The 57,671-nt window shown below is 41.9% G+C and carries 54 protein-coding genes and 1 pseudogene (1 of these 55 running past the window's edge); 39 read left to right on the forward strand and 16 right to left on the reverse strand.

Features of this window, described 5'->3' with window-relative positions; translation table 11 throughout:
• Both POV26_RS00300 and POV26_RS00305 read right to left on the reverse strand, forming a co-directional pair.
• Positions 1-1,660 (reverse strand): annotated as a pseudogene (locus tag POV26_RS00300) (hypothetical protein); the annotation flags it as partial.
• A 140-nt stretch (positions 1,661-1,800) separates the two neighbouring features.
• A complete protein-coding gene (locus tag POV26_RS00305) occupies positions 1,801-2,130 on the reverse strand; it encodes a hypothetical protein (RefSeq protein WP_272854497.1) in 330 nt (109 codons plus the stop codon).
• 145 nt (positions 2,131-2,275) lie between these two features.
• On the opposite strand from POV26_RS00305, the gene folE reads away from it, so the two are divergent.
• The 5 genes from folE (at position 2,276) to POV26_RS00330 (ending at position 6,460) form a co-directional block, all read left to right on the forward strand.
• Positions 2,276-2,953, forward strand: a complete 678-nt coding sequence (gene folE, locus POV26_RS00310; protein WP_272854498.1) for a GTP cyclohydrolase I FolE — start codon at positions 2,276-2,278, stop codon at positions 2,951-2,953.
• Between the two features lie 70 nt (positions 2,954-3,023).
• Entirely contained in the window at positions 3,024-4,499 is a 1,476-nt protein-coding gene (cysS, locus tag POV26_RS00315) for a cysteine--tRNA ligase (RefSeq protein WP_272854499.1), read from the forward strand.
• 77 nt (positions 4,500-4,576) lie between these two features.
• Positions 4,577-4,816, forward strand: coding sequence for a membrane protein insertion efficiency factor YidD (yidD, locus tag POV26_RS00320; protein WP_272854500.1), 240 nt, complete (start codon positions 4,577-4,579; stop codon positions 4,814-4,816).
• A gap of 178 nt (positions 4,817-4,994) precedes the next feature.
• The gene (gene lgt, locus POV26_RS00325) at positions 4,995-5,939 is read left to right on the forward strand and encodes a prolipoprotein diacylglyceryl transferase (protein ID WP_272854501.1); all 945 of its coding nucleotides are present in this window, start codon (positions 4,995-4,997) and stop codon (positions 5,937-5,939) included.
• Between the two features lie 26 nt (positions 5,940-5,965).
• The gene (locus tag POV26_RS00330) at positions 5,966-6,460 is read left to right on the forward strand and encodes a DUF192 domain-containing protein (protein ID WP_272854502.1); all 495 of its coding nucleotides are present in this window, start codon (positions 5,966-5,968) and stop codon (positions 6,458-6,460) included.
• 119 nt (positions 6,461-6,579) lie between these two features.
• Here the strand turns inward: POV26_RS00330 and secDF are convergent, their stop codons facing one another.
• The 5 genes from secDF to POV26_RS00355 form a co-directional block, all read right to left on the reverse strand.
• Positions 6,580-9,630 (reverse strand): protein translocase subunit SecDF, encoded by a 3,051-nt coding sequence (gene secDF / locus POV26_RS00335; protein WP_272854503.1) that lies wholly within the window; start codon positions 9,628-9,630, stop codon positions 6,580-6,582.
• Positions 9,631-9,839: 209 nt separating this feature from the next.
• The gene (locus tag POV26_RS00340) at positions 9,840-10,454 is read right to left on the reverse strand and encodes a hypothetical protein (RefSeq protein WP_272854504.1); all 615 of its coding nucleotides are present in this window, start codon (positions 10,452-10,454) and stop codon (positions 9,840-9,842) included.
• Between the two features lie 162 nt (positions 10,455-10,616).
• Complete coding sequence (locus POV26_RS00345) at positions 10,617-11,471, reverse strand: hypothetical protein (RefSeq protein WP_272854505.1); 855 nt, start codon at positions 11,469-11,471, stop codon at positions 10,617-10,619.
• A gap of 218 nt (positions 11,472-11,689) precedes the next feature.
• Positions 11,690-13,729, reverse strand: coding sequence for a TonB-dependent receptor plug domain-containing protein (locus POV26_RS00350; RefSeq protein WP_272854506.1), 2,040 nt, complete (start codon positions 13,727-13,729; stop codon positions 11,690-11,692).
• 81 nt (positions 13,730-13,810) lie between these two features.
• Positions 13,811-14,152: a hypothetical protein gene (locus POV26_RS00355; protein WP_419179998.1), complete on the reverse strand. Its 342-nt coding sequence runs from the start codon at positions 14,150-14,152 to the stop codon at positions 13,811-13,813.
• 324 nt (positions 14,153-14,476) lie between these two features.
• Here POV26_RS00355 and POV26_RS00360 point away from each other — a divergent pair, with 324 nt between their 5' ends.
• The gene (locus POV26_RS00360; protein ID WP_272854508.1) at positions 14,477-17,029 is read left to right on the forward strand and encodes an adenosylcobalamin-dependent ribonucleoside-diphosphate reductase; all 2,553 of its coding nucleotides are present in this window, start codon (positions 14,477-14,479) and stop codon (positions 17,027-17,029) included.
• A gap of 168 nt (positions 17,030-17,197) precedes the next feature.
• Here the strand turns inward: POV26_RS00360 and mdh are convergent, their stop codons facing one another.
• From mdh to gyrB, 3 genes are all read right to left on the reverse strand, one after another.
• Positions 17,198-18,124, reverse strand: coding sequence for a malate dehydrogenase (gene mdh, locus POV26_RS00365; RefSeq protein ID WP_272854509.1), 927 nt, complete (start codon positions 18,122-18,124; stop codon positions 17,198-17,200).
• A 205-nt stretch (positions 18,125-18,329) separates the two neighbouring features.
• Complete coding sequence (locus POV26_RS00370) at positions 18,330-19,187, reverse strand: tetratricopeptide repeat protein (protein WP_272854510.1); 858 nt, start codon at positions 19,185-19,187, stop codon at positions 18,330-18,332.
• 69 nt (positions 19,188-19,256) lie between these two features.
• A complete protein-coding gene (gene gyrB, locus POV26_RS00375; protein ID WP_272854511.1) occupies positions 19,257-21,197 on the reverse strand; it encodes a DNA topoisomerase (ATP-hydrolyzing) subunit B in 1,941 nt (646 codons plus the stop codon).
• 301 nt (positions 21,198-21,498) lie between these two features.
• On the opposite strand from gyrB, the gene POV26_RS00380 reads away from it, so the two are divergent.
• Entirely contained in the window at positions 21,499-22,041 is a 543-nt protein-coding gene (locus tag POV26_RS00380; protein WP_272854512.1) for a DUF2911 domain-containing protein, read from the forward strand.
• A 56-nt stretch (positions 22,042-22,097) separates the two neighbouring features.
• On the opposite strand, the gene POV26_RS00385 is transcribed toward POV26_RS00380, so the two are convergent.
• Positions 22,098-22,727, reverse strand: coding sequence for a 7-carboxy-7-deazaguanine synthase QueE (locus POV26_RS00385; RefSeq protein WP_272854513.1), 630 nt, complete (start codon positions 22,725-22,727; stop codon positions 22,098-22,100).
• Positions 22,728-22,974: 247 nt separating this feature from the next.
• On the opposite strand from POV26_RS00385, the gene POV26_RS00390 reads away from it, so the two are divergent.
• From POV26_RS00390 to POV26_RS00415, 6 genes are all read left to right on the forward strand, one after another.
• Positions 22,975-24,504, forward strand: a complete 1,530-nt coding sequence (locus tag POV26_RS00390) for a helicase HerA-like domain-containing protein (protein ID WP_272854514.1) — start codon at positions 22,975-22,977, stop codon at positions 24,502-24,504.
• A 187-nt stretch (positions 24,505-24,691) separates the two neighbouring features.
• Positions 24,692-25,258 carry a hypothetical protein gene (locus POV26_RS00395; protein ID WP_272854515.1) on the forward strand — a complete coding sequence of 189 codons (567 nt, stop codon included), beginning with the start codon at positions 24,692-24,694 and terminating at the stop codon, positions 25,256-25,258.
• A 263-nt stretch (positions 25,259-25,521) separates the two neighbouring features.
• A complete protein-coding gene (locus POV26_RS00400; protein ID WP_272854516.1) occupies positions 25,522-25,761 on the forward strand; it encodes a DUF7218 family protein in 240 nt (79 codons plus the stop codon).
• Positions 25,761-26,186, forward strand: a complete 426-nt coding sequence (locus POV26_RS00405; RefSeq protein ID WP_272854517.1) for a VOC family protein — start codon at positions 25,761-25,763, stop codon at positions 26,184-26,186. The genes POV26_RS00400 and POV26_RS00405 overlap by 1 nt, the downstream gene beginning before the upstream one ends.
• Entirely contained in the window at positions 26,183-27,223 is a 1,041-nt protein-coding gene (locus POV26_RS00410) for an AI-2E family transporter (RefSeq protein WP_272854518.1), read from the forward strand. The genes POV26_RS00405 and POV26_RS00410 overlap by 4 nt, the downstream gene beginning before the upstream one ends.
• Positions 27,224-27,333: 110 nt before the next feature.
• Positions 27,334-27,774, forward strand: a complete 441-nt coding sequence (locus tag POV26_RS00415) for a YkvA family protein (RefSeq protein WP_272854519.1) — start codon at positions 27,334-27,336, stop codon at positions 27,772-27,774.
• Here POV26_RS00415 and POV26_RS00420 read toward each other — a convergent pair.
• The 3 genes from POV26_RS00420 to ffh are packed head-to-tail and all read right to left on the reverse strand — an operon-like array spanning position 27,771 to position 30,439.
• Complete coding sequence (locus POV26_RS00420; protein ID WP_272854520.1) at positions 27,771-28,649, reverse strand: bifunctional 5,10-methylenetetrahydrofolate dehydrogenase/5,10-methenyltetrahydrofolate cyclohydrolase; 879 nt, start codon at positions 28,647-28,649, stop codon at positions 27,771-27,773. The two genes, POV26_RS00415 and POV26_RS00420, sit on opposite strands and share 4 nt — an antisense overlap.
• 42 nt (positions 28,650-28,691) lie before the next feature.
• The gene (locus tag POV26_RS00425) at positions 28,692-29,054 is read right to left on the reverse strand and encodes a four helix bundle protein (RefSeq protein ID WP_272854521.1); all 363 of its coding nucleotides are present in this window, start codon (positions 29,052-29,054) and stop codon (positions 28,692-28,694) included.
• A gap of 56 nt (positions 29,055-29,110) precedes the next feature.
• Positions 29,111-30,439, reverse strand: coding sequence for a signal recognition particle protein (gene ffh / locus POV26_RS00430; RefSeq protein ID WP_272854522.1), 1,329 nt, complete (start codon positions 30,437-30,439; stop codon positions 29,111-29,113).
• Between the two features lie 203 nt (positions 30,440-30,642).
• Between ffh and nhaA the strand changes: the two genes are divergently transcribed.
• From nhaA to POV26_RS00475, 9 genes are all read left to right on the forward strand, one after another.
• Positions 30,643-31,965 (forward strand): Na+/H+ antiporter NhaA, encoded by a 1,323-nt coding sequence (gene nhaA, locus POV26_RS00435; RefSeq protein WP_272854523.1) that lies wholly within the window; start codon positions 30,643-30,645, stop codon positions 31,963-31,965.
• A 226-nt stretch (positions 31,966-32,191) separates the two neighbouring features.
• Positions 32,192-33,934 carry a T9SS type A sorting domain-containing protein gene (locus tag POV26_RS00440; protein ID WP_272854524.1) on the forward strand — a complete coding sequence of 581 codons (1,743 nt, stop codon included), beginning with the start codon at positions 32,192-32,194 and terminating at the stop codon, positions 33,932-33,934.
• 104 nt (positions 33,935-34,038) lie between these two features.
• Complete coding sequence (locus tag POV26_RS00445; protein ID WP_272854525.1) at positions 34,039-34,494, forward strand: GNAT family N-acetyltransferase; 456 nt, start codon at positions 34,039-34,041, stop codon at positions 34,492-34,494.
• Between the two features lie 4 nt (positions 34,495-34,498).
• Complete coding sequence (locus POV26_RS00450) at positions 34,499-35,794, forward strand: APC family permease (protein ID WP_272854526.1); 1,296 nt, start codon at positions 34,499-34,501, stop codon at positions 35,792-35,794.
• 81 nt (positions 35,795-35,875) lie between these two features.
• Positions 35,876-36,205 carry an ArsR/SmtB family transcription factor gene (locus tag POV26_RS00455; RefSeq protein ID WP_272854527.1) on the forward strand — a complete coding sequence of 110 codons (330 nt, stop codon included), beginning with the start codon at positions 35,876-35,878 and terminating at the stop codon, positions 36,203-36,205.
• A gap of 41 nt (positions 36,206-36,246) precedes the next feature.
• Positions 36,247-37,134 (forward strand): arsenite methyltransferase, encoded by an 888-nt coding sequence (locus POV26_RS00460; protein WP_272854528.1) that lies wholly within the window; start codon positions 36,247-36,249, stop codon positions 37,132-37,134.
• 1 nt (position 37,135) lies between these two features.
• Positions 37,136-37,753 carry an arsenate-mycothiol transferase ArsC gene (locus POV26_RS00465; RefSeq protein WP_272854529.1) on the forward strand — a complete coding sequence of 206 codons (618 nt, stop codon included), beginning with the start codon at positions 37,136-37,138 and terminating at the stop codon, positions 37,751-37,753.
• Between the two features lie 62 nt (positions 37,754-37,815).
• Positions 37,816-38,178 carry a hypothetical protein gene (locus POV26_RS00470; RefSeq protein ID WP_272854530.1) on the forward strand — a complete coding sequence of 121 codons (363 nt, stop codon included), beginning with the start codon at positions 37,816-37,818 and terminating at the stop codon, positions 38,176-38,178.
• A 143-nt stretch (positions 38,179-38,321) separates the two neighbouring features.
• Complete coding sequence (locus POV26_RS00475; protein ID WP_272854531.1) at positions 38,322-39,605, forward strand: T9SS type A sorting domain-containing protein; 1,284 nt, start codon at positions 38,322-38,324, stop codon at positions 39,603-39,605.
• Between the two features lie 113 nt (positions 39,606-39,718).
• Here POV26_RS00475 and POV26_RS00480 read toward each other — a convergent pair whose 3' ends face one another.
• Both POV26_RS00480 and POV26_RS00485 read right to left on the reverse strand, forming a co-directional pair.
• The gene (locus POV26_RS00480) at positions 39,719-40,990 is read right to left on the reverse strand and encodes a DEAD/DEAH box helicase (protein WP_272854532.1); all 1,272 of its coding nucleotides are present in this window, start codon (positions 40,988-40,990) and stop codon (positions 39,719-39,721) included.
• Between the two features lie 228 nt (positions 40,991-41,218).
• Positions 41,219-41,884 (reverse strand): RNA polymerase sigma factor, encoded by a 666-nt coding sequence (locus POV26_RS00485; protein WP_272854533.1) that lies wholly within the window; start codon positions 41,882-41,884, stop codon positions 41,219-41,221.
• Positions 41,885-41,991: 107 nt separating this feature from the next.
• Here POV26_RS00485 and POV26_RS00490 point away from each other — a divergent pair, with 107 nt between their 5' ends.
• From POV26_RS00490 to POV26_RS00570, 17 genes are all read left to right on the forward strand, one after another.
• The gene (locus POV26_RS00490) at positions 41,992-42,384 is read left to right on the forward strand and encodes a hypothetical protein (protein WP_272854534.1); all 393 of its coding nucleotides are present in this window, start codon (positions 41,992-41,994) and stop codon (positions 42,382-42,384) included.
• Between the two features lie 225 nt (positions 42,385-42,609).
• Positions 42,610-44,487 (forward strand): tetratricopeptide repeat-containing sensor histidine kinase, encoded by a 1,878-nt coding sequence (locus POV26_RS00495; RefSeq protein WP_272854535.1) that lies wholly within the window; start codon positions 42,610-42,612, stop codon positions 44,485-44,487.
• Positions 44,487-45,269, forward strand: coding sequence for a LytR/AlgR family response regulator transcription factor (locus POV26_RS00500; RefSeq protein ID WP_272854536.1), 783 nt, complete (start codon positions 44,487-44,489; stop codon positions 45,267-45,269). The genes POV26_RS00495 and POV26_RS00500 overlap by 1 nt, the downstream gene beginning before the upstream one ends.
• Positions 45,270-45,510: 241 nt before the next feature.
• Positions 45,511-45,996: a M15 family metallopeptidase gene (locus tag POV26_RS00505; protein ID WP_272854537.1), complete on the forward strand. Its 486-nt coding sequence runs from the start codon at positions 45,511-45,513 to the stop codon at positions 45,994-45,996.
• A 360-nt stretch (positions 45,997-46,356) separates the two neighbouring features.
• On the forward strand, positions 46,357-46,917 hold the full coding sequence (locus POV26_RS00510) for an ester cyclase (RefSeq protein WP_272854538.1): 561 nt from the start codon (positions 46,357-46,359) through the stop codon (positions 46,915-46,917).
• 71 nt (positions 46,918-46,988) lie between these two features.
• Positions 46,989-47,927, forward strand: coding sequence for an NAD-dependent epimerase/dehydratase family protein (locus tag POV26_RS00515; protein WP_272854539.1), 939 nt, complete (start codon positions 46,989-46,991; stop codon positions 47,925-47,927).
• Between the two features lie 105 nt (positions 47,928-48,032).
• Positions 48,033-48,965 carry a nuclear transport factor 2-like protein gene (locus POV26_RS00520; RefSeq protein WP_272854540.1) on the forward strand — a complete coding sequence of 311 codons (933 nt, stop codon included), beginning with the start codon at positions 48,033-48,035 and terminating at the stop codon, positions 48,963-48,965.
• Between the two features lie 282 nt (positions 48,966-49,247).
• Positions 49,248-50,018 (forward strand): hypothetical protein, encoded by a 771-nt coding sequence (locus POV26_RS00525; protein ID WP_272854541.1) that lies wholly within the window; start codon positions 49,248-49,250, stop codon positions 50,016-50,018.
• 88 nt (positions 50,019-50,106) lie between these two features.
• A complete protein-coding gene (locus POV26_RS00530) occupies positions 50,107-50,442 on the forward strand; it encodes a hypothetical protein (RefSeq protein WP_272854542.1) in 336 nt (111 codons plus the stop codon).
• 144 nt (positions 50,443-50,586) lie between these two features.
• Positions 50,587-51,576 carry an ester cyclase gene (locus POV26_RS00535; RefSeq protein ID WP_272854543.1) on the forward strand — a complete coding sequence of 330 codons (990 nt, stop codon included), beginning with the start codon at positions 50,587-50,589 and terminating at the stop codon, positions 51,574-51,576.
• A 57-nt stretch (positions 51,577-51,633) separates the two neighbouring features.
• Complete coding sequence (locus tag POV26_RS00540; RefSeq protein ID WP_272854544.1) at positions 51,634-52,953, forward strand: APC family permease; 1,320 nt, start codon at positions 51,634-51,636, stop codon at positions 52,951-52,953.
• Positions 52,954-53,008: 55 nt separating this feature from the next.
• Positions 53,009-54,049, forward strand: coding sequence for a methyltransferase (locus POV26_RS00545; protein WP_272854545.1), 1,041 nt, complete (start codon positions 53,009-53,011; stop codon positions 54,047-54,049).
• A 32-nt stretch (positions 54,050-54,081) separates the two neighbouring features.
• A complete protein-coding gene (locus POV26_RS00550) occupies positions 54,082-54,600 on the forward strand; it encodes a RidA family protein (RefSeq protein WP_272854546.1) in 519 nt (172 codons plus the stop codon).
• A gap of 25 nt (positions 54,601-54,625) precedes the next feature.
• Positions 54,626-54,895: a hypothetical protein gene (locus POV26_RS00555; protein ID WP_272854547.1), complete on the forward strand. Its 270-nt coding sequence runs from the start codon at positions 54,626-54,628 to the stop codon at positions 54,893-54,895.
• The gene (locus tag POV26_RS00560; RefSeq protein ID WP_272854548.1) at positions 54,895-55,077 is read left to right on the forward strand and encodes a hypothetical protein; all 183 of its coding nucleotides are present in this window, start codon (positions 54,895-54,897) and stop codon (positions 55,075-55,077) included. The genes POV26_RS00555 and POV26_RS00560 overlap by 1 nt, the downstream gene beginning before the upstream one ends.
• Before the next feature lie 129 nt (positions 55,078-55,206).
• Complete coding sequence (locus POV26_RS00565; protein WP_272854549.1) at positions 55,207-56,085, forward strand: nuclear transport factor 2 family protein; 879 nt, start codon at positions 55,207-55,209, stop codon at positions 56,083-56,085.
• A 232-nt stretch (positions 56,086-56,317) separates the two neighbouring features.
• A protein-coding gene (locus tag POV26_RS00570; protein ID WP_272854550.1) for an MFS transporter crosses the window boundary here: on the forward strand, positions 56,318-57,671 show its 5' portion. 11 nt of this gene lie beyond the right edge of the window; 1,354 of the gene's 1,365 nt are visible here — the first part of the coding sequence; it begins with the start codon at positions 56,318-56,320; its stop codon lies beyond the right edge, outside the window.

Here is a 57,671-nt window from a genome sequence, read left to right on the forward strand (position 1 = left end):
TGCCGTGGTAGGTGATGTTGTAGCGCGAGGACGGCTCCCCGTCCAGCACCAGCGCGTTGAACTCCGCCGCCAGATCGACCCACTCGCCCCCGTCACCGTCCGCGTCGCAGTAGCTCGCGCTCACCGGCACTAGGCCAGCGATGGCACGGCTGAAGTAGATCTTGAAGTCCGTCAGGTCAAAACAGCTGCCCGTGTTGTCCTCGATGCGCGCATAGATGGTCTGCGGGGACGGCGGGACGATGATGTGCACCCCGCCCAATATCTCGTTGGTATCGTCAAAACTGTCCTGGTAGGTCTGGTAGTACTTTATCGTGAAAAGCGCAGGGTCCTGCCCGCCCAAAATGTTCGCGTCGTTGTCCCTCAGGTTGAAGACACCCGCGGTCGTGCCGTAATCGCACTGGTACAAATTTACCGGGGGGTTCGCAATGGGCTGGGGCGCAAGAACAAGGTTAAATTGGGTAGTTGCATAACAACTTGGAACTGTATTGCTTTCAACTCTAGCAAAAATAAATTCGGACCCAGTAACAACATGTGGTTGGGGCAATGGGTTAATCCCAGCAATTGCATCTGCAGGATTCGCATGATACGTTACTGTATATTGCGCAGGATTCTGTCCATTAAGAATAACAGCATCAAAAGTTGTGTTTAGGTCAATAGACTCTTGTCCAGGAACACCCACATCGCATAAGTAATGGGGGCTTGCAGGAGCTGTTGCAGTTGCGGCCGCAAAGCTAATTTCAAAAGAATCAATCGCATAACAAGTTCCGCTCGGTTCTTCAATACGGACCCAAATTATTTCAGATGAACCAACAATGGGATATGCATTTGCAGGAATTATAGGATTACTATCATTCATTGCGTCCAATTGATTATGGTGATAAGTAATCTCAAACAACGGATCTTGCCCACCCCGAACATCGTCATCATTTTCGGTCAAATCAAAAATTCCGGGATTGGTGCCATCATCACAGATAGAAAGATCTAATGGAGGACTTGCGATTATCGGCTGAGGATAGAAAACTACATCAAAGTGTTCTGAATCAGTAACGCCTCCCGGCAAAAATATATCAGCTTTATAATATCCTGTTGTAGTAACAGATAATGTAGGCGAAGTTTCCGCCGGAACAAATGGAAAAAATATGCCTGATCCAATAGGATTTTCATAAAACCATTCATATCCTAAAGCATTTGGAGTTGTTGCGTCCAGAATCACCGTTTCTCCATCACAAGCCGAGGTTTGTACAATGGAACAGTCAAAAGCATCAGGGTCTCCAAACGTTAAATTGAAAATATCCGGAGTATTTGAAAATCTATCAACTACAATGATAACCTCGTCACCCGGAACCAGACTCAAAAACTGAACTTGCCCATCCCCAACGGCCGTTTCACAAAAATCGGTTGCCGTAAGGTTCAACCCTGTATCGTATTCACCCGCAGAGGGAGCATCATAACTGGCCCTATCAGCCACCCCAAGGTTATTACAGTCTGCATTGACCCATACCGCAAAATCGTAATCAACGTTTCCAGTTGGTTCAATCTGAAATGTAAAATTTGTGGCCTGCATAATTGCAAGTCTGAACCAAATAGTACGTGTACCTTGAAGGATTTGGCAGCCGGTGTCAATGGTTATTGGAGATGGATCTACGGCATTGTTCTGCAAACCATCCTGACTATCACAGATAGGAATAAGGATGTCGCAAACCTGAGCTTGTACTGTTGCAAAAGAGACTAAAGAAAGTGCTAATAAAAGTATTAATTTTTTCATTGAGGGGATATTAATGCTATCAAAGGGTACTGTTTTTATATTTTCTTGAATGGAATTGTTTTTACTTCCGAACCGTCAATTATAAATCGTATTTCATACAATCCATTTTCTAAAAAAGAAAAATCTGTTTTCATTACTTGAGGGCCTTCGCTTTTACTTATTTCTTTTGTTAAGACATTACTATTTCTTGAGATTATCACATATTTTACGGTTTTGCTTTCGGTAAATTCAAAGCTTAAAATTGCGCTAGAAACCACCTCAAGAGGTTCCATGGAAATTGTTGTTTCATAATTCGAAACAGTGTTTTGTTGCCCATATACTAAAGAAACAAAAAGAAAGGCGATAAAAATAGGAAACTTTTTCATGTGCTTTTAAATAATTTTTTGCGAAAATTAAGAAAATTTTATGAAAGCAGAAGGTTTAAAGTCTTAAAAATAAGAAGTTCGAGTTTTCAGTACCAAAATGCTATTGCGTATCTTTGCAGGCCTAAATGAAAAGTTATTTTAATAAATGGATCTAGAAAGACACTTGAAAGAAATAGAAGCCATGGGCAATGACCACATTAGCGGCTCCACCGAAACGCCCATGCGCCCTGATGCTTTTGAGCTTAGCGATATTGAAAAAATTGCAAGTATTAAAAAAGATGTTCAAAACATTATGCACACCTTGGGCCTCGATCTTACGGACGACAGCCTAAAAGGCACCCCAACCCGGGTCGCAAAAATGTTTGTACAGGAAATTTTTGGTGGACTTCATCCAGACAGACGCCCAAAAGCTTCTACTTTTGAGAATAAATACAAATACCAGGAAATGCTGGTAGAGAAAAATATCACCCTCTACTCTACCTGCGAGCACCATTTGCTTCCCATTGTTGGGAAAGCGCATATTGCCTATATTTCCAACGGCTCCGTGGTGGGGCTTTCAAAAATGAACCGAATTGTTGATTATTACGCAAAACGCCCGCAGGTCCAGGAACGGTTAACGATGCAAATAGTGAAAGAGCTGCAACAGGTTCTGAATACGGAAGATGTTGCCTGCGTAATTGACGCCAAACACCTCTGCGTAAATTCCCGCGGCATTCGCGATATTGATAGCAGTACGGTGACCAGTGAATTTGGTGGCGCCTTCAAAAACGCCGAAACACGTAGGGAGTTTTTGGATTATATTAAGCTGGATACGGAGTTTTGAGGGAAAATGCAAATCCCAAATCCCAAATTCCAACTTTGAATCTCGAATTTTGAATCTTGAATCCAGCACATTGAAACAGCAAGACTTATATATTTACAATTCGCTTACCAAAAGCAAGGAAAAATTCAATCCAATTCATGAAGGCGCAGTAGGGATGTACGTTTGCGGCCCTACGGTTTACAGCAATGTGCATTTGGGCAATTGCCGGACCTTTCTTTCTTTCGATTTGGTTTTTCGCTATTTGAAACATTTGGGCTACAAAGTGCGCTATGTGCGGAACATTACCGATGCCGGACATTTGGAAAACGACGGGGAAAGCGGCGACGACCCCATTCTGAAAAAAGCCAGAATCGAGCAATTGGAACCGATGGAAGTGGTTCAAAAATACACGGTTGATTTTCATACCACTATGGCAAAGTTCAACGCCTTGCCGCCGAGTATTGAACCCACGGCTACCGGCCACATTATTGAACAAATCCATATTGTTGAAAAAATAATCAAGGAAGGTTTTGCCTACGAAAGAAACGGCTCGGTTTATTTTGATGTGCTAAAATTCAACGAAACCAACCATTACGGAAAACTGAGCGGCAGGCAATTGGAAGATATGATTGCCAACACCCGTGAACTTTCGGCGCAGACCGATAAAAAAAACCCACAGGATTTTGCGCTTTGGAAAAAAGCCGAACCCCAGCACATTATGCGCTGGCCATCGCCGTGGAGCGAAGGTTTCCCCGGGTGGCATTTGGAATGTACCGCAATGAGCACCAAATATTTGGGCAATAATTTCGACATTCACGGCGGCGGAATGGATCTGAAATTCCCACATCACGAATGCGAGATTGCACAGGCCGAGGCTTGCAATCACACTTCGCCCGTAAATTATTGGATGCACGCGAATATGCTTACGCTGAACGGCAAAAAAATGTCGAAATCCACCGGAAACTATATTCTTCCCAATGAAATGTTCACAGGTGAAAACGATATTTTGAGCAAGCCCTTCTCTCCTACCGTCACGAAATTCTTTATGTACCAAGCACATTACCGGAGCATTCTGGATTTCAGTAACGATGCTTTGGAAGCTTCGGAAAAAGGGTTCAATCGGTTGATGGATGCACAAAGAATATTGAAAAATATTATTGCTTCGGAAAAAAGCAGTTTAGATATTGAAAGCTGGCGAAAAGCTTGTTATGAAGCTATGAATGACGATTTCAACAGCCCTATTTTGATAGCACATCTTTTTGAAGCGGTAAAGTTTATAAATTCCTTAAAGGAAGAAAAGGAAACTATTTCCGCAAGCGACTTGGAATTGCTGAAGCAAACGATGAATGATTTCCTTTTTGATGTTTTGGGATTGGAGGACAGCGTTTCAGAAAGCTCACAGGACGGCGAAAAACTTTCGGCCGCGGTGGAACTTCTTATTCAATTGCGGAACCAGGCCCGCGCCAATAAAGATTTCGCGATGAGCGATAAAATTCGAGATGAACTTTCAGCAAAAGGAATTCAACTGAAAGATGGAAAAGACGGAACTACTTTTTCGTTGAGTTAGGAAAAACCCTAACCCCTAAAGGGGAAAAAGCAACTTTTAAAAATAGCTCGCTGGCCCCTTCGAAGGGAAAATAGTTTATGAAGAAAATTTTTACATATCCGTTTATCTTTTTAATTAGAGGGTATCAAAATTTTATTTCACCGCTATTGCCTTCAAGCTGTCGCTACACGCCTACGTGTTCGCATTATGCGGTGGAAGCATTGCAAACCCACGGTTTGTTGAAAGGTGGCTGGCTTGCCGCAAAACGGATAGTTAGTTGCAACCCTTGGGGCGGTTCGGGCTATGACCCGGTTCCACCAAAAAAGAATAAAATTTAAAACACTATTGAATTATTGAACTGTTCCCCCTCAATAACTTAATAACTCAATAACTTAATAACTCAATAACTTAGTAACCTAATAACCCCTCAAACTGAAATTTTCAAAATAAAATAATTACACTTCAATACTTTTTCGCTTTTGTTATCTTTACACGTCGCAAATAAAACTCCTATTTATGCACTATTTAAGTTTTACCTGGAATCCTTCCGAAGGAATTGACCTTGGTTTTTTTATGATCCGTTATTACAGCTTGATGTTTGTGGTAGCGTTTACCTTGGGATGGATCTTAACCAAAAAGATTTTTGAGCGCGAAGGGCAACCGCAGGAAAAACTGGACAGCCTTTTCATTTATATGGTCGTAGCTGTATTGGTCGGCGCACGTTTGGGGCACGTTATTTTTTATCAACCCGAGCTTTTTGTGGACGATCCGCTATCGGTCTTTCTGCCAATACAAACCGTTCCCGAATTTGAATTTACGGGATTTCAAGGTTTGGCAAGCCACGGGGCGGCAATCGCTATTTTGATCGCGATGTATTTTTATACAAAAAACGTAATCAAAAAACCTTTTCTTTGGATTATGGACCGCATCGTAATTGCCGTTGCCGCCGGAGGAATTTTTGTACGAATCGGAAATTTTATGAATTCTGAAATTATCGGGAAACCTTCGGGCGATTTTCCGCTGGGCGTTCGTTTTGTGCACGAAGGCATCCGTAAGCAAGATGCCGTACAGGCCACGGGAATTCAAAATCCGGGCAAGGCTTATGATGCGATTGTACACAACCCTCAATTTTCCGAATTGCTGAATTCCGTTCCTTTTCGGCATCCGGCACAGCTTTATGAAGCAGCGGGCTATGTGATTGTATTTTTGGTATGCTGGTATCTCTACTGGAAAACCGAACGCAGAAAGCAGATCGGCTATATTTTCGGGGTGTTTTTGATCCTTCTTTTTACCGTCCGTTTTTTGGTGGAATACGTAAAAGAAAGCCAAGGTGGATTTGAGTCGGCACTCGGTTTGCTTTCCACGGGGCAATGGCTCAGTATTCCTTTCATAATCGCAGGGATTTATATTATGTGGAAAGCTTCAAAAAAAAAGCCCCTAACCCCTGAGGGGGAAATTTAATGTCCCGCAATTTTATTCAATTTAAAATGAAAAAAATACTTATTTCCGCTTTGCTTGTGGCTTCCCTTGTCTCCTTAAGCAACTGCAATGACAATAAAACTTCAGAAGCAAAAAGTCTTACCAAAGAAATTACTTTTACGAAGGAAGGCGAATTGACCTTAATGAAAAGCTCAAACGATTCAATAATAGCCACCCTTGATATTGAAATTGCCGATGACGAATATTCATCCCAAACGGGCTTGATGTACCGTCATTCCATGGCTGAAAACCAAGCGATGCTTTTTGTGTTCAACAATTCGCAGCGGCGTTCCTTTTATATGAAAAATACCGAGATTCCGCTGGATATAATTTATTTCGATTCTGAAAAAAAGCTCGTAAACATCCAAAAAAACGCAAAACCTTATGACGAAACCTCATTGCCTTCAGATGCGGCCTCGCAATATGTTTTGGAGGTGAACGCGGGACTTTCCGATGCATGGAAGCTTGAAAAGGGCGACAGAATTCAGTTTTCAAAAAATTGAATTTATAACAACAGTAGGAGCACGATAAATCGCGCGCCTACTTTTGTTTTTTTACAATCAAAAAGACCTTTCCGGAAATTGGAAAGGTCTTTTTTATTTATTCCGAAGAGATTGGCAAATTATGCTTCCAAAGCAGGAGTACCTTCTTCTTCTTTTTTATCGATCAGATCCTCCACTTTTTTGCGTTTCACGGTATCGTACATAATTGGCGTTGCAATGAACAACGATGAATAGGTACCTACAACAATACCAACGATAATCGCAAACAACAATCCGCGGATGGATTCTGCCCCGAAAAAGAACATACACAACAACACGATAAGCGTGGTGAAGGACGTGTTCAAGGTTCTTCCCAGCGTGCTGCTTAAAGCCACGTCAATAATACGGTTCATTTTCCAACTTGGGTGTTCGCCAAAATATTCACGAATACGGTCAAACACAATTACCGTATCGTTCAGCGAGTAACCGATTACCGTAAGTATCGCTGCGATGAAGGCTTGGTCAATCTCCATGCTGAAAGGCATAAATTTGTAAGTTAAGGAGAAAACCCCGAGCACAATCACAACGTCGTGGAATACGGCCGCAACCGCGCCCAAACTGAACTGCCATCTTCTAAAGCGCAGCAATATGTAAAGGAAAACCACTACCAAGGAGCCAAATACCGCCCAAAAGGAGTCTTTCTTTATATCATCTGCAATGGTAGGGCTCACTTTGTAGTATTCCATTCTACCAATGGTTTTTCCTTCGCGGTCGCCCACAAAATCCTCATAGGTCATACCTGCTGGCATCTCTTTCTTAACGGTTTCAAAAAGCATATGCTCTATTTCCTCATCTACGTCGGTTCCAGTTTCGTCAACTTTATATTTGGTTGTAATCTTCAACTGGTTATCGCCTCCGTATGTTTTTGCCTCGGCACTTCCGAAGGTTTTAATAAGGTCATTTTGGATTTCCTGCGAATTCACATCCTTGGCAAAACGAACGGTATAAGTACGTCCACCCACAAAATCCACACCTTGGTTAAGACCGTTAAAAAATAATGAGGAAACACTTATTATAAGTAAAATAGCAGAAAATATATACGCCATTTTACGTTTTTTCAAGAAATCAACGTGCACATTCGTGAAGAGATTTTTTGTGACAGAAGTAGAACAAGGCAATGGTTTCCCGTTCTTGGTATAGCTATCAATAAACAATCTGGTAATGAAGATAGCCGTAAACAATGAAGTGGCAATACCTATTAATAAGGTAGTTGCAAAACCTTGGATGGGTCCGGTTCCGAATACCAAAAGAATCAAACCAGTAAGCCCCGTAGTGATGTTGGCATCAAGAATGGAGGACAACGCATTGTTGAAACCATCCTTAATGGCATCTTTCTGCGCCTTGCCTTTCGCAATCTCTTCCTTGATCCTTTCAAAGATAAGTACGTTCGCATCTACAGACATACCCACGGTCAATACGATACCCGCAATCCCGGGAAGGGTAAGTACAGCTCCCAGTCCTGCCAAAATTCCGAAGATAAACAGAATGTTTACCATCAAGGCAATGTCAGCAAAGGCACCCGCTTTTCCATAATAACCAATCATCCATAAAAGCACAATGAAAAGTGCAATCACAAAAGACATTACCCCACTGTCAATAGCTTCGTGACCGAGGGTTGGCCCCACCACTTCGCCTTGAATAATCTCTGCGGAAGCTGGCAGTTTACCTGCACGCAACACATTGGCCAAATCCTGCCCTTGTGGTACGGTAAAATTTCCAGAAATCTGGCTACGGCCCCCGGCAATGGGACCTGAAGTTACTCCTGGTGCAGAGTAAACAATATCATCTAAAACAATAGCAATCTGGCTTTGGTTTTGGTATGCATCGCCAGTCATTTGTTCCCAAACTTTCGCTCCTTGGCCGTTCATTTGCATTGAAACTACTACACGGCTCAAATTGTCATACTCCTGTCTTGCATCAACAACAACGCTTCCTCCAAGGGGTGGAATATTGTCTCTATTTCCTTTCAACGCATAAAGTGAGGTAATTTCCTCTCCGTTCAATTGTGCATCGGCTTCAGGTAAGCCCCAAACAAATTTTGCATATCGCATTTCAGAAGGCAACAACGATTTTATCTGCGGATTTCGCAAATAACCATCTATTACGGAAGTATCTTTTAATCTGAAAGTAGCAATCACAGGACCGCCTTGGCTGCCCAGGGAAACCATTTTTGAGAGGATCGGGTTGGCTTTGTTATCGTCGGCAAGGGAATCCTTCACATCTTGTCCGCCCAAAAGTTTACTTACATCGTCCTCTTCTGTTTTGGTTGAATCAACAACCGCTTGCGTCGTGTCGGCAGTTTTTGTGGTTTCGGTTTCAGCGGATGTCTTTGCCATTGCAATTTCACCGGCTTTGGCATCAGCAGCTTGCAGGAAGCCTGCCATTTCATCAAATTTATAAACATCCCAGAATTCAAGCTGGGCGGTACTTTGAAGCAGTTTCTTAACCCTGTCAACATCCTTCGCGCCCGGAAGTTCTACAAGTATTCTTGCAGATTTCCCCAAACGCTGGATGTTTGGCTGGGTTACCCCAAATTTATCGATACGCTTTCTTAAAACTTCAAAGGCAGAAGTAATGGATTCGTCAATTTTCTTCTCTATAATTGGTTTTACCTGGGCGTTGGTCATCCCAACATCAATTACATCTTCCAAGTTTTTGTTGAAGAAAATATCCGGCGAAGCAAGTTCGTTATCGCCCGGCAGCGCCTCAAAAGCCTTGAAGAAAGACTCTAAGTATGTTTCTTGGCTATTTTTTTGAAGCTCCGTGGCATTTTCCAAAGCTTGGTTAAATGCCGGGTCTTTGGTATTGTTTGCCAATCCTTTCAAGATATCTTTTACCGAAACCTCAAGGATTACGTTGATACCCCCTTTAAGGTCGAGACCTTTGTTCAGTTCCTTCTCTTTTGCGGTTTTGTAGTCTATTCCCAAGAAGACTGACTGGTTGGCAACAGAATCGAGGTAACGGGCCTCTGCGGTGTCCCGCTTGTGTGGTTCGTCTGCAGAAAATTTGCTGTTTGCAAACTCCTTAGCGCTGTCTTCCACTTTGTTCGCCACATAAGTGAAGGAGAGCTGATAAATACTTACCAACCCAAAAAGGATGGCAAATACGGTAATTAGTCCTTTGTTTTGCATGATATATTTTTTTGGTCAGATTTCTTTTTATCCCGAAATTTCGGGAGCGCAAATATATGACTTGCTGTTATATCTGACAATTATCGCGGTTATTTAAAATTAATTTTTTACGCTCCGGAATGTGAAATACGGAAGCTGTTGTTTTTAAAGTGAAAAAGGCTCAATTATGTTTCAATCCTTTTGCTTTAAAAATTTTACGGAGAATTTTTTTAAGACAATGGGCCCGCCCGAACCTCTGGGATTTTATGTGAAGTAGTATCTATTAATAGCGAAACATTGCGATAGTTTTTGAACGCAACCCTTTCAAAATTTTGCTTTAAACCGAAATTAGTACCATTTGTGGCAAGGGAAACAATTTGATTTAAATATTGATCTTTCGCAGACTTTAATTCCACGGTTAAACCGTGAAAACCCATATCTGAACCATAATCCTTTTGGATTTTGACCACATCCAGTTTGTAGGTATTGGCATCACTGCCGAAAGGGGTCTTGGAAGAATTATCCTTTGTATTAAATGCGGTACCGTCTAGGTTAAGTTTGTTCTGATTGTAAAACAGATTCTTTATTGCGGCTACGTCAATGGTGCTGTAGTAAGTAACTTTTAGTTTGCCATCCAGCAACTCGGATACTTGAACGTGGGCAACGCCAATGGCCTTCAACTGGCTTGTTATCTCCGAAACGGCATGCTGTGCCTCCGCTGCACTTACTGAATTGGCATCAAACTGAACAATAATCTCCTGATTGGGAAGCGTTGATTTTTCCTTGCTTATTCCAAAAAAAGCAAGGGCAATTATCAATACGGGAATGTACCATCTCCAGTTCACGCGCCAAATATAGAAAAATAACTTTAAAAATGACGCAGGACGGTAAGTATAAGACTTAGGACGGTAAGACTTAGGACGTAGGACAAAAAATCTTTTGTTGAAGCTGCAGCATACTCCCACAACCTATTGTCTTATGCCCTACGTCCTATCGTCCCATATCATTTAAAACTCCAATTCAAAATAAAGACTGCTCTCTGGGTTCAGCTCTGTAACGTCCTCTCCTTTGAGCACCTCGCCGTTTTGGTCCATCAATTTTAAATTGATCTTCCAATAGCCGGTCATAGTCAATGACAACTTGCCATTATACATTTTTGATGTGGAATTATAGGTCATATCAACATTATTCGGCGAACTGTGGTTGCCCATTCCCGGCATTCTCGGATCAACGGTTATTTTATAATTTTCAACTATCGGAAAGTTCATCATAGTTTCCATTTTGTAAAGTACCGCTTGCAAATCGTTAATTGCAACCATTGGGGATTTGGGGTTTACGTACGCCAAAATATACCGCGTTTCATCGCTGCCCATAAATACTTGTGTCTTCTTCATGCCATCGGCTGGCTGTACCACAGAAACCATTACCGCCTCCTCCACTGCTTGGCCATTAAGGTTATAATTGAGCGTTAATTCCCAATACTCTGTTTCGTTGCTCGCCATTTGAAAAACGATATACCCTTTATAAACAGTGCTTTCTTCCGAATTGGTCAACGTAGAATGTGGCGCGGAATGGCTCATGGTTTCCATATGCATCATTGGCATCCAAGTGGGAGCGGCATTGCCAACGTATTCATTGCTGGCCAAATCCTTTATTCTGAAGGATATTTCGTTGTAACCCACTTCCAGGTTTTGTTTTTCTGAATAGATCTGCACAATATGGTCCGCGGCAGGAATCTCATAAATCATAGTTAATCCCTCCACCGGATTGACTTCTACCGGCGTGTTTTCGTCATCATCCGAACAACTTACGAATGAAACTGAAAGGATAAGAATTGCGAATATATATTTTAGTGTTTTCATATTATATATTTTACTTGTTATTTATTGATAATTAGGTTTTTAAATTTTAAAAGCTACAATGTTTTTGCTTTTGAAAAATCCATCCCGAAGGGATGAAATATTTATAGCGCAATAATCGATTCGTGTAAATACGACCCCAACGGTGCCGAACATCTCACTGGAATCGTTTATTATAAATATTTGAACCCTTCGGGTTCGTGCATCATTTTTATAGATTATTAATTAATTGAATACGAAATGGTTAAATAAAAGTTTCGCCCCATCCGCGGAAGGTTGTTCCAATCGGTATAGGACGAATAATACGCATCAAGCATGTTTTCAATCCCTGCCTTTACAAAAAGGTCGTTTTCCTTTATGAAGAAACGTTTCCCAAAACTTGCCGAAAGCGTGGCATAAGCCGCAGTTTTCGTTTCGCCGTAAGCAGGATTGTAATTGGTTTGCTCCCCGGCCCCATGAACCGAAAGCGAAGCGGAATACTGGTTTTTATAGAAATCGAGTGCGCTTCCGTATGAAAGCGGACTAATCAATGGCAAGTTTTCGCCATCATCGTCAATACCGCGGTGATAGGAAACACTGCCCGATAATTTAAAGGCATTTGAAATAGCATACTTTCCCGCCAGCGAAGCATTGAAAAGCTGCGCATAATCAAGATTGGTATAAATCTTAACACCATCGGCGCCAATGGTCATCGTGCTGAGCGAAGGATCCACAGCTCCAATTATATAATTGAAAACGTGAAAATAATTTGCTGCAGCTTTAATCTCAAAAGTTGGCTTTTTATACGTTACCGAAAGGTTTGCTTCCGCGGAGCTTTCAGTCTTAAGTTCTGGGTCGCCAATGTAATCGTGGTTATCAAAACTGTTGAACAGATAAAACCCATACCCTTCCGAAACCGACGGCGCGCGCTCGCCATACGAAAGGCCGCCGTTAAAATGAAAATCATTCAGCATTTTATGGTATTGCGCCGAAAAACTTTTCAGAAAACGGGTATTGGTCCTGTCCATTTCGGGATAGAAAATTTTTAGACTATTTAACCCAAAATCATCTGCCACCGTATTGGAATGGTACGCCAAACGTGTGGAAAGTTTTAAAGAAGCCTTTTCAAACGGTATGTGGCCTTCCGCATAAAATCCAACATCCTTGGTGCGAACATCCGGCCACGTAAGCATAAACATCAACGGCTCGTCGCTGTTGACGGGATACATGGTCATTTCCGCATAACTCTTGTTATAAAACCCGTCCAGCTTGAAAAAGAAATGATTTTTTTCGTTGTTCAAGCTCGCCTGCGTATAGAAGCCAGCGGTTTTGCTCCAACCCGGCATATCCATATGTATCGGCACATTTGGGCGCTTGGTGTCGTCCATGGTGTGCTTTATGGTGTTGTAATACAATTTGGATTCCCAATTGGTTAAGCTCCCAAGTACCGTATCTTGATTAAAACTCACCGAACCGATCACCGCCCGCGCCAAGGAAACGTCCATCGTAAGGGCGGGATAGCCCACATCGTTCGCTTCATCATATATTAAGGTAGCGGAAATGGATTTGTCCTCGGCCAATTTATAGCCCGAATTGAGCGAAAAATTATATTTTTCAAATTGCGAAAAGAGCACCTCTTCATCACCTCCAGCATAGAAATTATCAGCCTTACGATAGATTGCATCGGTATTCAGATAGAATTTTGCATTAGAATAATTCAGTTCGCCGCCAAAAACGCGCATCTGGTTATTGGTTTCATAGGCACTTTCCAAGGAACCATTCCAGCCTGTTGGCCTAAAATTACTTTTATCCAGTTTTAAATTGATGCCGCCGCCAATGGTATTTCCAAACATAGCCCCCTGCTGGCCTGAACCTATTTCCGCCTCCGAAAGATTGGAGACATCAACATAGGAAGTTATCGGGTCCATTTTATCGGTACACGCACCAAATATCTGCATACCGTCTATGGTTATTGCCAAACGTTCGGAGGCCATATCGTTCATTGTTGGCTCCCAGGCGTAGGCGCCACGCTTTACCATTTTGATACTGCGGGAAGACTCCAAAAACTCGTCCAGTGTGGACAATGGTTTGCGCTGTTTTTGATGGTCCAATTGTCTGCCTGCGGAAATAACCACCACCTCATTGAGTTGAATTAATTTCAGACTGTCCGCCGGGGTTTCCTGGGCATAGACTTGTGTGGTAAAACTGCCGCAAATAAGCGCACACCAAAGCCAGCCCATAAGCATTCCCTTTACGGGGAACACAGGTATAAATGCTTTCATTTTGAATATGTTTTGATAATTAAAAGAAGTATCTAACTGATTTTTTTCAGAGAAAATTTCAGAAAGAATCGTTGCTGAAAATTATCCCAACTGCGGCGGATGTAGAATTTTTGAGATATAAAGGGAAGAATTCAAATTTGGCTTGTAGCCGATATTTTCAACTGAAATTAATTCGTCGGCCGGAGCAAAGCTATATTCCGCGATATTTTCAGAAATAATAAACTGCGGAATCTCAGTCTTGGATGTTTTATTATTGAACGGATTGTCATCCTCTGCCCCTGCTTCCTTTGCCAATTCTTTGGTGAGATGGCATTTCCCGTTACATTGCATTTCGGGCTTGTCTTTGTTCTCACAAAGCACGTTCACTATGTAATCATAATTTGCTACATATTCCACCACGGGCCACATAGGTTTTGTGAGCATTATTAAGGAAGCGATGATGAGAATTACATTTTTCACAAGACAAAGATACCATGCACAACCGCTTTCAAAAAATGACTTTTATCACATTATTTAAATCTGTTTAAGACAAAATACTATTATTTAATAAAAATCGATACCGAATTAAATTTATTTTCAAAATTTGTCAACTTTTTGCTGTTGATAAATTTTTATAACGTTGTATATGAATATATTAACAATCAATTCTTGACAACTTTACATTTTCGGATTAGAACGGGCTTGCTATTTTGTTATATTTACGTACTTTAAAATTTCTATTCAAACAACCAAAATAATTTTCAGAATATGCAAGTAAAAACCGCTATCCCCGCCCCACAAACCTACACACAGGATGAAGCTTTTGAGGCTTCAGTTGAATATTTTAAAGGAGACGATCTTGCAGCACGCGTTTGGGTAAATAAATATGCCTTGAAAGATTCCGAAGGGAATATTTATGAAAAAACACCGAACGACATGCACCGCCGCATCGCAAAAGAAATTGCGCGCATTGAGCAGCGCTACGCAAACCCGATGACGGAAGACGAGGTTTTTGAAGCCATCAAAGACTTTAAATACATCGTGCCGCAGGGCAGCCCGATGGCCGGAATTGGCAATCCGTACCAAATTGCCTCCCTGTCCAATTGCTTCGTAATCGGCAACGAAGGCGATTCCGATTCTTATGGAGGCATTATGAAAATTGACCAAGAACAGGTGCAACTGATGAAGCGTCGCGGCGGTGTGGGCCACGATCTTTCGCACATCCGCCCGAAAGGTTCGCCGGTAAAAAATTCAGCGTTGACCTCAACGGGGATTGTTCCGTTCATGGAGCGCTATTCAAACTCAACCCGCGAAGTGGCCCAGGACGGCCGTCGTGGCGCGTTGATGCTTTCCGTATCCATAAATCACCCCGATTCCGAGGATTTTATTGATGCGAAAATGGAACAGGGAAAAGTTACCGGCGCCAATGTTTCCGTGCGAATGGATGATGCTTTTATGCAAGCCGTAAAAGATGGAAAAAACTATACGCAGAAATATCCAATTTTTAGCGAAAACCCCAAAAACACAAAAGAGATCGAGGCTGGAAAGCTTTGGAAAAAAATAGTGCACAATGCCTGGCAATCTGCCGAGCCGGGCATTCTTTTTTGGGATACCATTATTAAGGAAAGTGTACCAGATTGCTATGCCGATTTGGGCTACAAAACCGTATCCACAAATCCATGTGGCGAAATTCCGCTTTGCCCCTACGATTCCTGCCGTTTGCTGGCAATAAACCTGTTTTCGTATGTGGAAGAGCCTTTCACTAAAAAAGCTTCCTTCAATTTTGAACTTTTCAAAAAACACATTGCTATCGCCCAAAGAATAATGGACGATATCATCGATTTGGAGCTTGAAAAAGTAGATGCGATCCTCGCAAAAATAGACGCCGATCCGCAAGCCGATGAAATAAAAGCGGTGGAACGGAATCTTTGGAAAAACATACAAAGAAAAGCCGAAGAAGGCCGCAGGACCGGAATTGGCATTACCGCCGAAGGCGATATGCTGGCCGCTTTGGGCATAAAGTACGGCAGTAAGGAAGGTATCGATTTCTCCGTTGAAATCCACAAAACCGTAGCTTTGGAGGCCTACCGCGCTTCGGTTTATACCGCAAAGGAAAGAGGCGCATTTGCAATTTTTGATTCCGAAAGGGAAAAAAATAACCCATTTATTCTTCGCCTAAAAGATGCGGATGAAAAGCTGTATTACGATATGCTCGAATACGGAAGAAGAAATATTGCATTGTTGACAATCGCCCCAACGGGAACTACCAGTTTGATGACACAAACTACTTCGGGCATTGAGCCTGTATTTCTTCCGGTTTACAAACGAAGAAGAAAGGTAAACCCGAACGATAAAAACGTACGTGTAGATTTTGTTGATGAAGTGGGCGACAGTTGGGAGGAATACGTGGTTTTTCACCACCGTTTCAAACAGTGGATGGAAGTAAACGGCATTGACACCGAGAAAAATTACAGCCAAGAGGAACTGAACAAAATTGTGAAAAAGTCGCCGTATTACAAAGCCACTTCCAACGATGTGGACTGGATGAGCAAAGTGCGGATGCAGGGCGCGGTGCAAAAATGGGTGGACCATTCCATTTCGGTGACCATCAATTTGCCCGAAGATGCCACCGAGGAACTGGTAGGAAGGCTCTATTTGGAAGCGTGGCAAGCAGGTTGTAAAGGCGTTACCGTTTACCGCGACGGTTCGCGTTCGGGGGTTTTGATTTCCAATGAGGAAAAGAAAGAGGAAGACAACGAAACGCTTACGGCTTTCCCAACCAAGCGCCCCGAAGTTTTGGAGGCAGACGTGGTCCGTTTCCAAAACAGCAAAGACAAATGGATTGCCTTTATCGGGTTAATAGATGGTAAGCCGTATGAAATCTTTACCGGTTTTGCCGATGATGAGGATGGAATTTTGATACCGCGTTGGGTAAACAACGGCCTCATAATCAAAAACCGAAACGAGGACGGAACCTCGCGCTACGATTTTCAGTACAAAAACAAAAGAGGTTACAAAACCACTATTGAAGGGCTTTCGCATAAATTCAACCCAGAGTTTTGGAATTATGCAAAATTAATTTCCAGCACCCTCCGCCACGGCATGCCGATAGAAAAAGTGGTGGATTTGATTAACAGTTTACAATTGGACAGTGAAAGTATCAACACATGGAAAAATGGCGTTGCCCGTGCGTTGAAACGTTACGTTGCAGATGGAACCGAAGCCAAAAAGCAGAAATGTGAAAACTGTAATAGTACTTCGCTTATTTACCAAGAAGGGTGTTTGACCTGCAAGGATTGTGGGTCTTCGAAATGTGGGTAGAAAAAAGACGTAAGACCGCTTCGCTTTAAGACCTGCCTGTCGTGCCTTGGCAGGCAGGCGTAAGACTAAATCCCAAAGGTTTTAAAAACCTTTGGGGTTTTTCAATGAAAAAAACCTCACAGGTCTTCGAGACCTGTGAGGTTTATTTATACTACTTCAATTTTGGAATTAAAGTTCCAGCAAATCATTCGTCTTTCTTACACCTTCGGCACTTTCTTTCATATGTGCTTTTTCGGCATCGTTCAATTCAATCTCAACGATTTTTTCGATACCGTTTCGGCCCAAAATAACTGGAGCGCCAATGCAGATATCCTTCATTCCGTATTCACCATTGAGCATTACGGAACAAGGGAACATTTTCTTTTGGTCGCAGGCAATGGCCTGTACCAAAGCTGAAACTGCTGCGCCCGGAGCGTACCAAGCTGAAGTTCCCAAAAGTTTGGTAAGCGTTGCGCCACCCACTTTGGTGTCTTCCATTACCTGGTTCATTCTTTCTTCCGAAATAAATTTTGTTACGGGAACGCTGTTTCTTGTTGCCAATCTTGTCAATGGAACCATTCCGGTATCGCTGTGTCCACCGATTACCATTCCGTCCACATCACTGATTGGAGCGCCCAAGGCTTCGGCCAAACGATATTTGAAACGTGCGCTATCCAAAGCACCGCCCATTCCGATGATTTTATTTTTGTCGAGACCCGAGGTTTTATGCACCAAATAGGTCATAGTATCCATCGGGTTGCTTACTACGATTATAATAGTTTTAGGAGAATGCTTTACAAGATTTGAAGAAACATCCTTCACAATTCCAGCGTTTATACCGATCAATTCCTCACGTGTCATTCCCGGTTTACGCGGAATACCGCTGGTGATTACGCAAATATCGCTACCCGCCGTTTTTGAATAATCGCTGGTCACTCCTGTGATTTTGGTATCGAAACCGTTTAGGGAAGCGGTCTGCATCAGGTCCATTGCCTTTCCTTCGGCAAAACCTTCCTTGATGTCCAACAAAACTACTTCACTTGCAAAATTCTTGATGGCAATGTACTCGGCACAGCTCGCGCCCACGGCACCTGCCCCTACAACTGTTACTTTCATATTATGTGTTTAGGGTTTATAGTCATTCCCGCGTTTCGACTTCGCTCAATATGAACTGCGGCGGGAATCTGTTAATTATTTATCTCAAAGTTCTTTTTGAACTCTGCACAAAAATACCAATATCTGCTTAAAATAATGGTAATAAAGGGTTAAAAAGGAAAGATTAGGTAATTAATCCCGAAGGGATTCAACATGAATTTTAAATTCAATGATGTGCAAACCAAACTTTCCGAACTTGATACGGATATCGCTCATAAACTACATTGTCTTCGTTGATGGTGTTTCCCTTTAAAATATCTTCTTTTGCTTCGTCAAATAATTTTAATGCTTCGTCAGTCTTACCCAATCTATAAAGACATCCTGCTTTGTAATATTTCACATCTCCAAAACTTGGATATTTTGATAGGGATTCATCAAAAGCCTTGATGGCGCTTTCGCAATCATTCAATTCCAAATAAGCAATCCCCAAATACATCAAATCTAAATGATGCACCCAATCCATTCCGCTATTTTTTTCAATTTGATCTATGCTTTTTTCCAAATAAATTTTCGCCTTTTCAAATTCGTTCAACTGCAAATAGCTTATTCCAATATAAAAATAATAGGTATGGTCCATTACATAGCCTTCGCCGAACATTTCCAGATATTTCTCAAAATCGGCAATGGACGCTGTGTAATTCTTAGAAAAGATACACTCCATAAAGCCTTTGTAATCCAAGTATTTTTGGGGATTCAGCTCTGCCGCCTTCTCCAAAAAAGGTTTGCCCAATTCATCCTTGTCTTCTTTATATAAAGGCATTGCGCGTTGTTGGTAGAAATTGGCAATAGTTGGATATTTTTTTATAACGCTATCCAACGCATTTCTTCGTTTTTGTGAATTGATTCCCAGTCCCCTCAACGAATACATCACATTTTCAACTATGGAATCGGTCTCAAATACTGTGTAGGATTGCGGTTTCGGAACAACTTCATTTTCAATTTTTGAATTGCAGGCAACTACAAATACCATCGCCAAAATGAAGAGACCCAATTTGAAGGAGGAAGTAGATTTCATATGTATCATTTCAATCAAATTTAAAATAAAAAAGACTCCCGCAAAGAGAGTCTTTTAGTTTTATATATTTCGGAAAAGTTATGCATCAATATTCGCATAAACCGCATTCTTCTCAATAAACTCTCGGCGTGGTGGAACCTCGTCGCCCATTAGCATAGAAAAAATTCTGTCAGCCTCGATCCCGTTATCAATTGTAACTTGACGAAGCGTTCTAAATTCAGGGTTCATGGTAGTGTCCCAAAGCTGCTCGGCGTTCATCTCTCCCAAACCTTTGTAACGTTGGATGGACGCGCTGCCGCCAAATTGTTCGTTTATCGCATCGCGTTCCTTATCGCTCCAAGCATATTCTTTTTTAGCGCCTTTTTTCAATAAATAAAGCGGCGGCGTGGCAATATAAACACAGCCTGCCTCCACCAATTCCTTCATATAACGGAAGAAGAACGTAAGGATCAACGTGGCAATGTGGCTACCATCCACATCCGCATCACACATAATTACCACTTTATGATAGCGCAGTTTTTCAAGGTTCAAGGCTTTGCTGTCCTCTTCGGTGCCGATGGTTACACCAAGGGCGGTGTATATATTTCGGATTTCCTCGTTTTCAAAAACCTTGTGGTGCATGGCTTTTTCCACATTCAGAATTTTTCCCCTCAATGGAAGAATGGCCTGAAAATTACGATCGCGGCCTTGCTTGGCAGTACCGCCCGCAGAATCTCCCTCCACGAGGAATACTTCGCATTTTAGCGGGTCCTGTTCAGAACAATCCGAAAGTTTCCCCGGCAAACCACCACCGCTCATCACGGTTTTGCGCTGCACCATTTCACGGGCTTTCCGCGCTGCATGGCGGGCCTGTGCCGCAAGAATTACTTTCTGCACGATGGTTTTTGCATCGTTTGGATGTTCTTCCAAATAATTTTCGAGCATTTCAGAAACTGCTTGGCTTACCGCTGCGGTAACTTCACGGTTACCCAATTTGGTTTTTGTTTGCCCTTCAAATTGGGGCTCCTGCACTTTTACCGAAATAATTGCGGTCAATCCTTCACGGAAATCATCGCCGGAAATTTCAAATTTCAGTTTATCGAGCATTCCAGAGGCATCTGCGTATTTTTTCAAAGTACGCGTCAACCCAGCGCGGAAACCCGAAAGGTGCGTTCCTCCTTCGTGGGTGTTGATATTGTTTACGTAGGAATGCAAGTTTTCATTGAAAGAGGTGTTGTAAACCATTGCAACTTCAACGGGAATGTCGTTTTTTTCGCCTTCCATAGAAATTACATCGGCAATGATTGGCTCGCGGTTTCCGTCCAAAAAGCGGATAAATTCCTTTAAACCTTCCTCACTATGGAATTTTTCGGTTGCAAATTCACCGTTTTCATCTTTTTCCCTTTTATCAGTGAAGTAGATCGTAATGCCTTTGTTCAAAAAGGAAAGCTCGCGCATTCTGCTTGCAAGCGTGTCATAACTGTATTCGAGCGTTTGCTGAAATATTTGCGGGTCTGGCTTAAAGGTAACAACGGTCCCCCGATAATCGGTCTCACCGATAGATTTTACGGGATACATTGCTTTTCCGCGCTCGTATTCCTGTTGCCAAATTTTGCCATCCCGGTGCACGGTAGCGGTTAAATGTTCGGAAAGTGCGTTCACCACCGAAACCCCAACCCCGTGCAGACCCCCGGAAACTTTATAGGAATCTTTATCAAATTTTCCGCCGGCTCCAATTTTGGTCATTACCACCTGCAAAGCGGAAACGCCTTCTTTTTTATGAATATCTACAGGTATTCCACGGCCATTGTCCTTTACGGTAACGGAATTGTCTTCGTTTATCCAAACTTCAATGGTGTCGCAATAGCCTCCCATTGCTTCATCTATGGAGTTGTCCACAACTTCATAAACCAAATGGTGCAAACCGCGGGAGCCTACATCGCCAATATACATGGAGGGGCGCATGCGCACGTGCTCCATTCCTTCCAACGCTTGAATCTGATCGGCGCCGTAGCTGCCTTTTTTCTGTTCTTCGCTCATATAATAATTTGAATGATTTTCAGTTTTTTCGTAACGAACAAATATAACCAAATACCCAATAAAATTAAGGGTTTGCGTACTTTATAAGCTGTAAGTTATTAACAAATTCCTGTGAAAAACGCGGCATTATGGGCTTTGGGAAATAGATTTGGGTTTTGGCGTAATAGTTGCGCACTATTTTCGACTTAATGAACGTTTTATAATACTCTTTTTCCGGAAATTTTAAGTTGGATTTAAACTTTTCATTGAAATATTTGTCCTAAATTGGGATTCCCAACAATTTTAAAAAACACATTAAATTATGAAAAAAGCATTCCTCATATTTTTCGTTGCCGCTACGAGCCTGTCATTCCAATATCTACAAGCCCAGAATTTTCCAGAGATGGATGCTTCCCCGATGGATCTTGCCATGGCGCGGCCCGACAAAAAAAGTCCGCCTTTGGCCAGGGTTATCTACAGCCGTCCGCAAAAAAAGGGACGTGATATTTTTGGAGGCTTAGTGCCTTATGGCGAAGTGTGGCGCACAGGCGCAAACGAAGCTACCGAGCTTGATATTTATGTTCCCCTAAAATTTGGAAGTACGGTTTTAAAGCCGGGAAATTACACACTTTACACCATTCCTGACGAACAAAATTGGACGATCATTATAAACAGCGACACCAATGTTTGGGGGGCTTTCAGCTATAAAAAAGAAAAGGATGTTGCCCGAATTACCGTGCCCTGTGAACAAGCCGTTGCGCCCATTGAATCCCTGTCAATGATTTTTAAAACGGACAGCAAAGGCACTATTTTGATGATTGGCTGGGACGACCATTATGTGGAAATCCCCTTTAAAAAAGTCTGACGTAGAGACGCACGGTCATGCGTCTCTACTTATGGAAGACGCACGGCCGTGCGTCTTTATGGGATATTTAGGTATTTATGGGTCTGCAACGAAACTTTCCACTGCGGGTTCTGCATTACGTAATCCACAATCAACGGGCTCATTTTTTCGCGTTTGCTCCATTCCGGTTGTAGATAAAGGATGCACTCTTTGTTTACTTTGGCCGCCTGTTCTTCCGCAAAGCGGAAATCGTCTTTGTTGAAAACGATCACTTTCAATTCATTTGCTACTTTATAAACTTCCTCCGTAGGCAATTTCATTTTTTTTGGCGAAAGGCAGATCCAGTCCCAAGTTCCGGTAAGTTTGTAAGCTCCCGAAGTTTCGATATGCGTTTGCATGCCGCGTTCTTTCAACATTTGTGTCAACGGGCCCATATCCCAAGTAAGTGGTTCGCCGCCGGTTATTACAATGGTTTTTGAATATTTCGAAGCATTTTCAACTATTGCTTCAATTGCTGTTGGCGGATGCAATTCCGCATTCCAACTTTCCTTCACATCGCACCAATGGCAGCCCACATCGCAACCGCCCACGCGTATAAAATAGGCGGCAGTTCCCTTATGGAATCCTTCGCCTTGAATGGTGTAAAACTCTTCCATTAAAGGCAACATCACTCCTTTATCCACTAAATTTTGTACTTCCTTTTTCATTGTGGCAAAAATACTTTAAATGTGAATGGAAATTCCAAATAACAAACACCAAATAACAAATAAATTACAAATGACAAGTTCCAAATCCCAAATTCCAAACAAATCTCAAAAAACAAGAACCTACCAAATTTGAATTTAAAACTAATCTGATTTTGAATTTTAAATATTGAAGTTTGCTTTTTATTTGGGATTTGGGATTTGGGATTTGAGGTTTATATTTCCTTACCTTTGAACAAAAATTAGAAAGATGGCAGACAAGCAAGTTTTTTTTGATTATATAAACAACGGTTATGCGACAAAAGGTGATTTTATAACGCTTGGCGCAGCAATGCTTAACGGCGAAACCGTGAAGGATGCTTACGTTAAAATTCCCTTGAAAACCTTAAACCGGCATGGCTTGATTGCCGGTGCTACGGGTACCGGAAAAACGAAGACGCTTCAGATTATCGCCGAAAACCTTTCGGAAAAAGGAATTCCCGTGCTTTTGATGGACATAAAAGGCGATTTAAGCGGAATTGCCGCCCCCGGAACCAACAATGCCAAAATTGAGGAACGCCATGCGGCCATTGGTTTTCCGTATGAAGCGAAAAAGTTTCCAGCGGAAATTCTTTCGCTTTCAGACCAAGAAGGCGTTCGGCTTCGTGCTACCGTGAGCGAATTTGGCCCGGTCCTGCTTTCGCGCATCCTCGATTTGAGCGATGTGCAGGCCGGCATTGTTTCGGTAATCTTTAAATATTGCGACGACAATAAAATGCCGTTGCTTGATTTAAAGGATTTCAAAAAAATATTGCAATACGCCACCGATGAAGGAAAAGACGAATTTGCCGATGCGTATGGCCGGATTTCTTCTTCTTCCACTGGTGCCATTCTTCGGAAAGTAGTGGAATTGGAACAGCAAGGCGCCGATTTGTTTTTTGGCGAAAAATCGTTTGACACCGATGATTTGCTTCGCGTGAACGAAAACGGGATGGGGTATATAAACATCCTCCGTTTGACCGATATTCAGGATCGCCCGAAACTTTTTTCAACTTTTATGTTAAGCCTTTTGGCTGAAATTTACGCAACCTTCCCCGAACAGGGCGATAGCGGCAGGCCGGAATTGGTAATCTTTATAGACGAGGCACATTTAATCTTCAACGAAGCCAGCAGCGCACTGCTCAACCAAATTGAAAGCATCGTAAAATTGATACGTTCCAAAGGGGTGGGGCTTTATTTTTGCACTCAAAACCCAACCGATGTGCCCGATGCTGTTTTGAGCCAACTGGGTTTGAAAATCCAGCATGCGCTTCGAGCCTTTACGGCCAAGGATAGAAAGGCGATAAAACTGACAGCGGAGAATTATCCACTTTCCGACTATTACAAAACCGACGAAGTTTTAACCGCCTTGGGAATTGGCGAGGCTTTGGTAAGTGCTTTGAACGAAAAAGGTATCCCAACACCGCTGGCCAGAACGATGCTCCGTGCGCCCATGAGCCGCATGGACGTTTTAACGGAGGAAGAATTGAAAAATTTATTGAAATCCTCAAAACTCATCCCGAAATACAATGAAGTGACGGACCGCGAAAGTGCGTATGAAATGTTGACCGAAAAAATAGAAACCGCCAACAAGGAAGAAGCAAAGGAAAAAGCCCAAAAAGAGAAGGAGGCTGCAAGAAAAACTACTTCCGGCCGAAGTTCCTCCAGCCGCAGAAGTACTTCGAACCCTTGGATAAAAACACTTTCAAGCCCAACTGTAATTCGCAGTGTTTTGGGGATTTTGGGGAAAATGATGAAATGATTGAAAAATTCCAAATAAAAAACCTGCCTGTCGTGCCTCTGGCAGGCAGGTTCCAAATTCCAAAATTTCATCCTTAATAAATCCCGAACTCAAAATCAAGACGAAAAAGACCCATAAACCCACTAAACTTAATAACCAAATAACTTTTTAACTCAATAACTTAATAACCCAGTAACTAAAAACTTAAATGAAAAAAACACTCATACTAATAGGAATAGTTTCACTTGCTTTTGTTCAATGCGGAAAGGACAGCGATCCTTTTCTGATTAAAAACGGTTCCATCGGCAATCTTACCAGCGAGATGAAGGTCAAGCAAATCGATTCCATTTTTGCGGCAGATTCCATTGTAAAAATAAATTCATCACCAAACGCTTTGGAAACTCAGGGCGAGGTGGAGATTTATGAAAAGGGCGGCAAAAAGCTTCTTTTGCTTTCTCCCAAAGACGAGGCCGATCCAAATTCAACAATTACCGATATTTTAGTTTTCGACCCTCGCTACAAAACAGAAAAAGGACTGAATTCAGCTAGTAAGTTTAAAGATTTTAAGGCAAACCATGCTGTTGCAAATGTTCAAAGAATACTCCGGGGCGTAATGGTATTTCTAAAAGATTCTGACATTTATTTAACCATTGATGAACAATATCTTCCAGCGGAACTTCGCAACGATCCTGATGCCAAAATTGAGGCAAGTCAAATTCCTGATGATGCACCAATAAAATATTTTAGGATTGGCTGGGAACCTGCTGCTCAGTGATCAGTGGTCAGTAGTCAGTGGTTTTATGAGGCTAAAGAAATTTTGCGTGCAAAGGTTTTGTTAACATTCATTAAAAAATAAATGCTTTCCTTTAATTTTAGTGCAATTAACCATTCAAAATGATTGTATTATGACTGCGATTTTAGGTTCTACTTTTGAAGCCATTGCGCTTCTTAAAAACAAAAAAGACACAGCTAAAACATAATTTATTAACTTTAAAGCCCTTTGTTTTTCAAGGGGTTTTATGCTTAAAATGAATCGTTATGCCAAATCCAAGAATTAAAAACGAAGAACAGTACGAGGCATTGCGCGACAAAGGATATAGCAAACAAAAAGCTGCCCGCATTGCCAACACTCCAGACGCCGGAAAAAAAGGCGGGAAAGCAAAACCTTATGAGGAATGGACCAAAGCCGAACTTTATGAACAAGCTAAGCACGTGGGCATTGAGGGCCGTTCAAAAATGAAGAAAAAAGAACTGATCCACGCTTTAAGAAATAATTGATGGCGAACACATTAAGGCCCTTCCATCTCGCAATACCCGTAGATAATTTGGAAGTTTGCAGAAAATTTTACAGAGACGTACTCGAACTTTCCGAAGGACGCAGCAGCGACCATTGGGTAGATTTCGATTTTTTTGGGCATCAGCTTGTAATTCATCTAAAAGAGAAGGATTCCGAAGTAGAAGCCATAAATCCCGTAGATGGAAAAGATGTGCCCATACCGCATTTCGGGGTTGTATTGGATATGGAAACCTTTAAGGTTTTTTCTGAAAAACTGATTCAAAAAAACATTACCTTCATCATAGAACCGTACATTCGTTTTGAAGGACAGGTGGGCGAACAGGCTACCATGTTTTTTAAGGATCCCGCAGGAAATGCTTTGGAATTTAAAGCATTTAACGACCTAACACAATTATTCGCCAAATGATCAAACAAATACCGCCGCAAATCATCCGACAAATATTTGTCATTTTACTCGTTTTATTAATGGGAAGCCTTATTTTTAGGGAGCTACTTCCTTATTTAACAGGGGTTTTGGGAGCGGTAACCATTTATGTTTTAATGCGCAAATGGATGGCTACATTGGTCAACAAAAAAAAATGGAACCCTTCGCTGGCAGCCACTTTCCTGATGTTCCTTTCTTTTGTGGGAATCCTAATTCCCATTGCAGGTATTATTTTGATGCTCACCAACAAAATTGGCGACGCAGTCCAGAATTCCGCAGAGGTTATTAGGGCACTTAAGGAGCAACTTGGAAAAATAGAGGACAAAGTTGGGTACGACCTTAATTCACAGATAGACCCTTCGGCCATTACGGGTTGGATTTCGGAAAACCTGCAGAGCTTGGCAGGGGGCACTTTCAACGCGTTTATCGCTATCGGGCTAATGTATTTTATGCTTTATTACATGCTGACCAACCGAACCGATTTACGGGAATCGCTCAAAGAATACATTCCCATGGATCGTGGAAACTTAAAGGAAATCGGTTCCGAAGTACAGGCTATGGTGCGCTCCAATGCGCTGGGCATCCCCTTGGTCGCATTAGCACAGGGAATAGTCGCGTTAATAGGCTTCCTTATTTTTGGTGTTGAAGATCCTTTCTTTTGGTTCGTTATTGTTACCATCGGCAGTATGATTCCATTTGTGGGAACTTTGGTGGGTATTCTGCCTGTTTTTTTGCTCACACTTTCCACCGGGCACAGCTTTCAAGCCTGGGGAATCCTTATTTACGGCTTTGTGGTTGTGGGTTCAACAGATAATATCATTCGCCTTTATGTGCTTAAGAAACTGGACAATGTGCATCCTCTAATAACGCTTATTGGCGTTATTGTGGGCGTACCGCTTTTCGGTTTCATCGGGCTTATTTTTGGCCCGCTGCTCATCAGCCTTTTTATGGTAATTGTCCGTATCTACAGGAAAGAATACGGCAAAGAGGATACCGCGACCGAAGAAGAAAGATTGTAAATTTTATTTCTTCCGAAGAATTTATTTTGTCGTTTCAGAAGTATTTATAACATAATTTTAAAAGTATTCCTTCTTCAATTCTTTATTTTTAGGGAACAAATAAATATTATATGCTTTTCAGAAAAAAGAAAGAAAAAAAACCCTCTACCATCGCCATGATGGATTCTAAGATTAACGAGGATTATGTGGGGGAAAAAGTAACCAAAATAAAAGACGAAGATATTGAAATAGTCATGGACAACGAAGAAGCTATTTCAGAAAAACTGAGCAACGCCAGCCCCTTGCGCAAATATGCCGAACTCGGAAAAATTATGTTCGCCATGCTCAAAGACGTTAAAAAGGGAAATTATCCAAACGTGCCATGGTTTACCATTGCTTCCATTGCAGTAGCTCTTTTATATGTTTTCAATCCTTTTGATTTGGTGCCGGATTTTATTCCAGGCGTAGGCTATATTGATGATTTGGCAGTATTATCCATCAGTATGGGCTGGATAGAAACAGATCTTCACAAATACTTGGATTGGCGTTTGGCGAACGGTGAAAATGCTTAGCCCTTGCGCTGCTCTCTCGCCAAAAGGGTATTTTTAAGAAGCATCGCAATGGTCATTGGACCCACACCGCCGGGAACTGGCGTTATAAACGAAGCTTTTTTGCTCACATTTGCAAAATCAACATCCCCTGTAATTATATAGCCTTTTGGATGGCTGGCGTCTTCAACCCTTGTTATTCCCACATCAATAATTACGGCATCGTCCTTTACCATTTCAGCCTTCAAAAAGTTTGGAACGCCCAATGCTGAAATGATTATATCTGCCTGTGTGGTTATCTGCGCGATGTTTTTGGTGTTGCTGTGCGTAAGGGTTACGGTACTATTCCCTGGCCAACCCTTTCGGCTCATCAAAATGCTCATCGGGCGGCCCACAATGTGGCTCCTGCCAATAACTACGGTGTGTTTTCCCTTTGTATCCACATCATAGCGCTGTAGCAATTCAAGAATCCCGAAGGGCGTTGCAGGAATGAACGTGCTCATATCCAAAGCCATTTTTCCGAAGTTTTCGGGGTGAAAACCGTCCACATCTTTTGAAGGATCTACGGTAAGCAACACTTTTTGGGTATCAATTTGTGGAGGCAATGGCAGTTGCACGATGAAACCGTCTATATTGTCATCCTCATTTAATTCCTTAATCTTTTTCAGTAATTCCAGCTCGCTTGTGGTGTGCGGCATTTTCACCAAAGTAGATTCAAAACCAACCCGTTCGCAAGCCTTAACCTTACTGCCAACGTAGGTGAGGCTGGCACCATCGTCGCCAACAATAATTGCGGCAAGGTGAGGCACTTTTTCACCGTTGGCCTTCATTTTTTCAACTTCAGCGGCTATTTCGTTTTTTATGTCGTTGCTTACTTTCTTTCCGTCTAGTATTGTCATTTTTTTCAAAAGTTTTCAGTAGCAGTTGCAGTTGGCAGTCTTTCAAACTCCAAATTTGCTGGGATTATCGATCATGTAATTTATAAGCTTACCTATTTCTTCACTTCTATTGTTTAAGTCGGTTTCAATTTCTTCTGAAATGTAACCAGAAGCTTTTGCAAATTGTAACCAAACCTGTGTTTCGGAATTCTCGGCATCACTATCGGTCAATTTACTGATGAAATGTTTTTCATATTTTCTTTTTCGGTAAGCTTCGGCAATGTTTGCACAGACGGATCGTGAACTTCTTCTAATCTGATCTGTCAAAGAATAGGTTTCTTCTTTTGGAAAAGTTTTCGATAATTCCAAAATATCCATTGCCAAGGCGAATCCTTTCTCATAGGCCAATAAAGTTTTAAAACTCATATATGAATAAATTTACGCTCCAAACTGCACACTGCAACTAGATACTGCAACTTAAATCAACGCATCTTCCCCATAGCCTGCATCATTTTGCGTCCGCCGCCGCCTTGCATCATCTTCATCATCTTGCTCATTTGGTCAAATTGTTTCAAAAGTTGGTTTACTTGTTGAACGCTGGTGCCGCTTCCTTTGGCGATCCGTTTTTTTCGGCTTCCGTTTATAATTGCCGGCTCGGTTCTTTCCTTTGGAGTCATTGAATGGATAATGGCTTCAATTCCCTTAAAAGCATCGTCATCAATATCAACATCTTTCAAGGCTTTTCCTGCTCCGGGAATCATTCCCACCAAATCCTTCATGCTTCCCATTTTCTTAACCTGTTGGATCTGGTTAAGGAAATCATCAAAACCGAATTGGTTCTTCGCAATTTTCTTTTGAAGTTTTCTGGCTTCCTCTTCGTCAAATTGTTCCTGAGCACGTTCCACAAGTGAAACAACGTCGCCCATCCCCAAAATACGGTCGGCCATACGCGCGGGGTGGAACACATCAATGGCGTCCATCTTTTCACCGGTACCGATAAACTTGATAGGTTTATCTACAACACTTTTAATGGAAATGGCCGCACCCCCGCGGGTATCACCATCGAGTTTTGTGAGCACAACGCCGTCAAAGTTCAATCTTTCATTAAAGGTCTTTGCCGTGTTTACCGCATCCTGTCCGGTCATCGCATCGACCACGAAAAGGGTTTCCTGCGGGTTAATGGCTTTATGGACGTTTGCAATTTCCGTCATCATCGCCTCGTCTATCGCAAGACGACCGGCAGTATCCACAATTACGACATTAAAGCCATTTTGCTTGGCGTGGGCAATTGCGTTCTGTGCAATCTGGACCGGATTTTTATTTTCGGGTTCGCTGTAAACGGCAACACCTATTTGGTCCCCCACCACGTGCAATTGGTTAATTGCCGCAGGACGGTATATATCACAGGCCACCAAAAGCGGTTTTTTTGTTTTTTTGGTTTTAAGATAATTGGCAAGTTTTCCAGAGAAAGTAGTTTTACCACTACCCTGCAATCCAGACATTAAAATTACCGTCGGGGAGCCACTTAAATTAATGCCAGCGGTTTCGCCACCCATCAGTTCGGTAAGTTCGTCCTTTACCAATTTCACCATCAATTGACCGGGCTGCAAGGTGGTAAGTACGTTTTGGCCCAGGGCCTTTTCCTTTACGGTATTGGTGAATTCCTTGGCGGTTTTAAAGTTGACGTCGGCATCCAAAAGGGCACGGCGCACTTCCTTTAAGGTTTCGGCTACGTTTACTTCGGTAATGCTGCCGTGACCTTTCAGTACGTGCAGCGCTTTGTCCAGTTTATCGCTTAAATTATCGAACATATTCTTGCTTTCTTTTTGAGAGTTGCAAAGGTAAAAAAAAGTTGGCAGTATTCAGTTGCAGTATTCAGTATTCGGCACCCTGCAATTCGGCACATAGTTTTCTGTAGATTTGCTGTCTACGTTTTTTTAAATGAAATTTTAAAAAATAAACAACAAAAAATATTTATACGGGTTTTGTATATTGCCAACTCGCAGAAAAACTTATGATAAAAGAAAAAGTACTCTCCCCTTTTCAGAAATTCGTCAACCTTCAGAGCTCTACTGGTATATTGCTTTTGGCAACCACTATTATTGCACTGGTCTGGGCCAATTCGGCCTTTTCGGAGAGCTATCAATCTTTTTGGCAATATGAAATCGGTATTGTTACGGACAGCTTTGAACTCGTAAAACCTTTGATACTTTGGGTAAATGACGGATTGATGTCTATTTTCTTTTTCTTAATCGGGCTGGAAATAAAACGCGAATTTTTGATTGGCGAGTTAAATTCCACCAAAAAGGTAATGTTTCCACTATTTGGAGCTTTAGGCGGCATTGCCCTGCCAGTGATTCTATATTTGGTCCTCAACCAAAATCCGGACACCCTAAAAGGTTGGGGGATTCCTATGGCTACGGATATTGCCTTTGCCTTGGCTGTGTTGAAAGTGCTGGGAAATAGAGTTCCCACCAGCCTAAAAATCTTCCTCACCGCCTTTGCGATTGTGGACGATTTGGGGGCGGTGCTGGTAATTGCCATTTTTTACAGTGGAGAGCTAAATTTGGTCATGTTGGGCGGCGCCTTGGGGCTTCTGGCCCTCATTTACATTTTAAGCTATAGAGGTTTATACTCCGAATTTGTAACCATTATTGCCGGATTTATCGTGTGGTTGTTGTTTTTAAAAGCGGGTCTACACCCCACCCTGGCGGGAATCCTAATGGCATTTGCGGTTCCGGTTCGTCAGAAAATAAGCACCGATGAATTTACCGACCAATTGGACAGTATTGTAAAAAACATAAAGGAAAGCACCATTCTGCAAAAACCCGTTCTTTCTGGCGAACAGCTCGAACTGATCGACGATTTGGAGGACTGGTCTGATAAGTATCGATCTCCCTTGCAGCATTTGGAACACAAACTGCACAACTGGGTGGCATATTTGGTGATTCCTATTTTTGCACTTGCCAATGCTGGAGTAGCCATCAATGGTGAAGGTGGGCTGGAAACGGCTTTGGTCGTGAACATTATGATCTGTTTGATTTTGGGGAAAAGCATCGGGATTTCAACCGTTATCTTTGCGGCGCGAAAGTTAAAGCTAATAGATGTGCCTTCAGATATTACAAACAGACAGATAGTCGGGGTTTCATTTTTGGCGGGAATTGGATTTACTATGGCTATCTTTATTGCCGGTCTTGCCTTTAACAGTAGCCCGGAATATATAGATTCCGCTAAAATAGGAATCTTGATAGGCTCGTTTATTTCTGCCATTCTTGGATATGGAATCCTTCGTTTTAACTCAGTAAAAGGAAAGTTCGGCCCTGCTCCGAAAGCTTAATAAAATCATTATTTAAATTATTTTAGGGAAGCCCTGTCTTCCCCGCGCCCTCCACTGCCACGATGCGATGTGGAGGGGATTTGGCCATTCAAAACAGTTTAATGGACATTTAAAACAATAATTGGCCATTCACCGCATAATCGAATATTTCCAAACCGTTTCGAATTAATTTCACTTCCTTAAACAGCTTTCACAACCAAAATTTAAGCTATAATTCGAATCTATTATGACGAAACCATTACTATTATGCAGCCTTTGCCTCCTTTTATTTTTCGCCGAAAAAACAAGGGCACAATCCTTTGAGGAAACCACTTTTGAAGATATTACCACCACGCCTTCAGCCTCGCGAAGTGCCAATTTTATTGATGTGAACGGCGATGGATGGGATGATATATTTTTCACTAACGGACCCGCCGCGGGGCAAAACAATATGCTTTATTTAAACAATGGCGATGGCAGTTTTACCACTGTAATTGCAGACGATATTGTTTCGGACAACGACCGCTCAGACGGCGCCAGTTTTGCCGATGTTGACAACGATGGCGATTTGGATGCCGTGGTGGTCACTTACGGCAGAAATGGTACGGGGAAGAAAAATTATTTCTACCGAAACAATGGCAACGGCACTTACACATACGAACCCGATAACGCCATTGGAATTCCGTTGACCTATTCTGAAATGGCAAATTGGATAGACCTCAACAACGATCAGTATTTGGATGCCTATATTACCAACAGTGTGGTTTCCACCCGAAATCTTTATTTTGAAAATCAGGGCAATGGTTCTTTTGAAGCGGTAACCGGTCTGTCAATTACCAGTGAAACGCTTGCTTCGCGCTCCATAAATTGGATAGATTACGACGGCGATGGCGACAGCGATTTGTTTATTGCGAATGAAAACGATGCCAACAATTCCCTTTTCAGAAATGACGGACCCGATAATTTCACGCAAATCACCAATCTGGCCATCACACAAAACGGAAGGAATTCCGCTGGCAGCTCGTGGGCCGATGTGGACAACGACGGCGATTTCGATCTTTTTGTGGCAAATTGGGACGGACAAAGCAACCAACTTTTCCTCAATGAAAATGGAACTTTTGTAGAACAGACAAGTTCTGCCATTGCGCTGGAAATTGGAAGTTCATTTGGTTCCGCCTTTGCCGATGTTGATAACGATGGCGATTTGGATTTGTTGGTTTGCAACGCCTATTTTCCGGGCCAAATTACAAATTCACTCTTTATAAATGACGGAAACGGTGTTTTTACCAAGGACACTAACAGTGCGCTGGCAAACCATCAGGGCAATACGTTTGGCTGCGCTTTCGGCGATTACAACAACGACGGGTGGCTGGACGTTATATTGGCGAATACCTTAAACGAAAACCAGGCCAATTCACTTTTCAAAAATACTGGCAGTGGAAACAATTGGATAAAGATTCGTTGTGTTGGCGATCCGTCCAATGGTTCTGCGGTAGGCGCCAAAGTGCGGGTTCGGGCCAACATTAACGGAAACGAAGTATGGCAAATCCGACAAATTGAAGCCGCCAGTGGCTATTGCAGCCAAAACAGTTTCACCAACCATTTTGGATTGGGCAACGCTACAAATGTGTCTGAAATTAGGGTTGAATGGCCTTCGGGCACGGTAGAAACTTTTACCGATATTGAAGAAAACAACACCTATTTGATCGTGGAAGGCAATGGCATTCAGTTGGGAGTGACAGCTAGCGCAAAGCACGATTATATAATTTACCCCATTCCGGCGAAGGATGTTTTGATGATCAATTTTCCTTCAAATGGACTTGCTTCAAAGGTGGAAATTTTCGACTTGAATTCCCGTAAATTAAAGGAAGAAAACAAGGTTTCAACATCATCTTTTGCGATGGACGTGAGCCAATTGAGCGCGGGGGAATATATTCTGAAAATCACCAATAACGCCGGCATTACCTCAGAAAAAATCATAATTAAATAGCAACCTACTGTTCCTAAATGTTGGTTGGAAAATGAACGTGTTGGATTTTCACAATGAAAATTCAGCGCGTTTTTTTATCTTCACTTTGCCAATATCCAAAGTAGATGAAGCTTATACGCACAGATTCCAACAACCCAGATTTTGCTGAATTGGTAAAACAGCTGGACGCAGATCTTGCCATACGCGACGGGGAGGACCATGCGTTTTACGATCAATTCAATAAATTGGACGCTATAAAACACACTGTTGTGGCCTATAATGAAGCCAATCGGGCAGTGGGTTGCGGTGCCATCAAGCAGTTTGAAACAGGAATTATGGAAGTAAAGCGAATGTTTGTTCCCCTTAAAGAACGCGGAAAAGGAATTGCGGGGGAAATTTTAAAAGAACTGGAAATCTGGGCAAAGGAATTGGGCAACGACAAATGTATTTTAGAAACCGGAATAAAACAGCCGGAGGCCATTTCGCTATATAAAAAAAGTGGCTATAGATTTATTGATAATTATGGCCAATATGCCGGGGTGGAGAACAGTGTTTGTTTTGAAAAGTTATTGAAAAATTAAAAGCATGAAAAATTCCAAAGACTCCATAAAACTGAAAGACGCCGTTGCCATCGGTATCGGCGGGATGGTGGGCGGAGGAATTTTTGCAGTTTTGGGGCTTGCGGTTTCATTGGCAAAAGGAGGAACGCCGGTGGCATTTCTCTTTGCAGGAATTATTGCTTTGTTTACAGCATATAGTTATTCAAAATTATCACTTTCGTACCCCGACAGGGGCGGCACGGTAAAATTTGTGAACGAAGGTTTTGGCAGGGGTATTTTCAGTGGCGGCATCAATAACGTTTTGTGGATAAGCTATATTATTATGCTTTCTCTTTATGCAACTGCGTTTGGCAGTTATGCGCCAAACCTTATTTCGATAACTGGCAGCAAGGCAATTGACTCCCATATTTTTGTGAGCGGGGTTATTTTATTGGCAACGCTTATCAATTATTACAGCTTAAAGGTTGTTGGCGAAATTGAAAGTCTTGTAGTATTTATCAAACTCTTTATTCTACTGGCCTTTGCAGGAATCGGAATTTATGGTCTGTTCGGAAATGCAAATATCGGCCAACTGAATCCCGCAAACTGGGAAAGCCCGTTTCTTTTGCTTACCGGCGGAATGGTAATCTTTGTTGCCTACGAAGGTTTTGAACTCATTGCCAACGCCGTTCCAAACTTGGAAAACCCGAAAAAAAATGTGCCCCGCGCCTACTTTGTTTCCGTTGGTTTTGTGGTTTTGCTTTATATCATCATTGCAATGGTTACCGTGGGTTCCTTGGGTTTTGATAAAATTGCAACGGCCAAAGACTACGTTTTGGCAGCCGCGGCCAAGCCGATGATCGGGCAAATTGGGTTTACCGTTATGACCGTGGCCGCACTTATTTCAACCTTTTCAGCAATAAATGCCACGCTATATGGCGGCAGCCGCGTAAGTTATGAACTTGCCGAAGACGACGAACTGCCCCATTCCTTTACCGACCAATTTTGGAATAAGCCCATAGGATTGGCAATTACGGTAATACTCACATTACTGACGGCAAATTTTTTAAATCTCGAAAGTATTTCAACTTCTGGCAGCGCTGGTTTTCTTTTGATTTTCGCTGTTGTGAACTATGTAAGTTTTCGCAAGGCAGAAACGATAAATTCCAGCAAAACCATTAGCTTGATTGGGACGATTCTTTCGGCTATGGCGTTTGTTGTTTTGATTGTCCAGCAATCCACTTCAAATTTGTTGGGTGTGTCTATTTCTTTGGGAATAATAGTAGTTTGCTTTCTTATTGAATGGTTTTATAAAAAACACAAACCAAAAACGAATCAGTAAAATCTTATAATTTTTTTAAAATTTCCTATCTTTTTTACAATCTTTAATCGTAATATTGCAATATACAATTCAATTAGAGAAATGGGAATCACAAAAACCGAAATATTCACTGAACAACAAAACGAGATTGCAACATTGGCCAAAGCCTTTGGGCATCCGGCGCGCGTGGCCATTCTTCAGCATCTTTTCAAAATAAACGCTTGTATCTGTGGCGATTTGGTGGAAGAAATTGGGCTGGCGCAACCTACAATTTCACAACATTTAAAGGAACTAAAAAACCTCGGCCTAATTAAGGGAAGTATTGAGGGCACTAGCATTTGCTATTGCATAGCTACAGAAAATTGGATCAAAATGAAGAAAGTAATGCTGCAGTTTTTGGATCAGGATATTTCCAAAGAAAGCTGTTGCTAAAAAAGATTAAACTGAAACACAAACCAAAAATTTCAAAAAAAATGAAAAACGAACAAGAATTAAAAGACATCGTAAAAGACCGATACGCCAAAATAGCCGAACAGGGCAAAGCCGAAAACGCGGCCTCCTGCTGCGGCGCAACAACGCCTTCAAACAAGGTTTATAATATAATGATGGACGATTACTCAGAAACAGGCGGTTATGTAGAAGATGCAGATTTAGGGTTGGGCTGTGGCCTTCCTACGCAATTCGCGAAAATTAAAAAAGGCGATACCGTAATCGATTTGGGTTCGGGCGCGGGTAACGATTGCTTCGTGGCAAGGCACGAAACGGGAAGCGAAGGAAAGGTAATTGGGATTGACTTTACCCCAATTATGATTCAAAAAGCGCGAAACAATGCAGAAAAACTGGGATTCAACAATGTAGAATTCAGAGAGGGAGATATAGATGCAATGCCTGTAAACAATGACGTTGCAGATGTAATAGTGAGCAACTGTGTTTTAAACTTGGTGCCGAACAAACAAAAGGTAATCGGCGAAATTTTCAGAACGTTGAAACCGGGCGGCCATTTTAGTATTTCCGATATTGTTTTGGTCGGAAATCTTCCAGATGCCCTTAAAGAAGACGCCGAAATGTACGCGGGCTGCGTGGCGGGAGCAATCCAAAAAACGGAATACTTACAATTTATAAAAGACGCAGGGTTTCAGAATATCCAAATTCAAAAGGAGAAACCTATTGTAATCCCGAACGATATTCTTGAAAAGTATCTTTCTTCGGAAGAAGTGAAAACATTCAACACTTCCGATACGGGCATTTTCAGTGTTACGGTATATGCCGAAAAACCGGGAACAAAGCCTGAAAAACCGAAAAGACAATTGGCTGAAATAAATGATGAACCCTGTTGCTCCCCGGACGGGAATTGTTGTTAAAATGGAACTATCCGACCCAATTCACAAATTTATTGAAGAACTGGAAACGAAAGATATTTCCGAAGAAAGAAAAACCGTTTTACAGCCCTTGGCCGATTACATAATTTCAAAAAACAAAAACAAAAAAACAGTCCAACTTAATTTCATCTGCACCCACAACTCCCGCCGGAGCCATTTGGCACAGGTTTGGGCGCAGACCATGGCGGAATACTTCCGAATCAAAAATATAGCATGCTATTCTGGCGGGACGGAAGCTACTGCCGTTTACCCAATGGTTGTGGAGGCTTTGGAAAATGCCGGATTTAAAATTTCAAAAGAAAGTGGAGGCAACAATCCCGTTTATAAAATCAGTTTTTCTAAAACAGACCCGCCTATTTTTGCCTTTTCAAAAAAATATGATAACGAGGCAAATCCCACAACTAACTTTGCCGCAATTATGACCTGTTCGCAGGCCGATACAGGCTGCCCTTTTGTGGCTGGTTCGGAAAAGCGGATTTCCATAATGTATGAAGATCCAAAAATTTCAGATGGCACTGCCCAACAACTGCAAGTTTATAAGGAACGCAGCGAGCAGATTGCTTCCGAAATGAAATATGTTTTCTCGCAAGTAAACTTTTAAAGTAATTTTTCCAACGGTATTTTCACAACAAATTGAACTGAAAAAAGTTTTATCTTGGCATAATGAATCCCAAACTAAAAGCCAAACTCTTCAGATTCAGTTTTCTGCTGAATGCTTTTATTTTCTTTATCGGCGGCCTGGGTTTACTGGAAGAAGGAAAAAACGCCCTTGCCATCCTTCAGTTTGTTACTGCGCTTTTCAACCTGTTCATGTTGCTAAAAAAGCTTTCGCCAAAAAAACGAATAGCCCTAAACTATATCATACTCATCCTCAATATTCTCGTGGCCGCGAGTGTTGCGTTTGATTACTATTTTATGGGGAAGGAAAAAATCAAGTATTTGTGGTTTTTTGCGGCATTTATGTACACGGTTGCGCTTATCGTGCACATTCGGAAACAGCGAAATTCTGAAGCCAGGGTCCATTAAAGATTTATCGAGAAAATTTTCCTGTTGCACAACTATTTCAGAATGCTGATAATAGGGCCCTTCTAAATCGGAGTTTTTTGTTTCCTATAGTTTTTTATTATACATTTAGTCTTTAACTTGTTTCCGTTTTAAAGGATTCCTATATGAAAAAAACAATACTTTTTGTTCTAACATGTGTTCTTTTCAATACAGCCTCTGCGCAACAAGGATGGTTTTATTCCGCCTTTATTCCCACGGAAAACCACCATGGGGCCATTGCTACCATAACGGAAGACATTGCTGTAGCAGTGGTTGACGGTGGCGATTTTTACAAGACCACCGATGGCGGAGCTATATGGAATATCTTTGAAAGCGGAATAAACCAAGAATTCTACGACTTGGCATTTGCCGATGCCAATTTGGGTTTTGCCGTAGGTGCGGAAGGAGCTATGCTAAAAACCAACGACGGCGGCGATACTTGGGCACAAATTTCCACCTCGATTACTGTCAAATTATACGCCATTGGCATTGCTTCCGCAGATAACATCTGGGCAGTAGGCGATGCAGGAGTGGTTCTGCATTCCACAAACGGCGGAAATACTTGGAGTTTGGATACTACCCTTTCCACCGAACGATTGAATTCCATAGCTTTTAGGGATGAAAATACGGGCTATATTGCCGGCGATCATGGCGAACTTCTTTTTACCGCAAATGGCGGATCTACCTGGGAACCAATCCCTGAGATCGATACCCAAAAAGATCTATTGAAAATAAACGCCACTGCCAATTTTGTCCAAATTCTTGCAGGTGTTTCCGGCGATGTACCTTTAAGGGAAGGTGATGAAACATTTAAAAGTTCAGACAATATAACTTGGACAACGTACCAGGCTCCCATATTTGCCCCTACTGCCAGTGATCTTTATTTTTTTGATGATGCCATAGGCTTTACTATTTCCTCTCAAAACGCACTGTGCAATTGTTGTTATATTGAAGTCCTTAAAACCGAGGACTCGGGAGAACAATGGAACACCAGTTATTTTGGAAATGACATCGGAACAGTTTGCAACGCATTCTTTGGTTATGCCGATATTGCTTTTGCCACAGATTTAACGGGCTATTTTTTCATCGGAAACTTGATATACAAAACCGTGGACGGCGGCACCGAAACCGTTATTATCGTAAACACGGAAGACTTCAACAAGCCAAAAGACTTTGCGCTTTACCCCAACCCCACCCAAGGAAACAATCTGACCGTGGCGCTTACGAATATAAATACTTCCGATTTGCTTTTGAATATTACGGACATAACCGGAAAAACGGTTTACTCCACCACCGAGTTGGGCAATAACACTACCTTGAACATTTCTGGGTTGGCGAATGGGCTTTATTTTGTTACTTTGAAAGAAGACGGAAAACCTTTAGTCTATAAAAAACTGATCAAAAATTGATAGCGTTCTTTATTAATCTTCTGTTTAGATTACTCTCAGATTTTATAAATGCCCTCGCCACCGCACTGCCGAGACTTCGGTACATCCTGCGGTATTCCCGCATTTAGAAAAACCTACCTTCTCCCCCTATTCCTATTGCTGCCCTTTTTGGAATGCGTATTTACTTTAGTCCCAGCATTACGCCCACGGCTGTGTCGCTGCGCTTTTTGGCGTTTCTTTTCTTCCTCGGCTTCCTTAACGTCGGCCATGGTTTCGGTGGGCTGAAAGTTTGGTAGGGTTTTGGGCTGAAGGCGCTCGCCGATCAACTTTTCAATATCCTTTAAATAGCCAACTTCATCAAGGCTCACCAACGAAAGCGCTTCGCCACTGGCTCCTGCCCTTCCGGTACGGCCAATGCGGTGAACGTAATCTTCGGAAACGTTTGGCAATTCAAAATTGATAACGTGCGGCAATAATGGAATGTCCAGGCCACGGGCGGCAATATCGGTGGCTACCAATACGCGTACTTTTCCTTCCTTAAACCCAGACAATGCTCTGGTACGCGCGCCTTGGCTTTTATTTCCGTGGATAGCGGCCGAAGTGATTTTCGCCTTTTCAAGTTTTTCGCTCAAACGGTTGGCACCGTGCTTGGTCCGCGTAAACACTAATACTTGTTTCCAATTTCCTTTAGAAATAAGTTTTATGATCAAATCCGTTTTTTGGGCTTTATCAACTCGATAAACAGTCTGATCAATCTTTTCGACCGTAGTATTCTGAGGCGTAGCTTCAACCAAAACGGGATGTTGCAAAAACTCATTGGCCAACTTTTTTATTTCCTTAGAAAAGGTTGCCGAAAACAATAAATTCTGTCTTTTTGAAGGCAATAGGGCGAGTATCTTTTTAATATCGCGCAGAAAGCCCATATCGAGCATCCTGTCGGCTTCGTCCAAAACGAGGATTTCAACTTTTGAAAGGGAAAGCGCATTTTGGTTTTCCAAATCGAGCAACCTGCCTGGGGTTGCCACCAAAATATCCACGCCGTTACGAAGGGCACGAATCTGTGGGTTTGCGCCCACGCCGCCGAAAATAACGGTGGAACGCAGGTCTGTAAATTCGCTGTATTCCTTAAACTCATCCTGTACCTGTGCGGCGAGTTCGCGGGTTGGGGTAAGTATCAAGGCGCGAACGGGGCGTTTTCTCAACGCGGGTTCGCCGTTCAATATTTGGAGCATCGGCAGGGCAAAACCTGCGGTCTTTCCGCTACCGGTCTGGGCGGAGGCGAGTACGTCCTTGCGTTCCAAAATTAAAGGGATTGCTTTTTGTTGAATTGCCGAAGGCGTTTCATATCCTTTTTTGCTGATTGCTTTCAGCAGGGCATCGGACAGCCCAAGGGATTTAAATGACATTTTTTAGATATTAGATTTTAGACATAAGACTTAGGACTGCATGACCTAAGACGAGTGACCAAAAAAAATGAGTATTGTATGATTTTGATTATTTGTGACCGCTGCGCTTGGAGATAGTATATCGCGGCGCTTTTAGAATTCGGTCTTTTTAAGAACCATTAAAACTAAGAAGACGGTTTTAATAAGCGGCGAAGGTACGGCTAATTTTCTGCGTGAAAGCCAAAATGGTCAAATACGTTTCATAACATTTTCCACCACCGCATCACACTTATGGTTGCCAAACTCAAAAATGGAAGCATCGTGGGTAGTTTTGAAGAGCTCTTCCTTCAATAAATTTTTGGCCCGATGCAGACGGACTTTCACGTTGCTATCCGTCAATTTAAGGCAGTCGGCAATCTCTAAATTGGACAACCCTTCCACTTGATGGAGCATAAAAACCACTCGGTATTTTTCAGGGAGTTGGTCAACTGCTTGTTCCACCAAGGTTCGGGTCTCGGTCTTTATGGTTTGCTTTTCTGGGTTCATCTGGTTTGTATCTGGCAAATGGAAAACGTTGTCTAAGCGTTCCGTTTTTCCGTAATTAGTGGTTTGTCTTTTGTTCTTTCGTATTTGCTGCAAGGCTTCATTTATGGCAATCCGAATGAGCCAGGTAGAAAATGAGGCTTCATTGTTGAATTGTTCCAACTTGGTATAGGCCTTAACATAGGCATCCTGCATAATGTCCTTTGTGTCGTCTTCCGAGTGGATATAACTTCGCACGACCCTGAAAAGCCGCTGGTTATACCGTCGCAATAAAATTTCAAAAAGTCCCTTTTCCCCTTGCAAAACCCTTTCCACAATAATGGAATCGGGCAATTTGGTCAAGGTAAATGATTCGAGATGGTGTGCTTTCATACTATGTTCTTTTCCTTTTGATGCCATAAGCTGCCTAAAGTTACAAATTTTGTAACCGCGACCCATCCATGGCATCAAACCTATAGAACCAAAAAATTCATTTAATCATGACAACAGTAACAAAAACTTCGGAAATCAACAAAATCCAGAACCTCCTAAAAGCGGTGTTCATCATCGTGCCCATAGTTGCGGGCTTGGACAAATTCTTCAACATTTTAGTGCAATGGGATACCTATCTGGCCCCCGCTACTTTGGAAATGCTTCCCTTTAGCGGCGAAACGTTTATGAAAATAGTTGGGATAATCGAGATTGTGGCAGGTATAATCGTAGCCATCCGCACCCAGATAGGCGCCTATATCGTTTCGCTCTGGCTGCTGCTTATCGCGCTAAGCCTCATTTTTACATGGCACCACCCCGATGTTGCCGTACGCGACATCGTGATGGCCATTAGCGCCTTTATTCTGGCCAAATTAAGTACTCCTCCAGCAAATGCAGGCTAAGCGCTAATTCTATTTTGCCCGTGTTGCAAACTTCCCTTTGGACATTTTTTTTCCGAAGGGAAGTTTTTTATTGAATGAAAAGAGCCGGGTGGTTCCAAACACTGTAAAATATTGATTTTAGGATAGTTTGGGTTTAATTCTTAAAATGATTTTTTTTAGGGCCTTTTCCATTTCCAAAAAAATAATCGTACATTTAAAATCAACAAACAACCAATCAAAACCAAAATGAAACGACTATTACTCTTGGCAGTATTAGCGTGCGTTTCGTGGAGCAGTCTTCCCCAAACTCCTTCCCAAACACAAGAAGACACGCTACAGACTTCCGCTTCAGAAATAATTCCAATCGTTGAAGACACCCTTCAGCAGTACAAAGATTTCAAGAAAACCATTCGGCTTTCCCAAAAAAACAAGGATTTTGAAACCCTTGGCGCGGCGTATATAGACTTGGCTAAGTGGCACGAGGACCATACCGTGCTGGATTCTTCCATCGTTTATTTGAAAAAGGCCATTTCGGTTTACGATAAACAGAAAATGACAAAACAGCTGGCAGACACCTATCTCCTGTTGGTTATGAATTACAGCGGCACGGCCGAATACGACAAAGGTTCCGAAGCCGTTTACAAAGCATTGGCGCTCTACGAAAAAACAGGCGACCAGCGCGGAATTGGGCAATGCTACACAAAAATTTGCGACCTACTTTATTATTCAGACAGTTATGCCGAAGGGGCGGAATACTGCAAAAAAGCAATCGAAATACAAGAGAAAAACGGGTATGAGGAAGATTTGGCCCTCTCGTACCGGCGACTGGCGGAAAACCAATTGTTTCTGGGAAATCTGGATGAAAGCCTAAAAAGTATGAACACCGCCCTCAATCTTTATAAGAAAATTGGCGAAACCGGCCCACCGCTTTTGGCCTGCTATAACGGTCGTGGCAATATCTACAAATACATGGAACGCTATGACGAAGCCATTGCAGATTACAACCGCTGTTATGAAGGTGCCGAAAAAATAGGATTTACCCGCTATATGATGCCGCCCACCGCAAATATTGGCCACGTTTATATTTTGCAAGGAAAATATGCCGAGGCCCTGCCCTATAATCTAAAGGCAATCGAGATTATGAAACGCATCGGCAACACCAAAAACCTTTGGGAAAACTATATGCATGTTTCCAACATTTACAGTGAATTGGGTGATTACAAAAACGCGCTAGAATACCACGAACTATACGAACAGGGCCATACGGAATACCTCAACACCATCATAGCGCGGAAGGACAGCGAGCTGCAGGTAAAATATGAAACGGCGCAAAAGGATTTGGAAATTATGAGCCAACAGGCAAAAATTGCGCAACAGCGAAAGACCCAATGGCTCTACATTGGCATTGCGGGCTTGCTTGGCGTAATTCTCTTCGGAATGTATTTTACGCTGAAGAACATCCGCAAAAAACGAAAAGCTTTGGCCGCCGTTAATATTGAATTGGACGCCAAAAACAAACAGAATGAATTGCTGCTGAAAGAAATTCACCACCGCGTAAAAAACAATCTGGAAATGGTGAAAAGCCTCATCGCGCTACAATCGGCAAAACTGGAGGACGGCGCCAGCAAAGAAGCCATGCTCGCCAGCCAGAACCGGGTGCAGAGCATGGGCATTATCCACCAGAAATTGTATCAGGGCGAAAACTTGGGCAGCATTGAAATGAAGGATTATTTTATGAATTTAAGCGAAGGCGTTTTGGACACTTTCAATGCCGAGGAAAAGGTGAAGATAGAATGCGCTATGGATGACCTTAACTTAGATGTGGACACTGCAGTACCAATAGGATTAATTGTAAATGAATTGCTTACAAATGCCCTGAAATACGCTTTCCCCGAAGGCGTAAAAGGGCAAATAAATATTAGTCTTACGCAAAAGGACAACGATCTTTTACTGGAGGTTTCAGACAACGGCGTCGGCAAAACGGAAGGTTTAAAGCCAAAAGGCACGGGCTTCGGCACACAATTAATCCAGCTATTGACCCAACAATTGAACGGCACTATTTCCGAAGACTCTAAAAACGGCACCGCAGTATTTTTCAACTTTAAAAATTTCAAAATAGCTTAATGGGGAAAGCGATAAAAATACTGATCATTGAGGACGAAATGGTAATTGCGGCAAACATTTCGCTGCAATTGAGCGAACTGGGCTATGAAGTAATAGGAATTTTGCCCCGCGGCGAGGAAGCGCTTTCACATATAAAAATAGACCAGCCGGACATCATTTTATTGGACATTCGGTTAAAAGGCGAACTGGACGGTATAGAAACCGCCCACGAAATCCAAAAGCAATACAACATCCCCATCATCTACCTTACCGCAAATGCAGATGAGGCCCACTTTAACCGCGCCAAGGAAACCCATCCGTATGCCTTTATATCAAAACCCTTCAAAAAACTGGACCTGCAACGCGCCATTGAGCTGACCGCTGATAGAATTGAATTGAAAAAATCTTCTGAAAATGGAAATGGCAATGGCAATAGCAATGGCAATGGTAATGAAACAGTAGCCAATGGCAACACCACAGATTTTATATTGAACGACCGCATTTTTGTGCGCCACAACGAAAAGATGCTGAAAATAGATATTAAGGACATATACTATATTGAAGCCGACCGTAATTATTGCCGCATTTTTTCACAAGGCAGGGAATATCTTTTGGTAATGACGCTGAAGGATATTGACGAAAAACTTCCGCAGAACCATTTCCTTAGAATACACCGTTCCTATATAATCAATCTTTCCCAAATTGACGAAGTGGCGGGCACGCACGTGGTCATTTCAAAAAAAGCAATCCCGATGAGCAAGGCCATGCGGGCGGAACTTCTCAAAAGGTTGCAAACAATCTAAATCTTAGACTTTTTGAAACACGAGGGTTTGAATCACGACTTTGGATTATCTCAAATGGAATAAAAATTTATATTCAGATAAACCATCGTGAGTCCAAACATCGTGAGTCAAATCGTCATTTTTCTCCCTTCGGCAACAAAACACTACCCTTCGGACATAATTTTGCTCCCTTCGTCCTAACTGCCTTGTTTTCAAGTGTTTCATTAAAGTACTTTGGGGTAAACCAATAAAACTTGATGTTATGATTTCAACTACAGAATTAAAAAAGGTATATGGGGCTCCCAACCAGGAGGGTTCATATTTAGTGACTATCAAACTGCCCTACCCCATGCGCTTGGCGTGGGACAAGCGGGTAACCGTAAACCGCATGCGCTGCCATGTAAACGTGGCCGACCAGCTTACCAATATATTCAACGACATTCTTGCCCATTACGGAATGGAAAGAATTAAGGAGCTTGGCCTCGACCTATTTGGGGGATGTTTCAACTACAGACAGATGCGTGGAGGTTCCGACTGGTCGCGCCACAGCTGGGGCGTTGCGGTAGATCTTGATCCCGAAAACAATCCTTTGCGGGCAAACTCGTCAACCGCAAAATTCGCGAGACCCGAGTATCAACCCATGATCGATATTTTTTACAAGCACGGCTTCGAGTCTTTGGGAAGGGAAAAAAATTATGACTGGATGCACTTTCAGGTAAAGTCGCAAGCAATACCAACGATGGCTTAAATGCCACAATTTAAACCATCATGACAATAGCGTCAAGGTCAATTTCGCTTTCTATTTCGTCTCGGTTTTATTTTCGTTCAGTAAATAAAAGTATCCCTTCGGACAGAAATTGACCCTGTTCGTCCTAAATCACTTTTAAAATTTATTGATTGTCAGTTATTTAGATGCACTCCCCACGGCATATATTTCAGAATAAAATCTTTCAACTATGAAAACAGTACTTCTTTTGGGGTTTTCTGGAATTATTAAAAAATACTTCAGACTTGAACCAATAAAAAAGTATTCTCAAAAAAATACTGAAACTCAATTCTGAATGCAACCAAAATAAAATATAACTAACCAATTCAAATATTTAAACCAATGAAAAAACTACTCTTTTTAGGACTTGCAATAGTCCTTTCAATGGCAGCTTGCCAACAACAGGAAAAGCGCTACACCCAACAATCGCCTGAAATAAATTCATTAAAAGAAGGTATTGCAGCGTATGAAAACCGAGATTGGGAAGCATTGGCAAGCCACTACGCAGATACTGCAAAGATAATGTACAATGTAGTTGAAGAGGATGGAAAAACACCGGCCCAACTAATGGCAATGCACAAAGAAGACGCAACTGTCTTTTCAGACTGGAAATATATAGACAATGAATCTGAATATGAAATGGTAGTAACCGACAAAGGAAAAACCTATGTAAACTTCTGGGGCCTTTGGAAAGGCACACTTGCAGCCACCAACAAGACATATACCATTCCTACACACATTACGGCCCAATTCGTAGATGGCAAAATCGTAAAGGAATTTGGCTATTGGGACCTATCCAAAATAATGCTGGATATGCAGGCCCTGCAAGAGGCCGATAAAAGTTCTGCCGAAGCAAGTGAAATGGACGGCTCCACTACCACTGAAGCAGCGGGCGAACAGTAATTACCCAGGCCTAACGGGCATTACAAGTGAGGATGTAGTTAACCCGTTAGGTCTAATTTAAAACCAAAATTATGAAAACAGTAGGTATCATAGGAGGCTCTGGCTTTATAGGAAGTTACACCACCAAGAAATTTCTGGAAGAAGGATACAATGTAAAAGTATCTGTTACCGACATCAAAAAGAGCGAAAAGTACCAACACCTCTTCAATTTTGAAAACTCGGACAACCTCAACATTAGTGCACTGAAAGTGGAAGATTTGGAAACGTTGAAAGGTTTCATCAGCGATTGCGAAATTGTAATCCACGGCGGCACGCCTTTTCAGTTAGATGTTAAAGATCCACAGACAGAACTTTTTGACCCAACCATTAAAGGAACCGAGAATTTTTTGGAAGCCGTAAGTGAGACCCCTTCTATTGAAAAGGTTGTGTTGATAGCTTCCGTCGCGGCCTGGAATACCAATTTTCCACTGCCATCATACGGAAAGACCGCCACAGACACCTTTGATGAAACCGATAAAAAATACATAAGCGTCGAAAGCCATCCGTATGCACAGGCCAAGTTTATGGCCAACCAAACGGTGGAAAACTTTATAAAGAAAAACCCAAATCTTTCCTTTGAAATTACATCGGTATCGCCAGTTGGGGTTATGGGGAAATCTCTGTCAAATAGGGAAGATTCTACTTCCACTGGAATGCAGTTTCTCTTTAAGAACAAAATTGCCCCCAATCCATTTGTGCAAATGCTTTATGACACCAATGCCGAAATGGCCGTAGTAGATGTAAACGATGTAGCGGAAGCCATTTTTAAAGCCGCAACAATTTCCGGCCTACACGGCAAAAACTATTTGCTGAGCAGCGAAAGTTACCCAGTGAGCGATATGAGCTTAATGCTGAACCATAAAGAACCGAAAAACAAAGGAAATATAATTTACCAGAACCAACTGGCAATGAACGATCTGGGCGTGAAATTCAGACCTGTTCAAGAGACTTTAAACAGTTATTCAAAATAGTAAAAAGAAAAAAGTTATTGAGTTATTGAGTTATTTATGAAAACCCCTTAATGAGCTATAAACCAACAATATAAAACCGAATATTAACCAAATAAATACATAAAAATGAAAACAACAATTCTATCGGCAATGCTACTCATAGCTTTCATTGCCACAGCACAGAAAAAGAACGGAACGGTCTATATTGAGCATCCGGCAATTGACGTAGTAAATGATTTTACCAAAGCATCAGCTGCGGGCGACAGAGCCAAAATGGCGAGTTACCTGACCGACGACTTCAAGGCCTATAACGGTACTTCAGACAATGCCAACGACAAGGGAATGGACAAGGAAGCCTTTCTGGACAACCAAATGCTTTACCACGATAATTTGGACTACTATGCCATTGAGACATTTCCCGGCTCCTACCCAGATGCCATTGAGTATAAAAAGGACAATCCGGATGGCGATGTGTGGGTACAGACCTGGGATTTAATAAAGGGCGTCCACAAAACCACCGGCGTGAAGATTGATGCCGCTTCGCACCGGCTTTATACCCTTACCAAAAACAATAAAATAAGCAGGCTCATCATATACAAAAACGACGGGGTAATTGATGAAATACGCTCCAGTTTTTCCGACAGGAAAAACGGCACCATCTACAACCACCACGATTTTATAAATACAGTCAGGAAGATGATGTACGCCATCGAGAACAACGACTGGGACAAGGCATACAGTTTTTATGATAAAGACGCCCGGTTTGTCGATTCCAGTTCGCCCGATTTCAAGAGCATTTCGCTGGCAGAGCAGAAAGCCATAGACAAACAGATACTGGACAAATTTGACGTGGCCAGTATTGATGTGGTGGGCTATCCCGATTATTTACATTACGAAATGGGTGATGCCCACGTAGTGCAGTCCTGGTGGAACATCAACTTTATACGCAAATCGGACAAAAAAGCAATCACGGTCCCCATCCACTACCAAATGTATTTTAATGAGGATGGTAAGATAACCAGTGAAACCGCCTATTACAACCCGAAATTGTTGGATTAAGATTAAACGAAATAGAAAGACCCCTGACCCCTAAAGGGGAATAACTGACTAATTGTTTTTAGACACTTTTTAGGACCGGGGTAAATTCTTTTGAAATTGAAACCTGAAAAAATCTCAATGGATATCTGTTGCATAATTAAAGATGAAAATTAAGACTAAACTAACCCGTCCTATGTCTTAAGTCCTTTAGTCATAAGTCAAAAAAAAAACTCCCCAGTTATAAAGCAAAACAATTCAATTTTAACCCGTTTCCGCCTATTGTGGAAACACAAATTAAAAATCATGAGAAAATTAATTTTTACAATGCTTTTAGTACCCTTTTTGGCACTATCGCAAAACAGTACCGAATACGCCGTATTCGAAACCGCAAACTTAACCCCCAACCCTGCGCAAATAAGCCAGTTTGAAAAAGGGTTGGCGGCACACAACAAGAAATACCATGGCGAGGGACCTTACGGGGTAAGGGTTTACTGGATAATGAATGGACCCAACACCGGTAGCTATCATTGGAGTATGGGACCATTTCCTTGGAGCTCTTTGGACAACAGACCTGCCCAAAAAGAAGGCCATGATGCCGATTGGAACACAAATGTAGCTCCATACACAACAGCAGAAAGTGGCGCGCAAAGCTATTGGCGCTTTGAGGCCGAACTTTCAAGATTCCCAAAAGACTTTACCATTAAGAATATGGAAGTTGATTACTGGAACATTAAAAGAGGTAAGATGGAAGATGCCAAAAAATTGGTTGAAAAAGTACATAAAGTATATGCCGAAAAAAGCCCCGATGATACGTTTGGCATTTATATAAATGAATTTCCAAGCACCAAGGAAGGACGCGACTTAGCGGTAATCTCATTTTTTGATAAATCTGCTTGGTTAGGCCAAGATAGAGGTTTTGTCCAAAAATATGAAACCGTGCACGGCAAAGGCAGTTGGGCTACTTTTTTAAACGACTGGATGAACGTAACTGACGGTGGCGAAACCGAAATCTGGATGTATGTTCCGGAATTAAGTGGCATTAGTGGCGACGTAAAAGCCGCTGATAGAAACTAACAAAACTTTGCGCCCTTTGCGCCTTCGCGGTAAAATGTACCCACCGCAGAGGCGCAGAGTACGCTAAGAAATTGTAAAAAACAATAGTATGAAAACTTACGAAACCCAATGGAGCAAAGCAGAGCTGAAAACATACATTCTAATGCTCTGTGCCAAAGCAGATAATTTGGAAACCGAGGAAGAAATAGCCCTGATAAAGAAGAAAACTTCTGAAGAAATGTTCGAAAAAATGTACCGGGAATTTCAGAATGATGACGAAGATGAAAGCCTTGAAAAAATACAGGACGCACTGGAACGGCACCAATACTCTGAACTTGAACTGTGCGAGCTGAAAAATGAAATCCAGCAACTCTTTGCCGCAGACCGCAAGGTCCCGATGGCCGAAAGCAATCTGGGAAGAATTCTGGAGAATATTATTTACTGAAATCGAAATCGAAATCGAAACTGAAACTGAAGATGATCCTGGTAACCCCGTGAAAAGATGAATTTCCTGCAAAATATTCCCCGCCCTTAAGCGTGGCTCCTTGTAGATATAATCATCGAAGTTGTAAATGAAAATTAAGAAATAATGAAAATTATAATGCAAATCCTGTTTTTGTTATTTGTGGGTTTCGCAATGAACGCCCAAGGCGCAGACCCGCATGGGAGTGCCGAATCTGCAATTACAGGAATGGTTTCTTCGGAAATAAAAAACCACAAAAACTTGGATAAAATGGGTAGTCAAAAGCATCTAACTACTTCAGAAAAAGTTTATGCCAAAGACGAAGCAGACGTAAAGGCATCAATCGAACAATTTCTAATCGTAGCAGGAAACTACCAGCTCGACAAAATGGAAAAAATGATGTCCGACAATGCAAGTCTCGCAACCAAAAGATTAAGGGACGGCAAATGGACTACTGAAACCATATTGATGCGCGACTATTTTGAAGCGGGAAAAATCAGAACCAACCGGCCATATTTTGAACCCGTAAAAGAATACACAATACATGTGAGCGAAGGGCAATTGGCATTCGTAAAAGCCGATGCCGTTTTACATGCTTTCGGAGTTCCACTTTTGCACAACATTGATTATTTCACATTGCTAAAGAAAAACGGGGCTTGGAAGTTTATCAATATTTCGTTCACCTCAACCCGTATTCCGGAAACTGAAAGAATTTACGACCCAATCGTCTTCGCCAAAAGTTACGCACAGGCCTGGTGCAGCCAAAACCCAGATTTTGTGGCGTTGTTTTATGCCGAAGATGGCTCGCTAAACATAAACAATAGTACGCCTTCAGTTGGAAGAACGGACATTGCAAAATCTGCCGAGGCCTTTATGGAAACCTTCCCTGACGATATGGTTGTCGCTTTTGACAAATTGGTCAAAACTCCAAAGGGAACAGAGTTCCATTGGACATTGACCGGGACCAACACAGGCCCCAACGGCACCGGAAAAAAAGTAAACATAAGCGGTTTTGAACTTTGGCAGTTGGACGAAAACGGTTTGATAAAAGAATCGAAAGGCAGTTTTGATGCTGAAGAATATAGCCGGCAGATTAAATATGGTGTAGCAGATTAAAGTTGAAATCGAAATCGATCCCGATAGCCATCGGGAGAAGATGAAAACAACAAAAAAATGAAAACACAAGACGAAGGCTTAAAAAGAGAAATAGGTTTATGGGGACTTTCAGCCAATATGATTAACATAATCATAGGCTCCGGTATTTTTGTATTGCCTGCCATTGTAGCGGGAATTTTAGGGCCGGCATCTATAATTGCTTATATATTCTGCGGTATTCTGGTAATACTTATTATGCTGTGTTTTGCAGAAATGGGAAGCAAAATAACCAACTCTGGTGGGGATTATACCTATGTAGAAACCGCTTTTGGTAAATATCCCGGGTTTTTGATATTTTTGGTAGGTTTTGTCGCGAGAATCTGCGCAACAGCCGCCGTGGCTAACGCTCTGGTTGATGTGTTAGCAGTTGTTTTTCCTTTGTTCCATTCTTATACTATCAAAATAGGGTTCTTTGTATTGCTCTTTTTCGGCTTTGCAGTCATTAATGTTTTAGGCGTAAAACAAGGAATTGGCCTTGTAAAATTCAATACTGTAGCCAAACTCCTTCCGTTGATTTTGCTCGTAATATTTGGTTTAAATTATGTTGACATTGAAAATTTAAAATGGACTGCCACACCCAGTTTTCAGCAAATAGGAGATGCCTCCCTAATTTTGTTTTTTGCTTATACTGGTGGCCCTACTGGTCTTATGGTTGGCGGTGAAATTAAACACCCCGAACGTACGATACCGCGAGCGGTTATTATAAGTATGGCTTTTTTAATACTCTTTTATATCGCCATTCAAACCGTTGCCCAAGGCGTTTTGGGGAGTCAGCTTTCTCCCGATATGGCTACTCCGCTTGCAATGGTAGGACAAGTAGTTTTTGGCCCCATTGGGTTTACTTTTATCATGCTTGGAACGGCCATTTCTATGATGGGAAACATAAGTGGCCAGACCTTAAATACACCGAGAAGTTTGTTTGCGGTTTCCCGCGATGGAATATTGCCCGTAAAAGCATTTCAAAAAATACATAAAAAATACGCCACACCCTATACTTCCATTTTAACCTTTTCCACACTCGGGTTTCTCTTTGCTGTTCTTGGCGGCTTTAGAATACTAGCAGTATTATCAGTTGTCGGAGCACTTTTGAGTTATGCAACCGTTTCACTTGCTGTACTTAAATTCAGAAAAAAACCAGAACTAAAAGCCAAAGGATTTACCATTCCCGGAGGATCAATAGTACCGCTTTTATCTATTGCAATCTGCTTGTTCTTTATGTTTCATTTAAAAGTAAACGAGGCCATAAGTATCGCGGTATTTTTAGGGGTTGCCACTATTTTGTATTTGGGTTTAAAGTGGGTTAAAAAGAAAAATATGGAAACTATAAAGGAGAAATAAGCCGCACAATTTTGAAGCATTATTTACTATAAAAATCACATATAATATCATTAAAATGGAAACACAAGCACAACCAACACCAGCGGCGATCCTTCAAATGGGATCAGGGTTTTGGGCATCAAAAATACTTTTGACAGCAGTAAACTTCGAACTCTTTACACATCTTGCAAAGCAACCAAACCAGTCTGCCAAGAACCTCAAAACTTTATTGGGTTTGAAATGCACAGACAGAAACACTTACGACTTTTTGGACTGTCTGACCGCATTTGGATTTTTGAAACGAGAAGGGCTTTTGGAAACTGCCAGCTACTCAAACACTTTAGATACCGATGTGTTTTTGGATAAAACCAAACCTTCTTATATAGGCGGGATCCTTGAAATGATGAACGAAAGACTGTGGGAATTTTGGGGAAATCTAGAGGACGGTTTAAAAACAGGCTTGATTCAGAATGAAGCCAAGGATGGAGGCGAGGGCATTTTCAATGTGATTTATGACAATCCCAACTTATTAAAAAACTTCGTGAATGGAATGACAGGTGTTCAGATGGGGAATTTTATGGCTTTGGCGCAAAAGTTTGATTTTTCAAACTACAAAACTTTGGTAGATGCAGGGGGCTCGGCAGCCGTACTTTCTGCGATGGTCGCGAAGAATAATCCACATATAAGCTGTACCACGTTCGACTTGCCTTCCTTGGAAACTATGGCGAAGGAAACTGTTCAAAAATTCCAGTTAGAAGATCGTGTGAAAGTTTTGAGCGGTGATTTTTTCAAGAATGGATTGCCAAAAGCGGATATCGTAACCATGGGGAATATATTGCACGATTGGGACGAAGACACAAAAATAAAACTGATGCAAATCGCTTATGATGCGCTGCCAAAAGGAGGTGCTTTTATCGCCATTGAAAATGTTATTGACAATGATAGAAAACAAAACGTTTTTGGATTGATGATGAGCCTGAACATGCTCATTGAAACTGGTGACGGATTCGACTACACCTTTGACGATTTTACAAAATGGGCAAAAAAAGTAGGTTTTTCATCTACTGAATTGATGCCTTTGGCAGGACCAGCGAGCGCTGCGATTGCTTATAAATAATAATATTAACGTAAACATTAAATTGTATAAATATGAAGACAATAAAATTCACAACAATAGCAATTGCTTTGGTTGCGACAATTTCAATATCGAGCTGCAACGAGAAAACCAAAACGGAAACAAACGTTGAAAAATCGGAACCCACCGAAACCGTTGTTGCTAATGAAACCCCAGACTATTTCCTGCTGCGTCCCGAAGTTGAAAAAGCCTATGGCTACTCGCATGCCGTAAAAATTGGCAACGACATAAAAATTTCCGGAGCCGTAAGTATGGACGATGAAGGCAACCCAACCGCTGTGGGCGATTTGGAACAGCAGATGAAAAACTGCTATGCCGATATTGAAAAAATTCTAAGCCACTACGGCTGCACTTATGACGATGTGGTAAAGGAAAACATATTTACCACCAACATGCCCAAGTTTTTGGAAGTGGCGGCCTATAGAGCAGAGATTTATAAAAACCATTTCCCCACAGGCTCATGGCTTGGTGTGAAGGAATTGGCACTACCGGAATTTATGATTGAGATTGAGATGGAAGTATACAAAAAATAGATTTACGAATACTAAAAAACATATTATGAAAACACTTAGAAATTACCTGTTAATCATTGCTGTCTTTGCAATAACGGCAGCTTCATTTGGCCAACAAAAATTGGATGCTTCAACTTTTGCCTATAATACCGGAAATCCTGCCGATTGGCCCGCAGCGCTGGACGCAGTAGTAGCCGCCCCAAAAAACCATAAAATTTTATTGGAAAACGACAAGGTGAGGGTTTTGGAGGTAACACTTTTACCGGGCAAAAAGAACCGCTGCACCATCATCAATGGCCAAGCACGCTTTATATAATGAGTGCGGGAGATTTTGTGGATTATGACGCCCAAGGCAATGTGATCCTCGATTCCCGAAAATTCCCCGAACAACCAACGTATCCGCTGACCATATTCAAGAATGCCGAAGCGCCGCATCAAGCCGAAAACCTGAGTAAAACAGAAACCATCAAGCTTATTCGGGTTGAAATGAAACAATAAATAAATTACCTCGGGGCATTTTCGTGAGCTATTAAAATTTCAAATTCTAAATTCCAAAAGGAAGCGAGATAGAGCCTCCGGGAATGGAACCCAAAAAAAATTATATAGTAAGTCATAAAACAAACAAATATGAAAACATCAAAATTACTTTTAGCCATCGCTTTCTTGAGCATTTCAACAGTATTCGCCCAAAAAAGCAACATTGAAAAAGACCTGAAAATGTACGAACAGGTTTGGAGCGATATTGTTAACAAAGGTCAGATTGAGCTTATCAACGATAAAAACTTCGACCCAAATGTCGTGCAGCTCAACAATACGGGAAATCTTGAAGGCATCGCAGCGTTTCGGGATTATTACCAAAATTTCCTGACCGGATTTTCCAATATAAAATTTACTGTGAAGGACATTTTTGGCCAAGGCAACAATATCGCAAAACATTGGAGTTTTACAGGAAAACATACTGGCAATTTCTTCGGAATTCCACCTACGGGAAATGTAGTAAATATCGAAGGTGTTACCATCGCCAAAATGAAGGACGGCCGCATTGTGCAGGAGCAGGATTTTATGGACCCGAACATGATGATGCAGCAGTTGGGTCTGGTTTCTGATCCCAACAACTTAAGCGTAGTTGACAATATGTACAAAGCCTTTGCGGTTGGCGATATTCCAACCGTCCTCGCCGGCATGGACCCAAAAATAGTTTGGAATGAAGCCGAAAGCAATTCCCTCGCAGATGGCAATCCATACATTGGCCCAGATGCGGTATTAAATGGTGTTTTCAAAAGACTTGGAGAGGAGCACGAATATTTCAGATTAGAAGATATCCAGCTTCACGGTATGGACAATAACCAAGTGCTGGCAACGCTTCGTTATGATGCCAAAGTAAAGAAAACCGGAAAGACCTATAACGCCCAAGTTGCACATCTTTGGACACTCAAGGATGGAAAGGTTGTCGCATTTCAGCAGTTTTTGGATACCGAGAAAGTGGCCGAGGCGATGGAAAACTAAATTTTCAACTAAAACGGAGCAAGCCGAAAACCCAACCTGCAAGGTCTTTTTCAGACCTTGTAGGTTTAATGACAAATTCCGAATAAACACCTACAAATAAGGTAACCACAATATAATTTTTAGCAAATTCATTTTAGACAAGAAGCACAGATTAATTATAGAAGAAAAGGCAGTTTCCCCATGTCACCAATAAAAAAGGAGGATTTTAATCCTCCCCTTAAAACCTAAAATCATGGCAAAAGAAACTACTATCAGAAAAAAAAGATTGGGCAGGATCTTGACCGATAATGCCTTAACCAGGTATATTACCTTTTCGGCACTTTATATTGCCCAGGGAATTCCCGAAGGCATTACCTTTTTTGCGATTCCCGCCTGGTTGGCCATGAACGGCAAGTCGGCCATGGAAATCGCAGCTTATGTAGGGGTGATTGGAATTCCGTGGAGCTTTAAAATTGTGATTGCGCCTTTGATCGATCGTTTTACCTTGCTTGCAATGGGCAGAAAAAGACCGTGGGTCATTTTTGGGCAGCTTGGTTTAATTATAAGTTTTTTATGTATCGGGTTGATTCCAGATCCATTGAACAATCTCTCCGCCTTAATGGTTGCGGGTTTTTTCATCAGTTTTTTCGGCGCATTTCAGGACGTGGCAACCGATGGGATGGCCGTGGATGTGATTCCCGAGAACGAACAGGCCCGGGCCAATGGCCTTATGTGGGGGGCGAAAACCATTGGCATTTCGGCCTCGTTGCTTATCGGCACTTGGCTTATCAATACGTTTGGTTTCCCAACGGCCATCTCTTCCCTTTCCATTGCGGTGGCAACCATTATGCTTTTCCCGATTTACTTTAAGGAACGGCCCGGCGAAAAGACAATGCCCTGGACAGCCGGTGAAATTTCCCCAGATTCAAAGCAGACTCAATTGCGAAGCTGGAAACACATTTTTAAATGCCTTTACAAGGTTCTTCGGTTAAAATCGAGCTTGGTGTTTGGCCTCGGGGTTTTTGCCGTGGGTTTAATGTTCGGACTTATTGATACGCTGCTGCCTATTTTCAGCATTCAGGAATTGGGGTGGACAAATTCGTATTTTTCAAATGTATTTTCCATTACAACGGTAATTGGAGGTTTTTTGGGCATGTTCATCGGGGGCTATTTGGTGGACTATTTTGGAAAAATCAAAATGCTTTCATTGTATTTATTTTTCTTGACCCTACTTATAGCCGTATTTGCATCCCTGTCCAATCTATGGGGAAATAATTTAATTGTATACGCCTTTATCCTTTCCTATTACACGCTATATACGTTTTTGTGTATTGCGGTGTTCGCATCGGCCATGCACCTTTGCTGGAAAACCGTTGCCGCGACCCAATTCACCCTTTATATGGCGCTTTCAAATATGGGGCGCGCTGCCGGAGCTGCAATGCTTGGGGTCTTGAAAACAAATTTTACTTGGGAAATCGTCTTTCTAATTATAGCCGCTATGCCCGTGATTATGATAATCCTTATTCAACTTATAAACTTTAAGAAACACCGGGTTACCGTGGATAGCTTTGTTATTTTGAAACAAACGGTCGTGGCGCCACCGGTAT

The organism is Aequorivita todarodis (genome assembly GCF_028561335.1).
In the GTDB taxonomy this organism is placed as follows: Bacteria; Bacteroidota; Bacteroidia; order Flavobacteriales; family Flavobacteriaceae; genus Aequorivita; species Aequorivita todarodis.

What these genes read in the sequence shown, in the direction of transcription:
- POV26_RS00305 (WP_272854497.1), bottom strand. Translation starts at nt 2,130, where the DNA reads ATGAAAAAGTTTCCTATTTTTATCGCCTTTCTTTTTGTTTCTTTAGTA.
- folE (WP_272854498.1), top strand. Translation starts at nt 2,276, where the DNA reads ATGGATCTAGAAAGACACTTGAAAGAAATAGAAGCCATGGGCAATGAC.
- yidD (WP_272854500.1), top strand. Translation starts at nt 4,577, where the DNA reads ATGAAGAAAATTTTTACATATCCGTTTATCTTTTTAATTAGAGGGTAT.
- lgt (WP_272854501.1), top strand. Translation starts at nt 4,995, where the DNA reads ATGCACTATTTAAGTTTTACCTGGAATCCTTCCGAAGGAATTGACCTT.
- POV26_RS00330 (WP_272854502.1), top strand. Translation starts at nt 5,966, where the DNA reads ATGAAAAAAATACTTATTTCCGCTTTGCTTGTGGCTTCCCTTGTCTCC.
- secDF (WP_272854503.1), bottom strand. Translation starts at nt 9,630, where the DNA reads ATGCAAAACAAAGGACTAATTACCGTATTTGCCATCCTTTTTGGGTTG.
- POV26_RS00345 (WP_272854505.1), bottom strand. Translation starts at nt 11,471, where the DNA reads ATGAAAACACTAAAATATATATTCGCAATTCTTATCCTTTCAGTTTCA.
- POV26_RS00350 (WP_272854506.1), bottom strand. Translation starts at nt 13,729, where the DNA reads ATGAAAGCATTTATACCTGTGTTCCCCGTAAAGGGAATGCTTATGGGC.
- POV26_RS00355 (WP_419179998.1), bottom strand. Translation starts at nt 14,152, where the DNA reads ATGCTCACAAAACCTATGTGGCCCGTGGTGGAATATGTAGCAAATTAT.
- POV26_RS00360 (WP_272854508.1), top strand. Translation starts at nt 14,477, where the DNA reads ATGCAAGTAAAAACCGCTATCCCCGCCCCACAAACCTACACACAGGAT.
- mdh (WP_272854509.1), bottom strand. Translation starts at nt 18,124, where the DNA reads ATGAAAGTAACAGTTGTAGGGGCAGGTGCCGTGGGCGCGAGCTGTGCC.
- POV26_RS00370 (WP_272854510.1), bottom strand. Translation starts at nt 19,187, where the DNA reads ATGATACATATGAAATCTACTTCCTCCTTCAAATTGGGTCTCTTCATT.
- gyrB (WP_272854511.1), bottom strand. Translation starts at nt 21,197, where the DNA reads ATGAGCGAAGAACAGAAAAAAGGCAGCTACGGCGCCGATCAGATTCAA.
- POV26_RS00380 (WP_272854512.1), top strand. Translation starts at nt 21,499, where the DNA reads ATGAAAAAAGCATTCCTCATATTTTTCGTTGCCGCTACGAGCCTGTCA.
- POV26_RS00385 (WP_272854513.1), bottom strand. Translation starts at nt 22,727, where the DNA reads ATGAAAAAGGAAGTACAAAATTTAGTGGATAAAGGAGTGATGTTGCCT.
- POV26_RS00390 (WP_272854514.1), top strand. Translation starts at nt 22,975, where the DNA reads ATGGCAGACAAGCAAGTTTTTTTTGATTATATAAACAACGGTTATGCG.
- POV26_RS00395 (WP_272854515.1), top strand. Translation starts at nt 24,692, where the DNA reads ATGAAAAAAACACTCATACTAATAGGAATAGTTTCACTTGCTTTTGTT.
- POV26_RS00400 (WP_272854516.1), top strand. Translation starts at nt 25,522, where the DNA reads ATGCCAAATCCAAGAATTAAAAACGAAGAACAGTACGAGGCATTGCGC.
- POV26_RS00405 (WP_272854517.1), top strand. Translation starts at nt 25,761, where the DNA reads ATGGCGAACACATTAAGGCCCTTCCATCTCGCAATACCCGTAGATAAT.
- POV26_RS00410 (WP_272854518.1), top strand. Translation starts at nt 26,183, where the DNA reads ATGATCAAACAAATACCGCCGCAAATCATCCGACAAATATTTGTCATT.
- POV26_RS00415 (WP_272854519.1), top strand. Translation starts at nt 27,334, where the DNA reads ATGCTTTTCAGAAAAAAGAAAGAAAAAAAACCCTCTACCATCGCCATG.
- POV26_RS00420 (WP_272854520.1), bottom strand. Translation starts at nt 28,649, where the DNA reads ATGACAATACTAGACGGAAAGAAAGTAAGCAACGACATAAAAAACGAA.
- POV26_RS00425 (WP_272854521.1), bottom strand. Translation starts at nt 29,054, where the DNA reads ATGAGTTTTAAAACTTTATTGGCCTATGAGAAAGGATTCGCCTTGGCA.
- ffh (WP_272854522.1), bottom strand. Translation starts at nt 30,439, where the DNA reads ATGTTCGATAATTTAAGCGATAAACTGGACAAAGCGCTGCACGTACTG.
- nhaA (WP_272854523.1), top strand. Translation starts at nt 30,643, where the DNA reads ATGATAAAAGAAAAAGTACTCTCCCCTTTTCAGAAATTCGTCAACCTT.
- POV26_RS00440 (WP_272854524.1), top strand. Translation starts at nt 32,192, where the DNA reads ATGACGAAACCATTACTATTATGCAGCCTTTGCCTCCTTTTATTTTTC.
- POV26_RS00445 (WP_272854525.1), top strand. Translation starts at nt 34,039, where the DNA reads ATGAAGCTTATACGCACAGATTCCAACAACCCAGATTTTGCTGAATTG.
- POV26_RS00450 (WP_272854526.1), top strand. Translation starts at nt 34,499, where the DNA reads ATGAAAAATTCCAAAGACTCCATAAAACTGAAAGACGCCGTTGCCATC.
- POV26_RS00455 (WP_272854527.1), top strand. Translation starts at nt 35,876, where the DNA reads ATGGGAATCACAAAAACCGAAATATTCACTGAACAACAAAACGAGATT.
- POV26_RS00460 (WP_272854528.1), top strand. Translation starts at nt 36,247, where the DNA reads ATGAAAAACGAACAAGAATTAAAAGACATCGTAAAAGACCGATACGCC.
- POV26_RS00465 (WP_272854529.1), top strand. Translation starts at nt 37,136, where the DNA reads ATGGAACTATCCGACCCAATTCACAAATTTATTGAAGAACTGGAAACG.
- POV26_RS00470 (WP_272854530.1), top strand. Translation starts at nt 37,816, where the DNA reads ATGAATCCCAAACTAAAAGCCAAACTCTTCAGATTCAGTTTTCTGCTG.
- POV26_RS00475 (WP_272854531.1), top strand. Translation starts at nt 38,322, where the DNA reads ATGAAAAAAACAATACTTTTTGTTCTAACATGTGTTCTTTTCAATACA.
- POV26_RS00480 (WP_272854532.1), bottom strand. Translation starts at nt 40,990, where the DNA reads ATGTCATTTAAATCCCTTGGGCTGTCCGATGCCCTGCTGAAAGCAATC.
- POV26_RS00485 (WP_272854533.1), bottom strand. Translation starts at nt 41,884, where the DNA reads ATGAAAGCACACCATCTCGAATCATTTACCTTGACCAAATTGCCCGAT.
- POV26_RS00490 (WP_272854534.1), top strand. Translation starts at nt 41,992, where the DNA reads ATGACAACAGTAACAAAAACTTCGGAAATCAACAAAATCCAGAACCTC.
- POV26_RS00495 (WP_272854535.1), top strand. Translation starts at nt 42,610, where the DNA reads ATGAAACGACTATTACTCTTGGCAGTATTAGCGTGCGTTTCGTGGAGC.
- POV26_RS00500 (WP_272854536.1), top strand. Translation starts at nt 44,487, where the DNA reads ATGGGGAAAGCGATAAAAATACTGATCATTGAGGACGAAATGGTAATT.
- POV26_RS00505 (WP_272854537.1), top strand. Translation starts at nt 45,511, where the DNA reads ATGATTTCAACTACAGAATTAAAAAAGGTATATGGGGCTCCCAACCAG.
- POV26_RS00510 (WP_272854538.1), top strand. Translation starts at nt 46,357, where the DNA reads ATGAAAAAACTACTCTTTTTAGGACTTGCAATAGTCCTTTCAATGGCA.
- POV26_RS00515 (WP_272854539.1), top strand. Translation starts at nt 46,989, where the DNA reads ATGAAAACAGTAGGTATCATAGGAGGCTCTGGCTTTATAGGAAGTTAC.
- POV26_RS00520 (WP_272854540.1), top strand. Translation starts at nt 48,033, where the DNA reads ATGAAAACAACAATTCTATCGGCAATGCTACTCATAGCTTTCATTGCC.
- POV26_RS00525 (WP_272854541.1), top strand. Translation starts at nt 49,248, where the DNA reads ATGAGAAAATTAATTTTTACAATGCTTTTAGTACCCTTTTTGGCACTA.
- POV26_RS00530 (WP_272854542.1), top strand. Translation starts at nt 50,107, where the DNA reads ATGAAAACTTACGAAACCCAATGGAGCAAAGCAGAGCTGAAAACATAC.
- POV26_RS00535 (WP_272854543.1), top strand. Translation starts at nt 50,587, where the DNA reads ATGAAAATTATAATGCAAATCCTGTTTTTGTTATTTGTGGGTTTCGCA.
- POV26_RS00540 (WP_272854544.1), top strand. Translation starts at nt 51,634, where the DNA reads ATGAAAACACAAGACGAAGGCTTAAAAAGAGAAATAGGTTTATGGGGA.
- POV26_RS00545 (WP_272854545.1), top strand. Translation starts at nt 53,009, where the DNA reads ATGGAAACACAAGCACAACCAACACCAGCGGCGATCCTTCAAATGGGA.
- POV26_RS00550 (WP_272854546.1), top strand. Translation starts at nt 54,082, where the DNA reads ATGAAGACAATAAAATTCACAACAATAGCAATTGCTTTGGTTGCGACA.
- POV26_RS00555 (WP_272854547.1), top strand. Translation starts at nt 54,626, where the DNA reads ATGAAAACACTTAGAAATTACCTGTTAATCATTGCTGTCTTTGCAATA.
- POV26_RS00560 (WP_272854548.1), top strand. Translation starts at nt 54,895, where the DNA reads ATGAGTGCGGGAGATTTTGTGGATTATGACGCCCAAGGCAATGTGATC.
- POV26_RS00565 (WP_272854549.1), top strand. Translation starts at nt 55,207, where the DNA reads ATGAAAACATCAAAATTACTTTTAGCCATCGCTTTCTTGAGCATTTCA.